Annotated in this window: 43 protein-coding genes (1 of these 43 running past the window's edge); 13 read left to right on the top strand and 30 right to left on the bottom strand. The window is 38.1% G+C overall.

Annotated features, from left to right (window positions below; all coding sequences use genetic code 11):
* The 4 genes from GWI68_RS05410 to GWI68_RS05425 form a co-directional block, all read left to right on the top strand.
* Nucleotides 1–588, top strand: a 588-nt coding sequence (locus GWI68_RS05410; RefSeq protein ID WP_166539075.1) for an IS3 family transposase, incomplete at its 5' end; no start/stop codon positions are given.
* Nucleotides 589–815: 227 nt separating this feature from the next.
* The gene (asnS, locus tag GWI68_RS05415; RefSeq protein ID WP_166539626.1) at nucleotides 816–2216 is read left to right on the top strand and encodes an asparagine--tRNA ligase; all 1401 of its coding nucleotides are present in this window, start codon (nucleotides 816–818) and stop codon (nucleotides 2214–2216) included.
* Between the two features lie 340 nt (nucleotides 2217–2556).
* On the top strand, nucleotides 2557–3645 hold the full coding sequence (locus tag GWI68_RS05420; RefSeq protein WP_279542474.1) for a porin: 1089 nt from the start codon (nucleotides 2557–2559) through the stop codon (nucleotides 3643–3645).
* A 449-nt stretch (nucleotides 3646–4094) separates the two neighbouring features.
* A complete protein-coding gene (locus GWI68_RS05425) occupies nucleotides 4095–5285 on the top strand; it encodes an amino acid aminotransferase (RefSeq protein WP_166539627.1) in 1191 nt (396 codons plus the stop codon).
* Between the two features lie 150 nt (nucleotides 5286–5435).
* Here GWI68_RS05425 and GWI68_RS05430 read toward each other — a convergent pair whose 3' ends face one another.
* The 8 genes from GWI68_RS05430 to cmoM form a co-directional block, all read right to left on the bottom strand.
* Nucleotides 5436–6086, bottom strand: coding sequence for an MBL fold metallo-hydrolase (locus GWI68_RS05430; protein WP_072069661.1), 651 nt, complete (start codon nucleotides 6084–6086; stop codon nucleotides 5436–5438).
* Between the two features lie 37 nt (nucleotides 6087–6123).
* The gene (locus GWI68_RS05435) at nucleotides 6124–6672 is read right to left on the bottom strand and encodes a YcbK family protein (protein ID WP_072062789.1); all 549 of its coding nucleotides are present in this window, start codon (nucleotides 6670–6672) and stop codon (nucleotides 6124–6126) included.
* A 329-nt stretch (nucleotides 6673–7001) separates the two neighbouring features.
* Entirely contained in the window at nucleotides 7002–8729 is a 1728-nt protein-coding gene (gene ldtD, locus GWI68_RS05440; protein WP_166539628.1) for a L,D-transpeptidase, read from the bottom strand.
* A 351-nt stretch (nucleotides 8730–9080) separates the two neighbouring features.
* Nucleotides 9081–9794 carry an acid phosphatase AphA gene (gene aphA, locus GWI68_RS05445; RefSeq protein ID WP_166539629.1) on the bottom strand — a complete coding sequence of 238 codons (714 nt, stop codon included), beginning with the start codon at nucleotides 9792–9794 and terminating at the stop codon, nucleotides 9081–9083.
* 225 nt (nucleotides 9795–10019) lie between these two features.
* On the bottom strand, nucleotides 10020–14480 hold the full coding sequence (gene mukB / locus GWI68_RS05450) for a chromosome partition protein MukB (RefSeq protein ID WP_166539630.1): 4461 nt from the start codon (nucleotides 14478–14480) through the stop codon (nucleotides 10020–10022).
* Entirely contained in the window at nucleotides 14477–15208 is a 732-nt protein-coding gene (mukE, locus tag GWI68_RS05455) for a chromosome partition protein MukE (RefSeq protein ID WP_166539631.1), read from the bottom strand. The genes mukB and mukE overlap by 4 nt, the downstream gene beginning before the upstream one ends.
* Nucleotides 15189–16511: a chromosome partition protein MukF gene (mukF, locus tag GWI68_RS05460; RefSeq protein ID WP_072069667.1), complete on the bottom strand. Its 1323-nt coding sequence runs from the start codon at nucleotides 16509–16511 to the stop codon at nucleotides 15189–15191. Before mukF ends, mukE begins: the two co-directional genes overlap by 20 nt.
* 9 nt (nucleotides 16512–16520) lie before the next feature.
* A complete protein-coding gene (gene cmoM, locus GWI68_RS05465) occupies nucleotides 16521–17294 on the bottom strand; it encodes a tRNA uridine 5-oxyacetic acid(34) methyltransferase CmoM (RefSeq protein WP_166539632.1) in 774 nt (257 codons plus the stop codon).
* 375 nt (nucleotides 17295–17669) lie between these two features.
* Between cmoM and elyC the strand changes: the two genes are divergently transcribed.
* The gene (gene elyC, locus GWI68_RS05470; protein ID WP_166539633.1) at nucleotides 17670–18500 is read left to right on the top strand and encodes an envelope biogenesis factor ElyC; all 831 of its coding nucleotides are present in this window, start codon (nucleotides 17670–17672) and stop codon (nucleotides 18498–18500) included.
* Nucleotides 18501–18580: 80 nt separating this feature from the next.
* Here elyC and kdsB read toward each other — a convergent pair whose 3' ends face one another.
* The 11 genes from kdsB to serC all read right to left on the bottom strand — a co-directional run bounded on the left by kdsB (nucleotide 18581) and on the right by serC (nucleotide 32003).
* On the bottom strand, nucleotides 18581–19342 hold the full coding sequence (gene kdsB, locus GWI68_RS05475; RefSeq protein ID WP_099074994.1) for a 3-deoxy-manno-octulosonate cytidylyltransferase: 762 nt from the start codon (nucleotides 19340–19342) through the stop codon (nucleotides 18581–18583).
* A gap of 4 nt (nucleotides 19343–19346) precedes the next feature.
* Nucleotides 19347–19526 carry a Trm112 family protein gene (locus GWI68_RS05480; protein WP_004244593.1) on the bottom strand — a complete coding sequence of 60 codons (180 nt, stop codon included), beginning with the start codon at nucleotides 19524–19526 and terminating at the stop codon, nucleotides 19347–19349.
* Nucleotides 19527–19941: 415 nt separating this feature from the next.
* Nucleotides 19942–20157, bottom strand: coding sequence for a cold shock domain-containing protein (locus GWI68_RS05485; protein WP_023581324.1), 216 nt, complete (start codon nucleotides 20155–20157; stop codon nucleotides 19942–19944).
* A gap of 522 nt (nucleotides 20158–20679) precedes the next feature.
* On the bottom strand, nucleotides 20680–21669 hold the full coding sequence (lpxK, locus tag GWI68_RS05490; protein ID WP_166539634.1) for a tetraacyldisaccharide 4'-kinase: 990 nt from the start codon (nucleotides 21667–21669) through the stop codon (nucleotides 20680–20682).
* Complete coding sequence (gene msbA / locus GWI68_RS05495; protein WP_166539635.1) at nucleotides 21666–23411, bottom strand: lipid A ABC transporter ATP-binding protein/permease MsbA; 1746 nt, start codon at nucleotides 23409–23411, stop codon at nucleotides 21666–21668. Before msbA ends, lpxK begins: the two co-directional genes overlap by 4 nt.
* A gap of 36 nt (nucleotides 23412–23447) precedes the next feature.
* Nucleotides 23448–25706 (bottom strand): DNA internalization-related competence protein ComEC/Rec2, encoded by a 2259-nt coding sequence (locus GWI68_RS05500; RefSeq protein WP_243733301.1) that lies wholly within the window; start codon nucleotides 25704–25706, stop codon nucleotides 23448–23450.
* 530 nt (nucleotides 25707–26236) lie between these two features.
* Nucleotides 26237–26524 (bottom strand): integration host factor subunit beta, encoded by a 288-nt coding sequence (gene ihfB, locus GWI68_RS05505; protein ID WP_006537420.1) that lies wholly within the window; start codon nucleotides 26522–26524, stop codon nucleotides 26237–26239.
* A 63-nt stretch (nucleotides 26525–26587) separates the two neighbouring features.
* A complete protein-coding gene (rpsA, locus tag GWI68_RS05510) occupies nucleotides 26588–28261 on the bottom strand; it encodes a 30S ribosomal protein S1 (protein ID WP_036938108.1) in 1674 nt (557 codons plus the stop codon).
* 173 nt (nucleotides 28262–28434) lie between these two features.
* Nucleotides 28435–29121, bottom strand: coding sequence for a (d)CMP kinase (cmk, locus tag GWI68_RS05515; RefSeq protein WP_109408797.1), 687 nt, complete (start codon nucleotides 29119–29121; stop codon nucleotides 28435–28437).
* Between the two features lie 313 nt (nucleotides 29122–29434).
* Nucleotides 29435–30721, bottom strand: a complete 1287-nt coding sequence (aroA, locus tag GWI68_RS05520) for a 3-phosphoshikimate 1-carboxyvinyltransferase (RefSeq protein ID WP_166539637.1) — start codon at nucleotides 30719–30721, stop codon at nucleotides 29435–29437.
* A gap of 193 nt (nucleotides 30722–30914) precedes the next feature.
* Nucleotides 30915–32003 carry a 3-phosphoserine/phosphohydroxythreonine transaminase gene (serC, locus tag GWI68_RS05525; RefSeq protein WP_166539638.1) on the bottom strand — a complete coding sequence of 363 codons (1089 nt, stop codon included), beginning with the start codon at nucleotides 32001–32003 and terminating at the stop codon, nucleotides 30915–30917.
* 136 nt (nucleotides 32004–32139) lie between these two features.
* Here serC and GWI68_RS05530 point away from each other — a divergent pair, with 136 nt between their 5' ends.
* Complete coding sequence (locus tag GWI68_RS05530; protein WP_166539639.1) at nucleotides 32140–33570, top strand: MFS transporter; 1431 nt, start codon at nucleotides 32140–32142, stop codon at nucleotides 33568–33570.
* 68 nt (nucleotides 33571–33638) lie between these two features.
* Here GWI68_RS05530 and ansB read toward each other — a convergent pair whose 3' ends face one another.
* Nucleotides 33639–34676 carry an L-asparaginase 2 gene (gene ansB, locus GWI68_RS05535; protein ID WP_208105124.1) on the bottom strand — a complete coding sequence of 346 codons (1038 nt, stop codon included), beginning with the start codon at nucleotides 34674–34676 and terminating at the stop codon, nucleotides 33639–33641.
* A 229-nt stretch (nucleotides 34677–34905) separates the two neighbouring features.
* On the opposite strand from ansB, the gene ycaO reads away from it, so the two are divergent.
* The 4 genes from ycaO (at nucleotide 34906) to pflA (ending at nucleotide 41377) form a co-directional block, all read left to right on the top strand.
* Complete coding sequence (gene ycaO / locus GWI68_RS05540) at nucleotides 34906–36663, top strand: 30S ribosomal protein S12 methylthiotransferase accessory factor YcaO (protein WP_166539640.1); 1758 nt, start codon at nucleotides 34906–34908, stop codon at nucleotides 36661–36663.
* A gap of 672 nt (nucleotides 36664–37335) precedes the next feature.
* Nucleotides 37336–38190, top strand: a complete 855-nt coding sequence (focA, locus tag GWI68_RS05545; RefSeq protein ID WP_109408791.1) for a formate transporter FocA — start codon at nucleotides 37336–37338, stop codon at nucleotides 38188–38190.
* A gap of 54 nt (nucleotides 38191–38244) precedes the next feature.
* Nucleotides 38245–40527: a formate C-acetyltransferase gene (gene pflB / locus GWI68_RS05550; protein ID WP_166539641.1), complete on the top strand. Its 2283-nt coding sequence runs from the start codon at nucleotides 38245–38247 to the stop codon at nucleotides 40525–40527.
* Between the two features lie 109 nt (nucleotides 40528–40636).
* Nucleotides 40637–41377 carry a pyruvate formate lyase 1-activating protein gene (gene pflA / locus GWI68_RS05555; protein ID WP_036938126.1) on the top strand — a complete coding sequence of 247 codons (741 nt, stop codon included), beginning with the start codon at nucleotides 40637–40639 and terminating at the stop codon, nucleotides 41375–41377.
* 69 nt (nucleotides 41378–41446) lie between these two features.
* Here the strand turns inward: pflA and GWI68_RS05560 are convergent, their stop codons facing one another.
* A complete protein-coding gene (locus GWI68_RS05560) occupies nucleotides 41447–42283 on the bottom strand; it encodes an HNH endonuclease signature motif containing protein (protein ID WP_166539642.1) in 837 nt (278 codons plus the stop codon).
* A gap of 241 nt (nucleotides 42284–42524) precedes the next feature.
* Between GWI68_RS05560 and GWI68_RS05565 the strand changes: the two genes are divergently transcribed.
* Complete coding sequence (locus GWI68_RS05565) at nucleotides 42525–43412, top strand: BPSS1780 family membrane protein (protein ID WP_166539643.1); 888 nt, start codon at nucleotides 42525–42527, stop codon at nucleotides 43410–43412.
* 83 nt (nucleotides 43413–43495) lie between these two features.
* On the opposite strand, the gene allD is transcribed toward GWI68_RS05565, so the two are convergent.
* From allD to lrp, 9 genes are all read right to left on the bottom strand, one after another.
* Nucleotides 43496–44545, bottom strand: coding sequence for an ureidoglycolate dehydrogenase (allD, locus tag GWI68_RS05570; RefSeq protein ID WP_166539644.1), 1050 nt, complete (start codon nucleotides 44543–44545; stop codon nucleotides 43496–43498).
* Between the two features lie 263 nt (nucleotides 44546–44808).
* Nucleotides 44809–45633, bottom strand: coding sequence for a MetQ/NlpA family ABC transporter substrate-binding protein (locus tag GWI68_RS05575; protein WP_166539645.1), 825 nt, complete (start codon nucleotides 45631–45633; stop codon nucleotides 44809–44811).
* A 49-nt stretch (nucleotides 45634–45682) separates the two neighbouring features.
* Nucleotides 45683–46369 (bottom strand): methionine ABC transporter permease, encoded by a 687-nt coding sequence (locus GWI68_RS05580; protein WP_166539646.1) that lies wholly within the window; start codon nucleotides 46367–46369, stop codon nucleotides 45683–45685.
* 1 nt (nucleotide 46370) lies between these two features.
* On the bottom strand, nucleotides 46371–47402 hold the full coding sequence (locus GWI68_RS05585) for an ATP-binding cassette domain-containing protein (RefSeq protein WP_243733303.1): 1032 nt from the start codon (nucleotides 47400–47402) through the stop codon (nucleotides 46371–46373).
* Nucleotides 47403–47661: 259 nt separating this feature from the next.
* Nucleotides 47662–48951 carry a serine--tRNA ligase gene (gene serS, locus GWI68_RS05590; RefSeq protein ID WP_166539647.1) on the bottom strand — a complete coding sequence of 430 codons (1290 nt, stop codon included), beginning with the start codon at nucleotides 48949–48951 and terminating at the stop codon, nucleotides 47662–47664.
* Between the two features lie 118 nt (nucleotides 48952–49069).
* On the bottom strand, nucleotides 49070–50419 hold the full coding sequence (locus GWI68_RS05595; protein WP_166539668.1) for a replication-associated recombination protein A: 1350 nt from the start codon (nucleotides 50417–50419) through the stop codon (nucleotides 49070–49072).
* Nucleotides 50420–50426: 7 nt separating this feature from the next.
* A complete protein-coding gene (gene lolA / locus GWI68_RS05600; RefSeq protein WP_109408785.1) occupies nucleotides 50427–51035 on the bottom strand; it encodes an outer membrane lipoprotein chaperone LolA in 609 nt (202 codons plus the stop codon).
* A gap of 112 nt (nucleotides 51036–51147) precedes the next feature.
* Nucleotides 51148–54882 (bottom strand): DNA translocase FtsK 4TM domain-containing protein, encoded by a 3735-nt coding sequence (locus GWI68_RS05605; RefSeq protein ID WP_166539648.1) that lies wholly within the window; start codon nucleotides 54880–54882, stop codon nucleotides 51148–51150.
* Nucleotides 54883–55015: 133 nt separating this feature from the next.
* Nucleotides 55016–55510: a leucine-responsive transcriptional regulator Lrp gene (gene lrp, locus GWI68_RS05610; protein WP_004244566.1), complete on the bottom strand. Its 495-nt coding sequence runs from the start codon at nucleotides 55508–55510 to the stop codon at nucleotides 55016–55018.
* Nucleotides 55511–56053: 543 nt separating this feature from the next.
* On the opposite strand from lrp, the gene trxB reads away from it, so the two are divergent.
* Both trxB and cydD read left to right on the top strand, forming a co-directional pair.
* A complete protein-coding gene (gene trxB / locus GWI68_RS05615; RefSeq protein ID WP_036938142.1) occupies nucleotides 56054–57013 on the top strand; it encodes a thioredoxin-disulfide reductase in 960 nt (319 codons plus the stop codon).
* Nucleotides 57014–57154: 141 nt separating this feature from the next.
* A protein-coding gene (gene cydD, locus GWI68_RS05620; protein ID WP_166539649.1) for a cysteine/glutathione ABC transporter permease/ATP-binding protein CydD crosses the window boundary here: on the top strand, nucleotides 57155–57671 show its start. Its footprint extends 1253 nt past the window's final position; the window shows 517 of its 1770 coding nt (coding positions 1–517); it begins with the start codon at nucleotides 57155–57157; its stop codon lies off the right edge, out of view.

Consider the following 57671-nt stretch of genomic DNA (forward strand, 5'->3'; position numbering starts at 1 on the left):
CATCAGTTACTGGTGCCTAATAAACGGGCTTATCATCGAACAACCTTAAGCCATCATCGTTTTCATCGGCATCCAAATTTAATTAAGTCAGGGTTTATCCCCACACAACCAGAACAGCTTTGGGTGGCAGATATTACCTATTTATCGACGCATGAAGGTGATACTTATTTAAGTTTAATTACGGATGCGTATTCACGAAAAATCGTGGGATATCATTTAGATAACAATATGAAAACAAGTTCAGTGAAGAAATCGTTGGTTCAGGCGTTAAAAAAACGGACTTCGACAACTTCGTTAATCCATCATTCAGATCGAGGGATACAGTATTGTTCTTCGGAATATCAGAAGATACATAAAGAGCATAATATTCAATGTTCTATGACTGATGGGTATGATTGTTATCAAAATGCCTTAGCAGAACGAATTAATGGAATATTAAAAATGGAGTATCTACTGATAAAACCGAGTAATCTGGAACAAGCAAGAAAATTAGTAGAAGAATCAATTCAACTCTATAATGAAAAACGGCCACACTTATCGTTAAACTATAAAACGCCCGATGAAGTACATCGAGCGTTTTATGCCTGAAAAGTTGTCAACCTATATCAGGACTAGTCACCCCTACTTTTATCAATATTTCTCCTATTTTTGTCAATTTATTTTATACAAAAGCTTTTCTCTTCTTTATTGACTCTTTAAACTAAAATTTCCTACTTGTTTCCTGCGCTATTGCAAGTAACATAGAAAAACTGTCCGACAGGGGCAGAGTGAATTAACCAAACAATTATTTTAATTAAACGAAGAGAGATTTATTTATGATCGTTGCGCCTGTAGTCGACGTACTGCAAGGCCGTATCGCGGTTGGCGAAGACGTCACCGTTCGCGGTTGGGTACGTACAAGAAGAGATTCAAAAGCTGGTATCTCATTTCTTACCGTCTATGACGGTTCCTGCTTTAATCCAGTACAGGCCATCATTAATAATAATTTACCGAATTATCAAGATGAAGTGCTGCACTTAACCACAGGTTGTTCTGTGGAAGTCACCGGTAAAATTGTTGAATCTCCGGGCCAGGGACAGAACTTTGAAATTCATGCCACCAATATTATTGTGGTAGGAATGGTCGATGATCCGGAAACTTATCCGATGGCCGCCAAACGTCATAGTATTGAGTACCTACGTGAAGTTGCTCACCTTCGTCCTCGTACTAACTTAATTGGTGCAGTTGCTCGTGTTCGTCACACATTAGCACAAGCACTACATCGTTTCTTCGATGAACAAGGCTTCTTCTGGGTTTCTACGCCACTGATCACTGCGGCTGATACTGAAGGTGCAGGTGAAATGTTCCGTGTCTCTACACTTGATATGAACAATCTGCCACGCACAGATAAAGGCGAAGTCGATTTCAGTGAAGACTTTTTTGGCCGTGAAGCGTTTTTAACCGTATCAGGTCAATTAAATGGTGAGACTTATGCCTCTGCATTAAGCAAAGTGTATACTTTTGGTCCAACATTCCGTGCTGAAAACTCAAATACCAGTCGTCACCTTGCTGAATTCTGGATGGTTGAGCCTGAAGTGGCATTTGCTGATCTTAACGATATCGCGGCACTTGCCGAAAAAATGCTGAAATACACCTTTGCAGCCGTATTAGCAGAGCGTAAAGATGATATGGAGTTCTTTGCACAACGTGTCGATAAAGACGCTATCTCACGCTTAGAGAACTTTATCACTTCTGATTTTGCTCAAATCGATTATACCGATGCGGTCACTGTGCTTGAAAACTGTGGTGAGAAATTTGAAAACCCAGTTTATTGGGGTGTTGACCTCTCTTCTGAGCATGAACGTTATCTTGCAGAGAAACACTTTAAAGCACCTGTTGTTGTAAAAAACTACCCGAAAGATATCAAAGCATTCTATATGCGTATGAATGAAGATGGTAAAACAGTTGCAGCAATGGACGTGTTAGCACCAGGAATTGGTGAAATCATCGGTGGTTCTCAACGTGAAGAGCGTTTAGATATGTTTGATAAACGTTTAGAAGAAATGGGAATGAATAAAGAAGACTACTGGTGGTATCGTGACCTACGTCGCTATGGCACAGTGCCTCATTCAGGATTTGGTTTAGGTTTTGAACGTTTAGTCGCTTATGTGACCGGTGTCGCAAACGTTCGTGAAGTTATTCCATTCCCTCGTACACCAAGAAATGCAGATTTTTAATTTAGTGATTAATTAATATTCAACTGGAAATTTGCATTGCTGTTTTATTGTACTAGTTTTACTTAAGTGAAGAAGCCAACCGCAAGGTTGGCTTTTTTTATGCATGGCTGTTATTTAATTCAAAAGTTCCCCAAAATACACACTTTGAAATACATAGTTACAATTTGTTACACTTTTTTCGTTTTTGTAGCAAATTGGGGGTAGATAAAATTTTTTACCAATGGAACACTGTCACCCGACACAGACGACACTTAACTCTCATAAATAGTTCCATAAAAATTAAGAAACTATTTCTGGCAGTGGCAAAGGTGTCTGAATAACACCAATGAGGGTAATAATAATGATGAAGCGCAATCTTCTTGCAGTGGTAATCCCAGCTTTAATGTTTGCTGGTGCAGCAAACGCAGCTGAAATGTATAACAAAGACGGCAACAAAGTAGACATCTACGGTAAAGTTGACGTTCGTCATTACTTCGCTAACTCTGAAAGAGACGGCGGTAAAGAAAGCGGTGACGCTTCTCGTGCTCGTATCGGTTTCAAAGGCGAAACTCAAATCAATAAAGATTTAGTTGGTTTCGGTCGTTTTGAATACGAAGTTCGTACTGGTGAACAAGAAGGTGAAACAGACTCACGTGCTCGTTTCGCTTACGCTGGTTTTAAATTTGCTGACTACGGTTCAGTAGACTACGGTCGTAACTACGGTGTAATTTACGACACCAACGCATGGACAGACGTTCTGCCTTTATGGGGCGGCGACTCAATGTCACAAACTGACAACTTCATGACTGGTCGTACTACTGGTGTTCTGACTTACCGTAACACTGATATGTTCGGTTACGTTGATGGCCTGAACTTTGCTCTGCAATATCAAGGTAAAAATAACTCAGAAACTACTAACACACGTACCGATGTTAAAAAACAAAATGGTGACGGTTTTGGTTTCTCTACAGCTTACAACTTAGGTTGGGGCGTAACTCTGGGTGGTGGTTACTCTAATTCATCACGTACTGCAGAACAAAAGTTAAGCACAGCTAAAGGTGAACGTGCAGAAGCATGGAACTTTGGTGGTAAATTCGCAGCTAACAATGTTTACTTAGCAGCTATGTACGGTGAAACTCGTAACATGACTGGTTTCAAAGGCAACATTGCTAACAAAACTCAAAACATCGAGTTAACTGCACAGTATGACTTTAAAGAATTAGGTCTGAAACCATCTTTAGGTTACGTTCAATCTAAAGGTAAAGACTTAGATGTTAAAGGCGTAAACGACGAAGATTTAGTTAAATATATCTCTGTAGGTTCTTTCTACAAATTTAACAAAAACATGACTGCAGTTGTTGATTACAAAATCAACCTGATCAAATCTGATAACAAACTGGGCATCAACGACGACAACGTAGTTGGTTTAGGTCTGACTTATCAGTTCTAATTACCGCTTAGGTAATTAAACAGTCAAGTTAATTGATTTGAAAAGCAACACTTCGGTGTTGCTTTTTTATTTGTCCCCCTACTTCCAATCTTAATCTCTTGTTATTTAGCCCGCTTTTTTCTTCTTATTCTTAATATTTTTCTTTCTTTTTATTTTTGCATTGACAGTGGATCTGTTTATTTATTCACTGAAAAATATTACCACTTCTTTATTTTTAATAATCGCAAAAAGTTTATCATACTAAACAATTATGTCTTTTTAGTGATTATTTTTACATGTTAATGTAATCACAGGATATTCACTTATTTACATCTTGATTTGCTATTTATTCTCACTTAGTTCACAACTTCTTGTTAATTTCTCTACAAACAGTTGGCAAAAAGGCCTCATAGCGTTACTCTTGATACTCATATTTCGGCTTCGTTTTGAGCTTAGGGAACAATTACACTATGTTTGAGAAAATCATTGCTGCACCAGCCGATCCTATTCTGGGTTTAGCTGATAGTTTCCGTTCTGATCCTCGTGAAAACAAAATTAACTTAGGGATTGGTGTTTATAAGGATGAAACAGGTAAAACCCCTGTTTTAACCACTGTTAAGAAAGCAGAAAAATACCTGTTAGAAAACGAAACCACTAAAAATTACCTTCCTATTAGCGGTATCCCTGAATTTGGCAATGTGACCCAAGCACTTTTGTTTGGTGAACAACACCCTATTATCACTGAAAAACGCGCACGTACAGCACAAGCTCCAGGTGGTACAGGTGCTTTGCGTATTGCTGCTGATTTTATTGCTCAACAAACCACGGCAAAACGCGTCTGGATAAGTAATCCAACTTGGCCTAACCATAATAATATTTTCCAAACTGCAGGTCTTGAGATCTGCAATTATGATTATTACGATGCAAAAAATCGTGGGTTAGATTTTGAAGGCATGTTAGCAAGCCTTGCTAAAGCTCAAGCGGGTGATGTTGTTCTGTTCCACGGTTGCTGCCATAACCCAAGCGGTATTGATCCAACTGAAGAACAATGGCGTCAATTAGCTGAACTATCAGCAGAAAAAGGCTGGTTACCTGTTTTTGACTTTGCATACCAAGGTTTTGCTCGCGGTCTTGAAGAAGATGCACAAGGCTTACGCCTATTTGCAGAAAAAAATTCTGAGCTTATTGTTGCTAGTTCATATTCTAAAAACTTCGGTCTTTATAATGAACGTGTAGGTGCATGTACCATTGTCACCAAAGATAGCGACACTGCTGAAAAAGCCTTTAGCCAAGCAAAAGCAATTATTCGTGCCAACTATTCAAACCCACCAGCACACGGTGCTTCAGTAGTAACAACTATTCTTTCTAATCCAGAGTTAAAAGAAGAATGGATTGAAGAGCTAACAACCATGCGCGAACGTATTCAGCGTATGCGTCAATTGTTAGTGACGACACTACAAGAAAAAGGTGCTAAGCAAGACTTTAGCTTTATTATTGACCAAAATGGTATGTTCTCATTTAGTGGTTTAAATAAAGAGCAAGTTGAGCGTTTACGCGCTGAATACGGTATTTATATCGTAGGCTCAGGTCGTATTAACGTAGCTGGTTTAACTCTTGAGAATATGGTTCCACTATGTGAAGCCATTGTTGCAGTACTCTAATTACCTTATAAAGTGTAATTAAGATAAATACCACGTTATTAATAACGTGGTATTTTTATTTAGATCAATAAAAATATAAATCTCATTTTTTACTGATAAAAAAGCTCTTTATAATAAAGAGCTTTCATATTTATTCGCTTATAGCCACTATTACCAGATTGGCATTTCATCTTGTAAAAACGGATTGTATTGGCGCTCATGACCTAAATTAGACATAGGGCCATGTCCCGGAATAAACAAATAATCATCACCTAAAGGTAAGACTTTATTTTTGATTGATGCAATAAGATCGGCATGGTTTCCACGCGGGAAATCGGTACGACCAATACTTTCTTTAAATAAAACATCACCCATTGAAATAAGTTTATTCTGGTGATTAACAAAAATAATATGTCCTGGTGTATGACCAGGGCAATGTAAAACAGATAACGAAATTGTTTTACCGATTGTCACGGTATCACCCTCATTTAACCAACTATCTGGTGTAAATGATTTTCCACAAGGAAAATTAAACATACGACACTGTTGTTCTAATTCTTCAAGTAGAAAACTATCATCTTTATGTGGCCCATAAACAGGAACATTAAAATGCTCAACAATTTGAGAGGTGCCAGCAATATGATCAAAGTGTCCGTGTGTTAATAATACTTTGGTTAATGTTAATTGGCGGGCTTCGATTTCTGCAATAAGCGTTTCGACATCTCCACCAGGATCAACAATTGCCGCTTCCTTCGTTTCATCACACCAAATAAGGGTGCAATTTTGCATATAGTTTGTCACAGGTACAATGTGATACATCATGAATCACTCCACTCTCTATTAACTAATTCTCAATAGATTACCATGAGCGAACAGGTCCTGTATCAATATGCACAAAATTACTTCTCGGATAATATCCAACACCACCCGCTTTCATTCTTAGCGCCACTTGACGAACTTTTGAAAGTTCTGTGCCTACTAAGCGAAAATCCATTGCTTGTCCGCGAGTATGGTAGCTTTTCTTAGCGACACCACTGCTGCTTTGGCGCAAATTATTATTGGTCACTAAAGAGCGATAACCTGAAATAAGTTCAACGGGTTTATTGTTATTCAGCATTACTTGCAGTAAATAGATTTGGTCAAACAGGGCGGGATCAATTGTTTTAATTTTATTTTGTCGGTAATCTCTAAACAAATGGTTTAGTTTAGCAAGCTCATGTTTATTATAACGTTTTCCATCAAAAAACTCGGCTTTAATAGTTTCACCAGTATTTAAATTATTAAAGCGAAGAATTTTTGGGCGAGGTGTAGCTAATGAAGCAAAAGCATGAGAAGGCAATAAACCTAACCCCACTGCGGCCATACCGAGCCCCAGCCACTTACGGCGGTGTGAATCAATAATATCCATAGTATATGCACTCAAAAAATTATTTCAGGAGGAAGAACCTTTATTATGACAATATTTTTCCCGAATTGTTTCTTATAGTTTGTATAGTATTGTAAATAACGATTCATTTTAATTTATCAGCATTTCAAATCTTATTAATTTAGTTATTTATACTAAAGACTCTTTTTATTATTCTATTTTTAATGGAAATTTTAAAAATATTTTGTATATTTATTATTTTTTCAGTTTTCTTATTAAAAAATACAATATATAAAAATATCTCATTGATTTATATATAAATAAAGGGCGACCAATTTAGCCACCCTTTATTCAATTTATACTTTTTTATATTACAAGTATTTCTTAATATTCTCTAAATAAGGTTGGGCATTTGAAATGCTTTTGTCATAACCATAAATATCTGCACGATATTGAGGTGCATTTTCCTGCGCTACCCATGCGGTTTGATAATATAAATAAACTGGGATACGTTCAGGAATTGGGGCATATTGTGTTGAACCACGTTTTAATGCCGCATCAATTCTATCTTGTTTCCATCCTGCATCACCCAATAAAATTGAAGCAAGCTCAGAGGCTTTATTTACACGAATACAACCTGAACTGATTGCTCTCATGTTTTTTGAGAATAATGAATGATTTGGAGTGTCATGCAGATATATCGCATCTGAATTTGGCATATTAAATTTATAACGCCCTAATGAGTTTGTTGGCCCTGGAGCCTGCCAAATTCGGTAAGGGAAGTTATTTGCGCTCATATTTTGCCAATCAATGTCATAAGGGTTAATAGGATAAGCATCATTCCCCCACCCTGAATAAATGGTATATCCCTTACGGCTAAAGTAGCTAGGATCAGCTTTACCTCTAGGCACAATATCTTTACGTGTCATGCTTGTTGGCACATTCCAAGGTGGATTAACCACTACGTTGTTCAGCGCGCTGCTCATAATCGGCGTTTTTCTATCTGGTCTGCCAACAATCACTTTTGAATCAAGAATAAGCTCATTATTGGCATAAAAATAGAGTGAAAAATCAGGAATATTCACCCAAATTCCAGTATCACCTATGGCCGGTGTTAACCGAAGACGTTGAATATTTAATGCCATAATACTGGCACGTTGTGCGGGGGTTATATTCAACCACACTCGCGTTTGTCGCCCTATAACACCATCTGGCTCTAACCCATGAGCCGTTTGAAATAATTTAACAGTCGCAACTAAAGGCGCATCATAAACAGTTGTTGCAATTTCTTGTTCATTTTCTGCTAATTCAGGGATCAGTTTTAAATGGCGCAAAATTTGTCTAAGTGCTAAGACTTCTTCAGAGGATTGATTTGGCTTTAATGATCCTGTTCCTTTCATTTCAGGCCAAACAACCGCACTATGTAATTGCTTGCGCACTTCTTCTTTCATTAAACTGTAATAAGGATGAGAAGGTGCATAAGAAATAACGAAACTGCCTAAAGTGTTATTTTGAATATTTTGTTGTAGATCAACCACGAATTTATCCGATGGTGATGGCAAAGTTTGTGTAGCATTTCGATACAGTAAAGATGCACCTGATTTATTCACTTGCTCAACAAAACTGATATAACCAAGAAATGCGTCTGATAAAATAATATCACGCCCTTCTTTTGTTAACTCTGGTGTTTCTAATTGTACTAACCATTGCCCAAATTGAGGCTGAATACCTGAAATAGCCACTTCTGCAATTTGTTCTTGTAATTGCTGTGCGATTTTTTCATCTTGCCAAATAAGTACGAGGTTATTCGCTTGGTAGACTTTTACCAGTTGAGTTAAATATGATGGTTTATATCCTATTGGGAGCCACGACTGTAACTTTGCTTTTGCCTCTAACTCAGTCACTTGTGGGATATTCATTGCCACGTTGGCGGGTGCTAGCATCGTTTCATTAATGACAGGCACTAATGTCTCAGTTTCTGTTTCGGGTGTAGATAACACAACTGATTCAGTTTCAGTTGCCACAGCGTAATGCCCTGAAAGCAGTGTGCCTATAACAACTGAATATGCGATTGCTCTTTTAATTGGTTGGTGCGCCATAAATCCTCTACCCTCATCCCTTATTATTATTTTGGTATCCTAGAATATTAGATGAGCTTGGAAAAGAGTTTTATAGGAATAAACTAATATTTTTAAAGTTTTATAAACCCTTGATGGGAATTTGATTTTATTTAATCATAAAAAGACTACTTTGCTGTTTTTATATTCACAATATTATTTTATATGGAAAAATAACCAAAGGGTAAAAAACAGACAAATAAAAGTAAGCGTTTTATAAAAATTAAGAATTAAAATTTGCTAAATAAATTTATTTAAATGAAAGGTATTTTTAGATAGAAAAAAGGCGTAGTTTCCTACGCCTTACAAATAAAGGTAAACAAAGGGTAAAAATTAATATTCTGAATTGATAACGACTTCTTCACCAAACTGACCTGCTTTTGGCAGTGGTTGGTAAGAAGAGTTAGCTGCACGCAGAATACGAATACCACGGATATTCAGTTCATCTGCTGCTGCGATATCGGCATCAGCATCACCGTAGTAAATTTTCAGTTTATGATCACGCATCCAGCTTACTTTATTATTTGCGCCTGGTTGGTCACCCGCGAAAATAACAGGTTGCATTTTATCAGCTGGGATATTTAAACCTTCTTGAACATATTTGGTCACAGTCTCAGTTTTAGTTTGAGTACGACCAGTAATGAAATAAACAGTATCACCACGTTTTAAGTGCATTTGAACAAGATCGATACCGACTTGTTTAGGCATACTGAATTTATCCCACTCGTTATTCATTTTTTCCCAGAACTCTGGGTTTTTCAGATAACTGAAATCATTTGGAGAATATTCTAGTTTACCACGGTAAAAACCTGGGCTTGAGAATAAAACAGTATCATCAATATCAAAACCAACAGCCATTGGTGCTTGACCAACTAAACTTTTCTCGATTTCTGCAACAGAAACCCAATTAATTGGTTGTTGTTGTGCTAATTGAGCAACAGTAACACCTGGGTTTACAACTTCTGGCATATGAACTTTTGCCATTGCCGCGCCATTTAAACTTAACGCTAAAGCAATTGCACTAAAAGCTAACGTGACTTTACGCATTTTCTTTCCTTTAATTTTTATATTAATCACATACGGCAATAATCATAGACATCACGCTTACATTTAAATGAGATATAGCGCACGTTGTATCATTTAAATTTTCATTTTTTTGTTAATTTACTTTCATTTTTTGATCTATCTAACACTTTGAAAAAAGAAGGCACTATGAGTATATGCCCGTAGCGCCTTCTATTTGCCTATTTGTAGCTGATTACCCAAATAAAATTATTCTGTTATTTCAGCAACATTTGATGATGCAATTTTATCTTTTTCTGCGTGTTGACCAAAACCTTTTAAACCGACAACGTGAACATGTTCAGTACCATTGAACACTTTACGAACGAGTTTATAAGTTGTACCTTTTTCTGGACTGATATTTTCTGGTGCTGCAATGATTAATTGCATATCTAAACGATCACAAAGTTCGAATAGCGTTGCAATAGATTTCGCATCCAAACGTGCAGCTTCATCGAGGAAAAGCAAACGACAAGGGGAAATATCTTTTCCTCTTAAGCGTCGAGATTCTTCTTCCCAACTTTGTACAACCATCACCAAAATTGACATACCAGTACCAATCGCTTCACCGGTTGATAACGCGCCACTTTCCGCTTTTAACCACCCTTCTGGTCCACGATTAACCTCGACATCCATTTCTAAATAATTACGATAATCTAACAGCTCCTCTCCCACTGTTTGTGGCATACGTTGCCCAATATCTACTTGTGGATTTAAGCGTTGATAGAGCTTCGCCATCGCTTCAGAGAAAGTAAGGTTTTGGTTTTTAAATAAGTCTTGGTATTGATTATCTTCTTCTGATAACACATCAAGAAGCACTTGATGGCTTTCACGAATATTGACGTTAAGTCGAACTCCTCGCACTTGGCCAAATGAAACCGCTTGTAAACCTTGGTTTAGCATACGGATACGATTTTGCTCACGCTGAATAGTTTTACGAATAATATTCGCGACACTTCGTGAGCTAATCGCTAATTTCTGTTCACGGCTTGTCAGTTCTTCCGTTAAGCGAGCAAGCTCAATTTCCATCTGTTCAATTGCATCAACGGGATCATCGGTTTTAATAATATCTTGGCGAATTCGCTCTCTTAAATGCTGATATACCGCAATAAAGAACTGAACTTTACGATCAGGATATTTAGCATCTTCAGAACGACGTAATGCATCACGTAAATATTCATTATCAGCAACAGCTTGACGTAATGCACCTAGCGCCTTATCCGACATTGAACGTAATTCATCAGCAGAAAGGTAAGCGAAATCTCGGCGATGTAAACGACGTTCCATACCATTTTCTTTCACCAATCGCATCACTGCACACCAACCCGCTTTTGCACTCACAACATGCTCTCGGATTTGAGTGTAATCACGCTCAAGTTTACGAATTTTTTTGGTCAGATTATCGCGTTCGGCTTCACTCAGTGCGATATCGCGTTCAAGTTGGCTAATACGAGTACGGTTAGCACTAACTGCAGAATAACGTTGATCCCGTAGTTCTTTTGCTCTTACTTCTGCTCCAACATCAATATGTATCCCCGTATCACGCATCTCCTGCTCAAGCTCTCTAAGCAATTCAGATTTAGTATCAAAAGAACTCTTTAATGATGCGAGCACTTGATTAAATTGAGCACATTGTGCTTGTTGTTGGCGATAAAGCTCCCTTGCTGTAGCGCGTTCAGTTTCTGCCATCTCTAAACGGTGGCGTAGTTTCTCATTAAGATCACTATTTTCGCTCACAATCTCAACAGCATCGCTATAACTAAAATGCGCACGACGTTGTACTACTTCCACCAGCAAGAAAGCTTGTTGTTGATAACGTTGTTGCTCTGCTTTTGCTTGTTCGTAGTCTTGCGTTAATTGCTCGTACTCTTGTGGATCACTTTGCAAAATTGACGCAATAGGCTCTAGGGTTGCGAGTGCTTTTTCATGACGCTGTAAGTGGCGCATAGACTCTTCAGCGGCATACAGCTCTTCACGTAGCTCTTCAACACGGTCAATCAATGTTTCATCCATCAAGATATTCACTTGAGGGATCAGTTTATTAAGCAAATTCAGTGATTCTTTGGCACGAGCATAATGTTGGCGTTGCTGCTGAGTGCTTTCTTCATACTGTGCTAATGCTCTTTCTAGCTCATTACGTCTTTGATTAAGCTGGCGGATATCCGCTTCAGGATCAGCTTCAAAAGCAACTGAAATATGTTGCCCAACAAATTGGCTAAAGGTATGGTGTGCACGTTGAATTTTTTGCACATCAAAAGCTTGCGTTGCATAAAGTTCAGAAAGTTCATCACGTTGACGAGATAATATTTCTAATTGATTTTCACGCGCGGCACGACCAAAAAGTGGGATCTCAGGGTAGCGAGAATAACGCCATTGTCTATCTGAGCTCTTGATAAGAACCGCTTTATCCATCTCTTGTGCATTAAACACACTGTCATCGAAAGATTGAGGATCGCCTTCGATAAAATAGAGATCTTCTGGGCAATCGTCTAATGTTTCTAATTGCGCCTGAACAAGAGAGAGATCTTGTACAACGATGGCATGACGTGCAGGGCCATATAACGCTGAGAAATAAGGTGCATCATCTAATGTAATATCATCATAAATCTCTGATAATAAAACCCCATTAAAACGCTCTGCTAACGTAATTAACCGTCCATCTTCAGCACCACTTGGCTGACTTAAACGTTCAATTTGCGCTTCAATTTGTTGTTTGCGTGTTGCTGTTTCATCACGTAATACGGTGGCTTCACGCTCTTTTTCAAGTAACTGTTGCATATATTCTGTTACTTGATGACCCGTTTCAAAAGATTGACGAGTTTGCTCACACAGTTGCGTTAATGCATCTTGTGCCGCAAGCCATGCTGGGGCTTGTTTTTTTAGCTTTTCAATTTGTTGTTTGAGTTGATCCAGCTCTTGGCGCATTTGCATACGATGTTCGCCAGACTCATTAACATAATCGCTAAGCTCTTCAATTTTAGCTTCTAGCTCATCTTGTAAAATTAACAGATCATCTGGCTCCATCGATTTGCCATGATGTTTGTTAAACTCTTCAAGTTGGCGTTGAGCATTGTTTCGCTGATGTAAACGTTGCTCTAATTCTGCTAATTGCATACGAATAGGATGAACCCTATCCGCTTGGTGTCGATGCGAAGACCATTCGCGTAATGCCGTTTTGGCGGCACTCCAAGCATCTTTACGATCAACCTCACCAACAATGGCGCTAACCAATTTATAAGCTTGATCAAACTGTGTTTTCGCTGCTTCAGAAACATTAAGTTTCTGTTCCATTGAAAGCAATGAATGAGTAATGGTTTGAATTTTCGCTTGGATCCGTTCAGCCCACTGATCAGCATTACTTTCATCTAAATCAGCAATATCACATTGTGCTTTAGCACGCTCTAAAGCCTGTACAGCTTGGCGATATTGGATAGCGCGTGTTTGTTGTACATCTAATGCTTGCTGATAGTCTGCTAACTGATTTTTCAGTTCATCGACTTCTTCTTCTGCCGATTCTACACGTGCTTCAAGTTCTTCTTTCTTAGACGCGGCTTCTTCAACCACTTCACTTTGTTCTTCTAAGCGAAAAGTTATCTCTTCCACATCGGCAACATAACGGTCAATTTTTTCTTGTTGACGAACCGCATTTTGCACTAAGTTTAATCGGTCACTTGCTGCTTGATAATCCGCTTCAAGATCAGAAGAAAGTGCTTGTTGCTCTTCCAGCTCTTTACCCATTTCAACAAAACGATATGCCTCGTTATTAATGGATTTTCTCTGGCTCCATAATTCACGGCGAACTTCTAAAGCTTCATCAAGATGAACTCGTCGTTCATTGGCATGGCGCATATAGTCAGCTGCAACATAAGATGTCGCTTCTGTAATTAAGTGCTTAAATAAGTCACGATCAGATTGAGTGACACGAATAGCTTCAAGCGTCATTCGGTTTTCACGTAGTGCGCCTTCCATATCTTGGAAAGCTTTTCTGACTCCGCTATTTTCAGGTAGTAAATAATCACGTAGAGAGCGTGTAATCGCACTTGAAATACCACCATACAATGAAGCTTCAATTAAGCGATAAAATTTAGCGCGATCACTCGCTGAACGTAAACGTTTAGGAATAACCCCCAAATCGAACATCACTGCATGGAAGTCAGTAATTGAATTAAATTGTCTGAAAACAACCCCATCAATGGCTTCAACTTTTTCTTTTAATTCATTGAGTGGTAAAACCCTTGCTTGGCGATCTGCAACAGCTTGAGTCAGAATTTCTGTCGGGTTTTCTGCCATCGGCAGCCCTTGGATCATAAAGGGTTTGATATCAACTTTTTTATCGCGACCAGCAATCTGCTGTAAACGCACCCCTACCACAGCACGTAAATGACGTGAGTTGATCACATCTAATACAGCGTAACAGACGCCAGGACGTAACTTCCCATATAAACCTTTATCACGAGAACCACTTGTTGATCCAGCTTCGGTGGTATTACGAAAGTGCAGTAAAGTCAGATCAGGGATCATTGCTGTGATAAATGCAGCCATAGTGGTTGATTTACCAGCACCATTCCCGCCTGATAATGTCGTCACCAATTCATCTAAGTCAAAAGTGCGAGCAAAGAACCCATTCCAGTTGATCAGTGTTAATGAGCGAAATTTTCCACGTTCAATCATTTATTTTCTTCCTCCGCATCATCTTCACCTGATTGTAATTGCTCATCTTCATTTTCTTCATCATCATTTGGTGTCTCTGATCCTGTATCAAGCGCCATCGCTTCACCATCACGGATCATTCGCATTTGAGCTTCCAGTGGTGAATCACCACTGCGCACATCAGCACCAAAGCGGAACACTGATTCTGTTATTGAAAAACGCTGTAAGTCATTTAATAAGAATGAGATCATACCTAAACGACGTAAACGATTCAGAGAGGTTCTCATTTTTTCTTGCAGTTTTTGCAAATCAAGATCAGAACCGGTGGAACGCTGATTCACTAAACGTAATAATTTATTTTCATCTGCTAGTGTTCTTAATTCATCGAATAGCTCTTGAACAGTAAATATACCCTGATTCGCTAATCGCTCTGGGCTAAGATAGAGATAACAAAGAATTTTCCCCACCAGCATATCCATTTCAGACAGTACAGAACGAGGAATAAGCGTAGTTGAGCGAGGACGTAGATAGAAGAAACCTTCTGGAGCTCGGATTAATTCAACATTATAACGCGCATAAAAATCTGACAATTCATCTTGAAAGTCCATCAAGAAGGCATGATTATCCAGAGAATCTATACCAATATGTCGACCTGCACGTAACTGGCTATCCAGTTCAGGAAAAAGTGAGTTCGCTAATGCCTGCGCCAACTTTGCTGGCATAAATTGTTCAGTATGTATCGATGACATGCGCTTGTACCTTAGCTCCATATTCGTTAATTTCTGACCATTTTGCAGGTAATCCTGCGAGCTCAGCTTTTGCTACACCTAATCGTACCGCCTGATCAATCACAATACGGGCAACATCAAAATGTTTCTGCTGCGGGTAACGATCAAGGTATTCAACTAATACTGAACTGAGATCTAATGCTCTTTGCTCTAATTTGTAAGAAGCAAGCTCTTGCTCTACCCATTGCGCTATTTGTTCATTCACTTCACTGAACATTTGATATTCGAGTTCTTCAGGTAATTCACCTGTAACTTCTTCATCTCGTAAAGTCAGTTCTTCATCACGCATATCATACAACCTATCTGCATTAGCGTAAGTTAATGCCCATGGGCTGTCGAAATAGTTTTGTACTGATTGACGTAATCGACGAGAGAATATACGGTTTTTATCCATGTCTATCGCAGTACGAATAAATTTATGGACGTGTCTATCATAGCCAATCCATAAATCAATAGATTGCTGACCCCAACTAATAATACGGTCTAGCTTACTTTGTAGCTCAAATACTAACGTATCTATTTGATCAACATGACCTGTATTCATGTTTGCTTCTTGAATACGCAATAGATTGGCTTGAAGTTTATCACCCGCGGCTTCAAGCGTATCTTGTAGCTCTCTTAATGTGCCAGAGGTTTCAGATAACAGTTGTTCACAGCTTGATATAGCAGCTTGCCAGTCTTGATTTAATAATGCCGCAATATCTTCTTTTACTGTATTTTGCTGTTCATCCATAATTCGCTGTGACAAATCAATGCTATCGAAAATTTCTGCAACTGAATATTTCAGTGGCGCAAAAACATTACGATGCCAATGATATTCATCGCCACCATCTTCAGCAGAACTTGCAGCAGAATCGAGTTCTCCCGCTACAATAGATAACTGCATAGATAAACGTAACGATGAAAACTCACGTTGACGAATATAATAATCACTAATTCCAATACCTAACGGCGTTAACCGATATATTGCATTACCTTCTACCAATTCACTGGTAAAACGGTTAAAAAGCCGCTGCTTAACCATATCATTAATGGCATTATTGGCACGAACTTGAATTGATTCTGCGGGTTGTTCAAAGCCTTTACAGACCTCTCTAAAGGCGTCAATTAACTCCCCTTCACTAATTTCACCATCAAGGCGTTCACTGTTTAATACAGCGACTGCCATCAAAAAAGCTAATCTTTCAGGTGGCAGTGAGATTGAGAAATCATTTTTTCTCGCCCAAGACACTAACTCAGGAACGGTCTGGGTAAAATCACTCATAGTACATCCTTAATTTACACGCTTTTGTGCCATGACATGAATGTAACGCCCCAGACTGATATAGGGCTCTTGCCGACAATAACGTTGCTCTAATGCGAGCAACGATGGAAAATCTTTATTTTGCAACTGGCGACTTTGTAAATAATCATGAAAAACACGAACTCCCGTTTTTCCTAATATTGTCATTGAAAATTCTGTCAGCCATTGATAAACATCTTCAGGTTGCAATGGATTTTGAGGCGATAATGATTTTTTTCTTCTTCGAGGAATTTCAGGATTTGCCAGATGAAAATTCCCCAATATCGCATTTCTCATGACAATACCATTCGCATTGTAAAACATCAGCGATAAGATACCATTAGGTAACAACATATCGGTAAGAACATTTACGGCGTCTTTCTGATCCGTGATCCATTCCAATACTGCATGAAATAGAATTAAGTCAACCCCTTCATCTATATGCTCTTTAATCTCTTGAGCTGCACAACAAATAAACGTCATGTTCTCGACAACACCCTCTTCAATCGCAGCCTCTTGTGCACGATTTAGCATCTCTTGTGATAAATCACATAAGATAATTTGGTGTCCTAATTTAGCAAGCTGACGAGAGAAATAACCTTCACCTCCACCTGCATCTAAAATACGCAAACTCCGGCTAGGTAAGAGGGTCAATAATTGTTGTAAATCTTCCCAAATCACCGCTTGACGTATTTTACCCTTTGTTGTGCCATAGATATTGCGGGAGAATTTATCTGCAATATCGTCAAAATTACGATCTGACATTAAAACGCCTCATGATAACAACTTACTACTTGCGCTCTTTGCGTTCTGATAAATTCAAAAATATGAGACACTGTACATAAATAAAGACGGCAATTTTACCAGTGTTCTATGATACTGACTGTTTTCTCTAAAGAAATAAGTCATGAATCAGATTATTCGCAAAGCGCAGTATAAATATAACGCTTATTAATGAAAAAATTAACGTTCAAACGTTTATCGTTTTATAAATAATTAAACGGTTCTTTATTTCTATTGATGAAAACTTAGTGAAACGTTGTTGTGTTAGCTATTTTGACACAACGTCTTGGAATTCCCCTAGTTTTCACTAAGCTTTCGCTATCAATTGCATGTATTTCACTCAATCTAGGATGATTTATGCTGTTTTTGCTCAAAAAATATGTTGCAGGCTTTCTGATGCCCTTGCCTTTGCTCTTATTAATCGCCTTTTTTGCATTAGCACTACTTTGGTTTACTCGTTGGCAAAAAACTGGAAAAAGCCTACTCACTGTTGTTCTTATTTTATTGACGATTTTAGGCATACAGCCTGTTGCTGATACACTATTAATGCCAAGTGAAAAAGAGTATCAAGCTCGTTATGAATTACGAGAAAATTCACAACAAGATGTGAACTATATTGTTGTTTTGGGTGGTGGATTTACTTATAACCCCGATTGGGCACCCAGTTCTAATCTTCTTAACAATAGTCTATTTCGTGTTGCTGAAGGTGTAAGACTCTATTATCGTAATCCTAATGCGATGCTAATTTTTACAGGTGGTGCAGGTGTTAATCAGATAAGTAGTGCTGAGGTAGCGGCTCAGGTAGCACAATCTTTGGGTGTACCTCCTGAAAGGACTATCGCATTATCAACACCGAAAGATACTGAAGAAGAAGCCTATGAAGTTGATAAATTAATTGGTAAGAAACCATTTTTACTTGTGACGTCCGCTAACCATTTAGCACGCGCTGAACGTTTCTTTTTAGCCAGAGGCATGAAACCTATCGTTGCACCAGCTAATCAATTGGCTATCACTTCACCATTACATCCTTGGGAAAAATATTTCCCTTCAGCGACATATTTTCAGCATAGTGAACGTGCATGGTATGAGTTTTTAGGCTCAATGTGGCAATCAGTTAAACCTGCTGGGCAACCCGCTACTATTTCTGAAAATGAAAGTCATCAATCAGATAAAGAAGAAAACCAGTAATTAGAAATATTTTTGCTTACTGATACAAAAACGGCACTTAATTTAAGTGCCGTTGAAATTGATTTGTGTCCGTTAAAAGATCAGAACTCTTGGTTAAGTGCTCGATATGCAGCTCTGGCTGCAATAAGATCATCTTGAGTGTCAACACCCACACCAGGAACTTCTAATGCTTTTGCAACATGGATTTTTTCGCCATACCACAATACCCGCAGTTGCTCTAACATTTCAATAGATTCTAATGGGCTTGGCTCCCAAGTAATATATCGACGTATAAAGCCAGCGCGATAAGCATAAATCCCAATATGGCGGAGATAATGCTCACCAATTTCATCGTGTGATAAGTTAAAACGGTCTCTTTCCCAAGGAATGGTTGCACGAGAAAAATAAAGTGCGAAACCTTTTGCATCCATAACCACTTTCACTGCATTAGGATTAAACGCTTCTTTTGAATCAACAATAGGCACTGCCAATGTTGCCATTCCTGCACCACAACTTGCTAAATTTTCAGCAACTTGAGTAATAATTGCGGGAGGAATAAGAGGTTCATCACCTTGTACGTTAACGATTATCTCGTCATCTGCAAATTGGTATTTTTCAATGACTTCAGCTAAACGTTCTGTACCCGAATGGTGATCTTCTCGGGTCATACAGGCTTCCCCACCCGCTTTTTCCACAGCGGCAACAACATCTAAGTTATCGGTTGCGACAATGACACGGTTTGCACCAGAACGCATAGCCTGTTCCATAACACGAACAATCATAGGTTTACCGTGAATATCCGCGAGGGGTTTACCCGGTAAGCGGGTCGATGCATATCGACCAGGGATTATGACCGTGAACATGAAGTTACTTTTCCTCTTCTAGTGATAATTCTCTTGCTTCATTCTCCAGAAGAACGGGGATATTGTCACGAACAGGATAAGCTAAATGATCAATTTTGCAGATAAGCTCTGAATTTTCTTTATCAAAGATAAGTTTGCCGTGGCAAACTGGACAAGCAATAATTTCAAGTAAGCGGTGATCCATTTTTTCCCTCTCAAGGGTTAATCATTTTATATAGCAAAAGGATATCATAAGGAAGGATCAGCGTTAATACTCAAAGCCTCTCGTTTAGTGATAATTCGAAAATTATTTTGGTTATTAATAAATTTATTATTTTCTTTTTTACTATAAGCAACAAAAAAGCCACATTAATGTGGCTTTTTATCGTTGAGTCTGCAACATCATTAATAAAGAATTACATTCCACTTTTATTGATAATAATTTAACCTTTTTATTATCTTTATTGCATTCTAATTAACGTTATAACTCTTTTATATTACTTATTCGGTTTGGTAGTAAGCTATTTGACCTTACCTGCCCCAAAATAGGTATAAACGATAATTTAATCTCGGTGTTAAACTATCGTTTCTACTACATCATCAACAAGGTAAAACCTTATTTAAAATCCGATAACATCAGCAGCTTCTAGGCCGGCGGCTGTTCTGATAACAGAAAATTCAACGTCTTGACCTTCTGTTAATGCTTTGTTTTTTGTATTGGCAATCGCTTTTTTATTGACATAAACTTCTTGTTCAATATCTCTTGCAACAATAAGACCATAACCTTTGTTATTGTCGAACCATTTAACGCGACCCATTCTTAATTGTAATGTCATGATAGATAAACTCCTTTTGTTCTTCGTATAGTTTTTATTTTTCTATACTAATGCATCCTACTTTTTATTATGTCTTCTTATATAAAACCCCAATTAAATTCTGAACACATTAATTTAAGTAGTGCATTTTATTATTTAATATAAATGTTCAAAACCGTGATAGCTAAACTTGATGAATATTCTAAGGCTCAATCAATATTTACAGTATCAACATGACAAAAAGATGACATGAGGAAGATATTTTATTGCGCACCTATAAATAAAATAACCGTATATAAGGAGGATTAATAATCACCATTCAAAATAGTTTCTACAATCCATTAGGTGCAAAGCCTATTGCATTCACAGCATAAAAGTATTACGTCTACATTAAAGATCCACAAAATCTCCACACAAGGCTTTTGAGTAGATAGGGTATTGGCGAGTTAAATTGAACTACGACAAAAGCGGTATGCGACTGTGGGTAGGTAATCTTTTATGTAACGCTATCCTGATTTCCACTATAAATATCATTGTTTCAGATCAGATACAAGTTTTTTTCGAGCCGTAAATTAAATTGCTGACTTGTTTTAGCACAGATTGGCTATTTAACTCAGCGCTGACTGGCAAATACCACCAATTTTCTTGAGCAAAATGCTGACATTTAACAGCATCTTTTTCTGTCATAATAAGAGTTTCATTGAAAGGTGTTAAATCTTGTAATTCTTTGGCGCTGTAATCACTGTGATCACTAAATGCTTGAGTTGAAATTAATTCAATTCCTTTTTCGCGCAAAGAATTAAAAAAACGAGGAGGATGACCAATGCCTGCTATTGCTACCGCTTTAGCTATCTGTTGAACTGGCTTTTTCTCACCCGTCTTAAGGTTCACTGCAATATCACCCGCTAAAACCATTGCTATCTCATTATCTTGGCTTAAACCACCATTAACAATAATTGCATCGACTGAATGTAAGCGACTCGCACGTTCCCGCATAGGGCCAGCAGGAAGCCACCAGCCATTACCAAATCGACGCTGCCCATCGATAACAACAATTTCATAATCACGCTGTAGTGCATAATGCTGTAAGCCATCATCAGTGATAATCACATCAAGTTCATGTTGTGCTAATAAGGCTTTTACTGCATCTCGTCGAACAGGTGCAACCGCAACAGGTGCACCTGTTCGATGATAAATTAACACAGGCTCATCACCTGCCATTGCAGGTGTGGTCTCTGATGTTAGTAGTAATGGATAATGATCTGATTTCCCGCCATAACCACGGGAAACAATGCCTGGTTTAAATCCTTGCAGTATTAATTGCTCAACAAGCCATATAACAACGGGGGTTTTACCATTGCCACCTGCTGTTAAGTTACCAACAACCACAACAGGAACAGAGGCTTTCCATGATGACAACCATCCTTTTTGATATGCAAAGCGCCTTAATAGAGTAATCGCGCCGTACAACCATGAAAATGGAAGTAAGAGGAGATAAAACCAAGATTTACCAGACCAAATCCGTTCAATCATTTACCAAATTGCATCCTGTGAAGTTGAGCATAAACACCTTTTTGATCGATTAAATCAATGTGTGAGCCACGTTCAACAATTTCACCATCTTCAATAACTAAAATTTCATCCGCTTTTTCAATGGTTGATAATCGGTGAGCAATCACTAAAGAGGTTCTATTTTTTTGCAGTTCATCAAGAGCTGATTGAATAGCACGTTCAGATTCTGTATCAAGTGCCGATGTAGCTTCATCAAGGATAAGAATTGGTGAATCACGTAGTAAAGCCCTCGCTATCGCGATACGTTGACGTTGTCCACCTGAAAGCAGAACACCATTTTCGCCAATTTCGGTATCTAGGCCTTTATCCATTTTATTAATAAAGTCCATTGCATGCGCCATTTTGGCTGCTTTTTCGATATCTTCACGACTGTATTGGTCTTCACAAGCATAAACAATATTATTTGCTACTGTTTCATTAAATAAGTGAACATTTTGAGAAACAAGAGCAACTTGATTACGTAAAGATTTCAACGTGTATTCACGAATATCATGACCATTAATCAATATTTGCCCTTCATTGATGTCATAGAAACGCGTGATCAGATTCGCTATTGTTGACTTACCTGAACCAGAACGTCCCACTAATGCAACAGTTTTTCCTGCTGGAATAGTAAATGACATATTTTTCAAGGCAGGAGTATCTTTTGTCACATACTGGAAAGTCACATTACGGAATTCAATATCACCCGTTGGTTTTTTCAGTTCTAGTTTACCTGTGTCTTTCTCTTGTTCCATATCGAGAATAGCAAATAATGTCTGGCAAGCTGCCATACCTCTTTGGAACTGAGCATTCACATTCGTCAATGATTTCAATGGGCGCATTAATGCAACCATTGATGAGAAAACAACGGTGATTGTACCTGCAGTTAATGTATTCATAATGTCAGGGAAGCTAGCAGCGTACAGAACAAATGCTAACGCAAAGGAAGCAATTAATTGAATAATAGGATCTGAAATTGACGATGCAACAACCATACGCATACCTTGGCGACGAATATGGTTACTCACATGATTAAAGCGCTTATTCTCTACTTCTTGACCATTAAAAATAAGTACTTCTTTATGTCCTTTCAGCATCTGTTCAGCGCTAGTTGTTACTTGTCCCATGCTATTTTGAATACGTTTACTAATCGTTCTAAAACGTGTTGATACCAAACGAATAACAATAGCAACAATAGGGGCAATAACAATGAGGATCATGGATAATTGCCAACTATAGTAAAACATCAAGCCAAAGAGCCCGATAATGTAGGCACCTTCACGAACAACTGTAATTAATGCACCTGATGATGAAGACGCAACTTGCTCTGAATCATATGTAATACGAGAAAGCAAAGTTCCTGTTGATTGCTGGTCAAAAAAGCTCACCGGCATTCCCATAATGTGGGAAAACAGTCGGCGACGCATATTCATTACAACTTTCCCAGATACCCAAGAAAGACAGTAACTTGAAATAAAGTTAGATATACCACGCAGAACTATCAGTCCAATAACAGCAATCGGCATCCATTTTAATACGTCATTACTTGCTTTACCAAAACCTTCATCAAGCAGTGGTTTTAATAAAGAAATCATAAATGCATCCACACCCGCATTGATGATTAATGCAATTGCTGCAGCGATCAAACCCGCTTTGAAAATCCGAATCATCGGCCATAAGCGTCGGAATGTTTGCCACGTTGATAGGTCTATATCATTCATATATATTACCAAACTTTTAATAATTAGCCGGTCATTCTACTCGGGAAACGTCAAAACACCAAACCACTGATGATACCAGCGAGGTAAAATATCTCGTCTATAGGTAAATACATCAATATTATCTTGATTAAACTCGATCGAAATCTGCCCACTAATAGAGGTTGTTAGCCAATTAATAGCTTCTTTTTTATAACGAAGATGTACTTTATCAGAAGGTAAACGCCAAAGGCTATAACGAGCAGCAGAAACGAGTGCAAATTTAGGCGACACTGTTTGAATAAACGCCAATGTGGACGATGTTTGGCTACCATGATGAGGAACCTGTAAAATATCAGCGCTTAATTGGCGATTTTTCGACCTTATTAATTGTATTTCCGCCTCTTTTTCAATGTCACCTGTCAACAGTATATTATGTTTACCATCACTTACATTGATCACACATGATTGATTATTTTTAGGTGAGAGAACTTTATTTGGTGGCCATAATGCATCAAACTTAACCCCTTTCCATTGCCATGATTCACCCTGTAAGCAGGGTAAATGTGAAGAATTATCAAAGCTACTACGAAGTGTTAAATTGGGATAAGCCATCATTAAATCATCAATACCTCCCGTATGATCTAAATGGTCATGGCTGATGATTAATGCCACAGGATTAAGCCGATGATATTTTAAATAAGGAATAATGACACTTTTTGCAATTGAACCACCACTTTTCCAGCGTATTCCTGTGTCATAAATAATCGCTTCTCTATCTTTTTCAAGAATAATAGCTAAGCCATGGCCAACATCTAACATAGACATACGCCATTGATAACGTGAGAAAGTTGTGAGTTCACAATATAAAAGAATACCAATAGCAATAAGCAAAATAAAATGATGACGCCACCATGACATTTTTATAATTGCAATAATACCAACACCTAAAAACCCCAATAAAAAAGGAATAGCACCACTATATTGCCAATAAGGTAAAAATAAAGGAGCACACCAAAAAGCAAGATTAATAGAGAGATCAACCCAGTGCCAAATTATTGGTTGTAAAAATGAAAAAAAGGATGTCAATAATCCAAACATTATTAATGGTACTGTAATAAATGAAACAATAGGAACTGCCCATAAATTAACAATAAAACTAAAAAAATTAGCTCCACCAAACAAATAGAATTGAAACGGTAATAAAATAATTAGCAATCCAAATTGTAAGTGAATTAGTCTTAAAATAAACCATCGTTTTTGATGATTATATTTAGCTTTTAATGGATACATCCAATACCAAAAAATAATGGCAAATACAGCAGAAAACGAAAGCCAAAAACTGGCTGAAAGTATCGATAGTGGTTCAACAATCAATATAAGGGCAGCGCTCCAAAGAGCCCATTGCCAAGGCAGAAATAATCGGCTTTGCCAATGTAAGATCACCCAAACACTTAATCCGATAACAGCTCTTGTTGCAGGTATTCCCCAGCCCGATAAAGTCGCATAGAATACACCACATCCCCAAGCTATCAACAATGGAAATTGTGTATTTATCCATTTAATGGGAAATAAAAACTGAAGACCCCTTGCTATAACCCACCCTACAAGTGCAGCTAAACCGATATGCAATCCCGATATAACAATAAGATGTGCAACTCCCGTTTTCATATAAAGATCTTTTCTTTCATGCTCTATATCACGTTTATCACCTAGAACTAACGCAATAATCTCACCTTTATTTTTTGCTGTTTGCCAATAGGTTAAAAGAGAATGAATAAATTGAGTACGTAGCGAAATATCAGCATGAACGAATGTAGCTAACATCACTTTTCCTGTTAAGGTTTCTTTTTTAGAGACTGCATATTTTTGGCTATCAAATCCACCTTCATTTAAATAGCTGTGTACAGCTTTAAATTGAATTTTAAATTTCCAAAATTGCCCTATTTCGATATTTTTAGGTGGATTTCTCCAATATACGTTGGCGTAAATAGAAGATGAAAAAAATGTCTCTTTTGGAATGGGAATTTTGATAATAATATTACCATCTGATAATTGACGATATTCAACAATATTTGTTTCAAATGACACAATATTATCAACAAGTTGAGTTGTTTTTACCATCAATGAGTATGCGATAAGATTAGAATAAACCCAGAAGAATAAAAATAATGCTAAGAAACGAATTAATGAAAAAGGAATAAGTAATAAAGATATTGCAATAATAATTACAATATAATAAGTCGTTAAACTAAAAAGTGTATGTTGAAATAATAGAGGTAGACAACCTAATAATATTGCTAGAGCGATACTATCCAAACTCAGTGTTGTAAAATAGAATCGTTGATAATATTTTGAATAAAAAAAGTATTGTTTTATTGATAATATTTTTAACCTCAAAATACTTATTATTCCTCTCAATAAAATCATTTTTGCATCCCTTCATAAGTATCTTTAAATATCATGAAGTTATATTTTTATTAAAGGTAGCTCTTTAGAACGTTTTTTCGTACTTCTTTATAAAAAGAAAGTTTTTTATTGTCGTATACATTATATTTTGAGAACAAACTCGAAAAAAACAAAACAAATCAACAATTATGATAATTAAATCAAGAAATAACGTTCAAAGTACAATAAAGTAATACAAAGAAAAGTAAGAAAGAAAATAAAAAAGGACAATAAAAAGGAAAATAAATAGATATGGTAAATGAAGTAAAGGACTAACAATCAAAAACTAACCAATGGAAGCAATCAAAAATAATCAACACAAATAAAAGATAATAAAAAACGGCACCGAAGTACCGTTTTTGAGAAAGTTAACTAACATCGTGCCATTTCGACAGGAGTTATTATTCCGTATAAATATTTACACGGTCACGTAACTCTTTACCTGGCTTAAAGTGTGGAACGTATTTACCTTCCAGATCTACTTTATCACCAGTTTTCGGGTTACGACCCGTACGCGGCGCACGGTAGTGTAGAGAAAAACTGCCGAATCCGCGGACTTCGATACGCTCACCATCAGCTAAAGTATCAGCCATATGATCAAGCATTTCTTTTACAGCTTCTTCAACCGTCTTAGCCGAAAGATGAGATTGTAGGCCTGCAAGTCTCTCGATTAACTCAGACTTGGTCATATTACCTCCCTAAACTACCGATAAATAGGCAACGATTAACGTTGCCTCCGTTAATAACTTAAATTATTCGCCTTTAGCTGCTTTGAAAGCTTCAGCCATAGCGTTGTTTGAAAAACCAACTTCTTCTTTGTTGTTTACAGAAGCGATAGCGTCTTTCTCGTCTGCTTCGTCTTTAGCACGAACAGATAAGTTGATAACGCGGTTTTTACGGTCAACGCCAGTGTATTTAGCTTCAACAGCTTCGCCAACATTCAGAACCAGAGTTGCATCTTCAACGCGGTCACGTGAAGCTTCAGAAGCACGCAGGTAACCTTCAACACCGTCAGCTAATTCTACAGTTGCGCCTTTAGCGTCAACAGCAGTTACTTTACCAGAAACAATAGCACCTTTTTTGTGAGCAGACAGGTAATTATTGAATGGATCTTCTGATAATTGTTTAACGCCCAGTGAGATACGTTCACGTTCAGCATCAACTTGCAGAACTACAGCAGCGATTTCGTCGCCTTTTTTGTATTCACGAACTGCTTCTTCACCTGCAACATTCCAAGAAATGTCAGATAAGTGAACCAGACCGTCGATACCGCCGTCTAAACCGATGAAGATACCGAAGTCAGTGATAGACTTGATTTTACCTTCAACACGGTCGTTCTTGTTGTGAGTTTCTGCGAACTGCTGCCATGGGTTAGATTTGCACTGTTTCAGACCCAGTGAAATACGGCGACGTTCTTCATCGATGTCAAGAACCATAACTTCAACAACATCACCAACGTTAACAACTTTAGATGGGTGAATGTTTTTGTTAGTCCAATCCATTTCAGAAACGTGTACCAGACCTTCAACGCCTTCTTCGATTTCTACGAAGCAACCGTAATCAGTCAGATTAGTTACACGACCAGTCAGTCTAGTACCTTCTGGATAACGTTTAGCGATAGCTACCCATGGATCTTCGCCCAGTTGTTTCAGACCTAATGATACGCGAGTACGTTCACGGTCGAATTTCAGGACTTTAACAGTGATTTCGTCGCCAACATTGACAATTTCGCTTGGGTGTTTAACACGTTTCCAAGCCATGTCAGTGATGTGCAGTAAGCCGTCAACACCGCCCAGATCAACGAATGCACCGTAGTCAGTAAGGTTCTTAACGATACCTTTAACTTCCATGCCTTCTTGCAGGTTTTCTAATAACTGATCGCGTTCTGCGCTATTTTCAGATTCGATAACCGCACGACGAGACACAACAACGTTGTTACGTTTTTGGTCTAATTTGATGACTTTGAACTCAAGCTCTTTGTTTTCCAGATGAGTTGTATCGCGAACTGGGCGAACGTCTACCAGTGAACCTGGTAAGAACGCACGAATGCCGTTCAGTTCAACAGTGAAACCACCTTTAACTTTACCGTTGATGATACCAACAACAGTTTCGTTTTCTTCGTAAGCTTTTTCCAGCATCAGCCACGCTTCGTGACGTTTAGCTTTCTCACGAGACAGAACGGTTTCACCGAAGCCATCTTCAACCGCGTCCAGAGCAACATCAATTTCGTCGCCCACTTGGATTTCTAATTCGCCTTGAGCGTTTTTAAATTGTTCTACAGGGATAGCAGATTCTGATTTCAGACCTGCATCAACCAGAACAACGTCTTTATCGATAGCAACTACAACGCCGCGAACGATAGCGCCAGGACGAGTTTCGATTGTTTTTAGGGATTCTTCAAAGAGTTGAGCAAAAGATTCTGTCATGTTAATGATCTTCAAGTAAATTTAATTAACGTCCATTTAGCATCCGGCCGAATGGGGTTGTTTCACATACCTCGTTACATCCTTTGTGACAAGGTCATCGGGCATTGTTGTGTTTTCATTAACACGTCAACCCGATTTTGATAATTACCTAGTATAAACGAAATAAAAATTAATTACGCTGATAATTGCAGATTTTTTTTAGCATAAGTTAACGATTTTTCAATAACTTCGTCGATAGACAAACTTGTAGAATCGAGAATTAATGCATCTTTCGCTGCAACAAGTGGCGCAACAGCACGATTCCGGTCACGGTGATCGCGTTCTTTTATCTCGGATAAAAGGCGCTCAAAGTTAACATTAAAGCCCTTTTCCTGCAACTGTAACATGCGACGACGTGCTCGTTCCTCTGCACTGGCTTCAAGAAAAATTTTCACTTGAGCATCAGGGAAAACTATCGTTCCCATATCTCGCCCATCGGCAATAAGACCAGGTTCAGTACGAAATGCTCGCTGGCGACGCAATAATGCTTCTCTTACACGGGGAAAAGTTGCTGCTTGTGAGGCCGTATTCCCAACTGTTTCAGTACGAATTTCATTCGATACATCTTCACCTTCGAGGATAACACTTAAACCATTCTCATTAGGAACAAAACGTACATCTAAATTTGCCGCTAAAGGTACTAATGCATCTTCAGAAGTAATATCAACATGGTGGTGTAAAGCAGCTAATGCCAACACACGATAAATAGCACCAGAGTCAAGTAAGTGCCAGCCAAACGCTTTCGCTAATGCTTGGCATAATGTTCCTTTACCTGCTCCGCTAGGCCCATCAACAGTTATAACAGGGACGATAACCGCCATGAGTTTCTCCTTTTCATGGGCACTGTGTTTCTGTGTTTGATGCTTTTATTACATTGATATAATAGACATTGAATTCAAACAGAGAAAAACAGTATTAATGTATGCGCGTCATTATACGCATACAATGTATAGGAAGAAACAAGCAGATAAAGGCCAAAGAGATTTATTCAATATTATTTTTTATAGATAGGTTATTTTTTAGAAAACTTTGTCTGAACATAATAAAAAATCGGCAATATTGTGCTGTTAGAAGTCCAACACTGCCGATTTAACTGATTTAAATTTGACTTGTTTTTATTAAATACAATGGGTATTAACCATGACGCTGAGAAAGCGTTTCTAACTTATAAAAATAATCTGGGAATGTTTTGGCTGTACAACCTGGATCAAGAATAGTAATAGGTGTATCAGACAATGCCACCAGCGAGAAACACATAGCAATACGATGATCGTTATAAGTTTTGATATTTGCAGTCGTTAACTGCTGTGGTGGAGTGACTTTTAAGTAATCATGCCCTTCTTCTACAATCGCACCTACTTTTTGCAATTCTGCAGCCATTGCTGCCAATCGGTCAGTTTCTTTTACACGCCAGTTATAGATATTACGAATAACAGTATCACCTTTTGCAAACAGCGCTGTAGTAGCAATGGTCATTGCTGCATCAGGAATAGTATTCATATCCATATCGATGCCCTTTAACGAGCCACGTTCACATTCAATATAATCATCACCCCAACGTATTTTTGCTCCCATTTTTTCAAGTACAGAAGCAAAATGAATATCGCCTTGCAAACTATTTTTGCCAATACCTGTCACTCGGACTGTTCCACCTTTAATTGCAGCAGCAGCTAAGAAATAAGATGCTGATGACGCATCTCCTTCTACAAGGTATTTTTCAGGTGATTGATATTGTTGACCGCCTTTCACAACAAATTGTTGATAATTTTGATTTTCAATCTTGCCACCAAAGGTATTAATCAACGCTAAGGTAATATCGATATACGGTTTTGATACTAACTCACCCTTAATTGTAATAGTTGTATCTTGCTCAGCTAATGGCGCTGTCATTAATAAGGCGGTCAAAAATTGGCTTGAAACACTACCATCAACTGCTACATTTCCACCCTTAAAACCGCCACGTAAACGAATAGGTGGATAATCTGTTTGTTCGAGATAATCGATACTCGCACCACCTTGGCGCAAAGCGTCAACTAAGTGCCCAATTGGGCGCTCTTTCATTCGTGGTTCACCCGTTAATACAATGTCATGCGAACCTAAACTTAATGCAGCTGCCAATGGACGCATTGCTGTACCAGCATTACCTAAGAAAAGTTCTAATGGTGAATTAGTTTTAAATTCACCACCTAGACCCTCTATATCACAAACTGTATTGTTATTTGATAATTGATACTGCACGCCTAATGCTTTTAATGCATTTAGCATATGACGAATATCATCACTATCTAATAGGTTAGTTAAACGTGTTTTACCTTTAGCTAAAGCGGCTAATAATAACGCACGATTAGAGACACTTTTTGAACCTGGTAAATTAATAGTGCCTTCAATATGAGCAATAGGCTGTAATGTCAACGATTCCATAAACAGGTAAGAACTCCGATAAACAAATAAAATAAGATGGGATGCTGTTTAATCAAAAAATAATAAAACGATTTAGGTACTTATTGTTTTTATTTATTTTTTAGTACTGGGATAATTTGATTGTCATTATCAACATCTTTGGATAAAAGGAAACCTACTTTCACATAGGCTTCCTAGACATATAATGTATGTATTATGCGTGGCGACGCTCAAAATCAGCCATAAAATCAACTAATGCTTGAACACCAGCTAATGGCATTGCGTTATAAATTGATGCACGCATACCACCAGATACACGGTGCCCTTTTAATGCGACTAACCCTTGAGCTTCGGCCTCTTTTAAGAAGACTGAATCTAATTCAGGGGAAGACATTTGGAAAGGTACATTCATTAGTGAGCGATTTTCTGTAGCAACTCGATTGATATAAAAATCGCTATTATCAATTGCACTATAAAGAAGCGCTGCTTTTTCATAGTTACGTTTTGCCATCTCTTGCAAACCACCTTGCTCTTTCAGCCATTTAAAGACCATACCTGATAAATACCAAGCAAAGGTAGGTGGTGTATTAAACATGGAGTCATTTTCAGCAAGCACTGTGTAATCAAACACAGAAGGTGTTTCTTTGTGCGCTTTACCTAATAGATCTTCACGAATAATGACAATAGTTAAACCCGCAGGGCCAATATTCTTTTGTGCACCCGCATAGATAACACCAAAACGACTAACATCTATCGGTTGAGATAAAATAGAAGACGAATAGTCAGCAATAACAATTTTGTTGTCATCAAAATTGGGTTCTTCATGAATGGCAATACCATCAATGGTTTCATTTGGGCAATAATGTACATAAGCGGCATCATTACTTAATTGCCATTCTTTCATTGGCTTAACACCAATTTTGCCATCAACTTCTGTTTTAATTTTAATGATATTTGGCGAACAATATTTTTCAGCTTCTTCGGCTGCACTTTTCGCCCAATAACCACCATCAATATAGTCAGCGGTTGTCTTCTCACCTAACAAGTTGAGAGGTAAAGCCGCAAAGTGACCTCGTGCCCCACCATGGCAAAAAAGAATTTTGTAGTTTTCTGGCACATTGAGAAGATCACGAAGATCTTGCTCTGCCTGATGAGCAACTTCAAGAAACTCTTTACTGCGGTGGCTGATTTCCATGACCGAGCGCCCCAGTTCATGCCAGTTGCATAATTCTAATTCTGCACGACGAAGGACTTCTGCCGGTAACATAGCCGGACCTGCACTAAAGTTATATAACTGACTCATTCAAATTCACCCTATCTGAATATGTTTTTACAAAATGACCTTTATCGGTTGTATCATTCTCGTTAAATTGGCGCAATGATTATTGTGAGCTAACGCATAATACGCAGTGCGTAAAAATAACGGTTAGGAGTGTTTTATGTCGGGGAGTGTAAATAAAAAAGAGGAAGCAAGCTGGAGAATGCTTCTTCATGGAAAAAATAGTCTAAAATCGCTCGCTTTAGCAGGAGGCGTTGCATTACATGCAATTAATGTTTATATCACGATAACAACACTGCCTTCTGTTGTCCGAGATATAGGTGGGCTCAATTTATATGCATGGAACACCACTGTTTTTATTCTGGCTTCAATTCTTTCTTCTGCATTAACTTCACGATTGCTGAGTGCATTTGCACCTCGCAATAGTTATCTTTTTGCCACCATTTGCTTTTTATCTGGCTCTGTTATTTGTGCAACAGCACCCTCAATGCAGATATTGCTTTTAGGGCGATTTATTCAAGGGGCTGGCGGAGGAATGTTGCTGGCACTTGCTTACTCGTTAGTTCGAGTCATGTTTCCTCAACCACTTTGGTCCAGAGCCATGGCGTTAATGTCTAGTATGTGGGGAATATCGACACTATTAGGTCCCGCACTGGGTGGAATATTTGCTGAATATGATGTTTGGCGTGGCGCATTTTGGTCTATTTTATTTGTAGGTATTCCTTACGCTATTTTATTATTTACTATTCTTCCTACCGAAAATAATGCTGATAATATTGTCGCCAAAGCGCCGTTACCTTCTCAACAGCTTATTTTATTAATGCTCGCTGTATTATCTATTTCTATTGGCAGTCTTTATAACGTTATTTTATATAACACCTTATCCTTTATATTTGCAGTGATCTTTATTTTACTGCTAGTCAATATTGATAAAAGATCAAATGATGGCTTATTTCCTAAAGGAACATTTTCTTTTTCTGCACCATTAGCACCAATATATCTCACCATGGCTTTATTAGGGATCAGTGTACAAACAGAAGTCTTTGTGCCCTATTTCTTGCAAATTATCCATAATATTACCCCTCTACTTTCGGGTTATTTAGCAGCATTGGTTGGTGCAGGTTGGTCTTTCTCTGCCATTGTGTCTTCATCAAGTAAACAATCTACTGCTCAAAAATTAATGCGTATTGGTCCAATGATTAACTTTTCAGCCATTGTTATCCTTGGTTTATTTATCTCTAATGTTCTAACCATACCTTATGGGCAAATTATCATTATTTGTATAGCCCTCTTTTTTACAGGTGCTGGAATAGGTATGGCATGGCCCCATTATTTAACTCGTGTATTGCATGTCTCTCAAGGGCAAGAAGCCCAAAAAGCAGCAACTTCTATTACCACTATCCAATTGTTTTCAACGGCTGTTGGTGCCTCTATCTCAGGGACGGTGGTTAATATGGCAGGATTAACAGATCCGGGTGGCATGATAGGCGCTCAAAATGCTGCACATTGGCTCTTTATTGTTTTTGCAATAACGCCATTAATTGCTTTTTTTACAGCAAGAGTTGTTGTCTCTCGAGCTAAAACAAATTAGCCATTTCACTCTTTAAAAATAACAAAGCCTCATTAATGAGGCCTTGTTATTATTCAAATTCTCTTAAATTAATACTTTTCGAAATTCTCTTGGATTTTCGCAGACTCTTGCGTTTGTGTTAAAGATAATTGTAATAATACTCTCGCTTTTTGTGGGTTTAAGCGCTCTGATGCAACAAAGCCATATTTTGCATCATCAACTTCACCATTTTGTGTAGTAAAGCCTACTGGTACACGACTTGCACGCACAACAACCACACCTTTTTTAGCGCCATCGGCTAAGGTATCAAAAATATCAGTATATAAGTTACCGTTACCAACACCCGCGCTGACAATACCTTTATAGCCATTATCAATAAAGGCTTTTGCTGGTAAATTAGAGGCGTTTGAGTAGTTATAAACAATACCCACTTTTGGTAATTCAGTTAGTTTACTGACATCAAATGCGGGTTTATCAGCACGAGGTAATGCCGCAGTGTAATAATGTACCTTGCCGTTATGTACGTAACCTTGAGCACCGGCATTAACTGGCTGGAATGCTTGTACTTCAGTCGTATTCATTTTCACGACATCTTTACCACTGATAACCGCATTGTTCATAGTGACTAACACACCACGATTTTCAGAAGCTTTATCACTGGCAATCACAACTGCGTTAAAAAGATTTAAAGGACCTTCAGCGCCTAATGCAGTTGCAGGGCGCATTGCACCAACCATAACAACTGGTTTTTTACAGGCTGTTGTTAAATCCAGAAAGTAAGCCGTCTCTTCCATGGTGTCAGTACCATGAGTGATAACAAATCCGTCCGTTTTATCACAATCTGCATTAATTTTATTAGCCAGCTTAAGCCATACTTGGTCATTCATATCTTGAGAACCAATGTTGACGACTTGCTCGCCTTTTAAATTAGCGACTTTTTTAGCCTCAGGTACGGCATTAATTAGCGTATCAATACCTAATTTACCCGCGGTATAGCTTGATGTTGTTGCTGAATCACCACCACCTGCAATGGTACCACCAGTAGCTAAAATGGTGACGTTAGGTAAGGCGAAAACAGAACCACTGACTACAGCTAATAGACTGGCAAGCAATGTTTTTTTCATCATCGAACTGATCCCTTATGAGTTTATAAATAAATCCAATTATGATGATTTTAAATTATTAATTCCGTGATAAATCGAACGTATTTATTAAAAAAACTCATATGTTAAATAATTTATTAGTTATGAATATGGTTAGTCAGTTCTAAATGAGAGAAATTATTAGTGATTAACAGGGGATTTCAGTATCATGTGCCCCCTAACTATCATCCGCAAAATATTAATGAAACCTGCCATGTCACAAACATTCATTCCTGGCAAAGATGCCGCACTGGAAGATTCTATCGCTAGCTTTCAGAAAAAATTAACCGACTTAGGCTTTAACATTGAAGAAGCTTCATGGTTAAACCCAGTTCCTAATGTCTGGTCTGTTCATATTCGCGATAAAGATTGCCCTTTATGTTTTACTAACGGTAAAGGTGCCAGCAAAAAAGCAGCATTAGCTTCCGCATTAGGCGAATACTTTGAACGTCTTTCAACTAATTATTTCTTCTCTGATTTCTGGCTAGGTGCTGATATTGCAGAAGGTGAATTTGTTCACTATCCAAGTGAAAAATGGTTCCCTCTCACTGAAGATGATTCTGTTCCTACAGGTTTATTAGATGCGCGTTTACGTGAATTTTATGATCCTGAAGGTGAGTTATGTGGTAGTGAATTAGTTGATTTACAATCAAGTAATCATGATCGTGGAATTTGCGCACTACCATTTATTCGTCAATCAGATGAAAAACCTGTTTATATTCCTGTAAATATTATTGCTAACTTGTATGCCTCTAATGGCATGTCTGCGGGTAATACAAAGAATGAAGCTCGTGTCCAAGGACTTTCAGAAGTTTTTGAACGCTATGTGAAAAACCGCATTATCACCGAAAGAATTAGCTTACCTGAAATTCCTAAAGAGGTTTTAGCTCGCTACCCTGCTGTTATTGAAGCGATTAATACCTTAGAGCAAGAAGGTTTCCCAATCTTTAGCTTTGATGCTTCTTTAGGGGGACAATTCCCTGTTATTTGTGTCGTGTTATTTAACCCACAAAATGGAACTTGTTTCGCTTCTTTTGGAGCTCATCCTGATTTTGGTGTAGCTTTAGAGCGTACCGTCACGGAGTTATTACAAGGCCGTAGTCTTAAAGATCTTGATGTTTTCAACCCACCAAGCTTTGATGATGAAGAAGTGGGTGATCACACCAATCTTGAAACACATTTTATTGATTCAAGTGGTTTAATTAGTTGGGATCTATTTAAGAAAGATGCCGATTATACTTTTGCTGATTGGAATTTCAGTGGCACCACTGAAGAAGAGTTCCATACCTTAATGGCGCTGTGCCAGCAGTGTGATGCTGAAGTCTATATTATGGATTACTCACACTTAGGCGTTTATGCGTGTCGTATTTTAGTACCTGGTTTATCCGATATTTACCCTGCAGAAGATCTACAGTTAGCCAATAACATTATGGGTGTACATTGGCGTGATACTATTCTTTCGTTACCAACAAGCGAAGGCACAAAAGAAGAATATTTATCACTTATCGGTCAATTTGATGAAGATGGTCTAGACGACTTTACTCGTATCAGAGAAATGATTGGTATTGCACCAGGTAAAGATAATGGCTGGAGCCATTTGCGAGTGGGTGAATTAAAATCCATGCTTGCACTTGCTGGTGGTGATCTTGATCAAGCGCTTGTCTGGGTTGAATGGACTCAAGATTTCAACGCTTCTTTATTTACGCCAGAACGCCAAAATTATTATCGCTGCTTACACAATCTCTTATTATTACAACAAGAGACTGAACGTGAACCTGCGCAATACATGTATGCATTCTCTCGTATGTATGGAGAAGAAACATTACAAGCAGCCTTAAACGCAATACAAGGTAAACAAGCATTTTATGGTTTACAACCTATCGATGCTGACTTAACAAATTTACCTATTCATCAGTCGTTACTTACTGCTTATGAAAAATTGCAAAAAGCAAAACGTCAATCGAACAAATAAGCCTATTTTATTTAGGATGATTTATTAAATAATCACTAAATTTAACTGAATAATAAGCGCGTATTTAAATTGAAACACTCTATTGAAAAGTAGAGTGTTTTATTTTGCTAAAAATAAATTTTTGACAATTTTGTCAACTTGACAAATATGCCATCCGACAAAATTGTCAAAATATGGCAAAATTGACGATTTAAGATATTTAATACGACACTATAAATATATATTGAACTTTTGCACTAAGAATATAGCTTAAATACAGTTTAAATTGCTATTTGTTTAACCAGATCTCAAAAATTTAAAAACCTTATTTTTATAATGGTTATATGTCTGGAGTAATCAATCATGATTAACCACAAATAAAGTAATGTTTATATTTATGGAAAAAGTAAATAAGGCGTTAAATTTGATTTTTAATTCTTAACATACGGGGTCTAAATAATACTTTATCTTTACTTTTTACTTTATTTATCCAGCTAGTCTAAAATTTTTTGATAATTTTTAAAAAATTTTTTTATTTTATTAATCAAATGGTTATAGCTAAAATAGCGGGTTTTTACGCACTGAAATCGGGTTTCTAATAAGCGACCATGATCCATATCAATTTTAGAAGTAAGCCCCTTTGCTACTATTATTGCGTGCTATAATTATTCCAACATATAAGAGAGTGTTAGTATGAAAGCTGACAGCCCTTTTAATTTATTATCACCTGCTGATATGGCAAAAGTTGCCGATGATGCATGTTGTTATAAAGCAAATAAACATATTCCAACGACTTACTTATCTGCATTTACTGCGGGAATGTTTATATCAATTGCTTTTGTTTTTTATATTACTGCTACTACAGGCACCGCATCTGTTCCATTTGGGCTGGCTAAATTAGTTGGCGGGATCTGCTTCTCTCTGGGGTTAATGCTCGTCGTCGTTTGTGGCGCGGACTTATTCACCTCAACTGTTCTGACTATTATTCCTAAAGCGACTGGACGTATATCTTGGGGCAAAATGTTTGCTAACTGGATAAATGTCTATCTTGGTAACTTCATTGGCGCACTCTTTTTTGTTGCCTTAATGTGGTTTGCTGGCCAACATATGGCTGCAAATGGGCTTTGGGGGCTAAACGTTTTACAAACTGCACAACATAAAGTTGAACACACTTTTATCGAAGCAGTTTGTTTAGGCATTCTAGCTAACTTAATGGTTTGTCTTGCAGTATGGATGAGCTATGCAGGTCGTACACTCATTGATAAGCTTTTTGCACTGATTTTACCTATAGGTATGTTCGTTGCTAGCGGTTTTGAGCACAGTATCGCTAACATGTTTCTTATTCCTTTAGGTATTGTTATTAAGAATTTTGCACCCGCAGAATTCTGGACTAAAGTAGGTGCATCACCCGAACAATTTTCAAATTTAACGGTATCAAATTTTCTCTCTGATAATTTATTGCCTGTCACTATCGGTAACATTATTGGCGGGGCAGTCCTAGTCGGTCTGGTATACTGGTTAATGCATCTGCGCGGTGACAAACATTAATCCGTGCAGGTATGACTGATTTCTTAAGTTCCATTGTAAAAAGGTAGAAGTATCATGTCTGATTTAAATGAAAAATTTGCTGAAGCATGGAAAGGTTTTTCTGAAGGTGAATGGCAGAACGGTGTTAACGTTCGTGATTTTATCCAAAAAAACTATACTCCATATGAAGGCGACGAATCTTTCCTAGCAGGTTCCACTAAAGCAACTGATACACTTTGGGAACAAGTTATGGAAGGCATCAAAATCGAAAACCGCACACATGCGCCGGTTGATTTTGATACTTCTGTTGCTTCAACTATCACATCACACGATGCGGGTTACATCACTAAAGATTTAGAACAAGTCGTAGGTTTACAGACTGATGCACCTCTGAAACGTGCGATCATCCCATTCGGTGGTATCCGTATGGTTGAAAGTTCTTGCCACGCTTACAACCGTGAGCTGGACCCAGAACTGAAAAAAATCTTTACTGATTATCGTAAAACTCACAACCAAGGCGTTTTCGATGTTTATACTCCAGACATCATGAAATGCCGTAAATCTGGTATCTTAACAGGTTTACCAGATGCTTATGGTCGTGGCCGTATCATCGGTGACTACCGTCGTGTTGCACTGTACGGTATCGACTTCCTGCGTAAAGATAAATTCGCTCAATTCACTTCTTTACAAGAAAGAATGGAAAAAGGCGAAGATCTGGAAATGACTATCCAACTGCGTGAAGAAATCGCAGAGCAGCATGCTGCTTTAGGTCAAATCCAAGAAATGGCTGCAAAATACGGCTACGATATTTCTCGCCCAGCTCAAAACGCAAAAGAAGCAGTACAATGGACTTACTTCGGTTACTTAGCCGCTGTTAAATCTCAAAACGGTGCTGCAATGTCATTTGGTCGTGTATCTACATTCTTAGATATCTACATCCAACGTGATATTGATGCAGGTTTACTGACTGAAGAACAAGCTCAGGAATTAATTGACCACTTAGTCATGAAATTACGTATGGTTCGTTTCTTACGTACTCCTGAATATGATGAGCTGTTCTCTGGTGACCCAATCTGGGCAACAGAATCTTTAGCTGGTATGGGTTTAGATGGCCGTACTATGGTAACTAAGAATACTTTCCGTTTCTTAAATACCCTGTACACAATGGGTCCATCACCAGAACCAAACATGACCATCCTGTGGTCAGAACAACTGCCTATCAACTTTAAAAAATACGCAGCGAAAGTCTCAATCGATACTTCTTCAATCCAGTACGAAAATGATGACTTAATGCGTCCTGACTTCGACAGCGATGACTATGCAATCGCATGTTGTGTTAGCCCAATGGTTGTTGGTAAACAAATGCAGTTCTTCGGTGCTCGTGCAAACTTAGCGAAAACCTTACTGTATACCATCAATGGTGGTGTTGACGAAAAACTGAAAATCCAAGTAGGTCCAAAACATGCTCCAATCAAGGACGAAGTATTAAACTTCGATACCGTGATGAACCAAATGGATCACTTTATGGATTGGTTAGCAACTCAGTACGTCACTGCGCTGAACGTTATCCACTACATGCACGATAAATACAGCTATGAAGCAGCTCTGATGGCACTTCATGATCGTGATGTATATCGTACAATGGCATGTGGTATCGCAGGTCTGTCTGTTGCAGCTGACTCACTGTCTGCAATCAAATATGCAAAAGTTTCTCCAATCCGTGATGAAAACGGCTTAGCGATTGACTTCAAAATTGATGGCGAATACCCACAATTTGGTAACAACGATTCTCGTGTAGATGACATCGCTTGTGACTTAGTTGAACGTTTCATGAAGAAAATTCAGAAACTGCGTACATACCGTAATGCGGTACCTACACAGTCTATCCTGACTATCACTTCAAACGTTGTTTACGGTAAGAAAACAGGTAACACTCCAGACGGTCGTCGTGCAGGCGCGCCATTCGGACCAGGTGCTAACCCAATGCACGGTCGTGACCAAAAAGGTGCTGTTGCTTCACTGACTTCAGTTGCTAAACTGCCATTTGCTTATGCAAAAGACGGTATTTCTTACACCTTCTCAATCGTACCTAATGCATTAGGTAAAGATGATGATGTTCGTAAAGCGAACCTTGCAGGTCTGATGGATGGTTATTTCCACCACGAAGCCGGCATTGAAGGTGGTCAGCATCTGAACGTTAACGTGATGAACCGTGAAATGCTGTTAGAAGCAATGGAAGATCCTGAGAAATATCCTCAGTTAACTATCCGTGTTTCTGGTTATGCAGTTCGCTTTAACTCACTGACTAAAGAGCAACAGCAAGACGTTATCACCCGTACATTTACACAAACAATGTAATAAAGATAACTATATGCATTTATTTACTGAGAAAGTAGATAAAATCGCTTAGAATAAAGGCCCCTACTTTGGGGCCTTTTTATCTAGACAGTTTTGGAGTAACCCTGTTATGTCCGTACTTGGTCGTATCCACTCATTTGAATCCTGCGGTACTGTTGACGGTCCCGGAATACGTTTCATTGTTTTCTTTCAAGGATGCTTAATGAGATGCCTCTATTGTCACAATCGTGACACATGGGATACTCATGGTGGGCAAATCGTCACAGTTGATGAATTAATGAAAGAGGCGGTTACCTATCGTCATTTTATGAATGCTTCTGGTGGCGGTGTTACTGCTTCTGGTGGCGAAGCGATTTTGCAAGCAGAGTTTGTGCGCGATTGGTTCCGCGCATGTCAAAAAGAAAATATCCATACTTGCTTAGATACTAACGGCTTTGTTCGTCGTTATGATCCCGTTATTGATGAATTAATGGATGCTACTGACTTGGTGATGCTCGACCTAAAACAAGTCAATGATGAAATTCACCAAAAATTAGTGGGCGTATCAAACCAACGCACACTTGAATTTGCCCGTTATTTAGCCAAGCGAGGCCAAAAAACATGGGTTCGTTATGTGGTTGTTCCGGGTTGGTCTGACGATGATGATTCTGCTCATCGTTTAGGCGAATTTATTAAAGATATGAAAAACATCGAAAAAGTAGAGCTACTACCTTACCACGAACTCGGCAAACATAAATGGGTAGCTTTAGGCGAAGAATACAAACTAGATGGTATTCATCCACCGTCAAAAGAGACGATGGAAAATGTTAAATCCATTCTTGAGTCTTACGGCCATAAAGTAATGTATTAAATTCTTCTACTTAGAATTAATTTAAGAAGCAGCGTTTTTAAGCGCTGCTTTTTTGTTTAATGTTTACTATTAGCCATAATGTTTTTCTCGATGGCAATTTGGGCAGAGAGCTTCAGCATTCTCAACCGTATCACCCCCTCCTTGTGATAAAAATATTTTATGATGTACTTCAAGATAAGGTTCTGATTTATACTCTGGGTTATCTTTATTCTGCTTCTCTTTTCGATTAAATGGCGCAGGTTTTTTACAACATTCACAAAACCCTTTTGCTCTATCTAAAACCTCTGCAACAACATCTGGATTACGTGGATAAACCAATACTTCTCTCGAAATATATTCAAGCCTAGCCGGCGCTTTTTTTAATCTTTCCTGACGAGCTTTTTTTGAAGATCCTCTTGATTGCTTAACCGCATCTTCAAATTCTTCATTGAGTTTTTCTAAAGTCCGATCTTTACTTTGAATCTCTGTATTTAAGTTATTATTTAAAACGTCAAGTAAAACCCTAGATACTTTCTCTGAAAGAGGTTTTCTTAATGATTGTCCTTGCTTACAAAAATGACGTTTAAAATTATTCCAATTATAAGGAGTATCTAGCTTAGGTAAGCTTTTACTTAAAACATCCTCATCTAACTCAATAAATTTATTTAAATATTCATCATCAGGTGCTTTAAATTTTAACCTATTAGGTGATTTGGTGTTTTTTTCATCTACATAGTGACCAACAACCTCAAATAATCCGCATAATTTATAATTTTCATTAGTTTTTATTTTTTGAATAATAAAAACTTTATCTCCTTTTTCAATATTATAAAGGTCACCTACTCGAGCACCTGATAATCCATAACCACTTTTATAATCAAAATTCTTCTTATTTTTATCACCATGTAATGCATAATAATATTTCATTTTTATTCCTATTTATTATCGTGCATTCATTTTACTTAAGACACATACCCTCTTATCAAAGAAAAGGCTGCAAATAAGCTATCTAATACTCCTATTGCTATAACAGAATAATATTGCTTTTTTACTATAAGATTATCCTTAACCTATATTAGCTTTAATACAGTTGATTAATAACAAAACAAAAAGATATTATAGAGGGCTTATATTTATAAACAAAGATATCGGGATTAAGGTACAGGAAATGGAACAAGACAACAATTCATCGCAAACAGAGCCGCAAGAGATCTTTACGCCTATTCCTCAAGCACGAGGTGCTTCAGGCGGAGTGCGTTGGTTAGGACTCGGATGGGATTTAATAAAAGAACGTTTTTGGATGTGGATCGGCGTTATTATTATCTACTTTATCGTTAGTCTTATTATATCAACCATTCTTGGATTCATTCCGCTATTGGGTCCAATCATTTCACCTTTTGTTACTACTGTATTAGCCGCAGGTGTCGTGGCAATTGCTCATCAGCAGTATGAGACTCAACGTATTGATGTTGATACTTTATTCTTTGGCTTTTATAACAAACGTTACCTTAGCTTGATGGGCGCATATGGTATTAGTTTCCTAATTTTACTTGTAGGTTTTATTCTTGCATTTATCGTCAGCAGTGCCGCTATGATGGATATTTTTTATGCTATCAATAGCGATTATCCTGAAGAAATCATTGCTGAAATGATGATGGATAACTCGTCTGGATTTATATTATTTTTTGTTATTATCGCTATTTTTGGTGCATTAAGCACTGCAGCCTATTGGTTTGTTCCTGCGCTTGTATTAGTCAATGGTTATAAAGCATTCCCTGCAGTTAAAGCGAGCCTAGCAGCAGTAAAAATAAACTTATCTGGTGGGTTCTTCTTCTTTATTTTACTGTTCTTTATTATTGCTATTAGTGTTATTCCATTTGGTTTAGGTTTACTGATTACTATTCCTCTTTCCTATACAGCAATGTATGGCTCTTATCGTGATATTTTTTATCATCATAATATAGGAAATCAAGGAAATAACGGTGGCATCAATGGAAATGGTGCAATTTCTCTAAATAAAACCGCTGAATCCAATATTGGAAAATTAGTAAGCTAATATTAGCGTTAACAACCTAAATAAAACAGCAGTAGACTGAAGCAATCTCATCTACTGCTTTTTATTAGCTAAAATAAATCTTATTAGCCTGCAAACGGATTTTTATTATCGTAAGACTTATTGTAAAGTGCGTCAGAGATCAAATAGTTATAAATTTCATCAACAATTTCAATGCCTTCTTTTTCGCTTCTTTGTTCTTCTATTTGGCTATTTTCACCAGGATAGAGAACTTTATCTACATTAGGGGCCGGCTTAATCGCATTTAATTCCCCCATAACTTGTGAGATATGCTCTCTAAATAATGTCGCATCAGTAAAGAATGCAGGATTAATTACAATATGTAATTGGCCTAACTCTCGTCCTTGCGTTAAATCATGATACATCGAGCTGACATGTTTACCAAAAGGAAGCCCAAGCAAAATACCTGATAACACATCGACCATCATCATCAAACCATAACCTTTAGGGCCAGCAATGGGCAATAAGCCTTTTACCGCAAAAGGATCTGTCGTAGGTTTTCCGCTTTCATCTACCGCCCAAGTATCAGGAATATCGACATGACGTGAACGCGCATCAAGCACCTTGCCCCATGCCTGTACTGTTGTCGCCATATCGAATGTAATATGTTTATCACCTACGCCTGGAGCAGAAAACGCGATAGGGTTTGTGCCGTAATACACTTCTGAGCCACCAAAAGGAACAACCATAGGATCAGATTGGCAAAGTGAGATACCTATCATTCCTGCTTGTGATGCCTGCTCGACAAAATAAGAAAGTGCGCCACTGTGACCAATTCGTCTTACACCAACGACTGCGACGCCCTTCTCCTGTGCCATTTTAATTGCGCGTTCCATTGCATCTTTCGCGGCAACATGGCCTGCGCCATTATCGCCATCAAATACAGCGCTACAAGGTCCAGTTTCAGTATAAGTAAAATTAGGTGTGGTATTGGTACCACCTTTGCTAATGCGCTCTGCATAATACTCTACACGCACAGCACCATGAGAATGAATGCCTTTACCATCAGCATGGACTAAGACATCAGCCACCGTATCTGCATGGGCTTCATTTAGCCCAGCATGATGTAATTTATTTTTAATTAATTGATGTAACTGCGGTTTAGAAACTATCATAGAATATGCTCTTTTGTAGGGTTCTATTTAAATAGAAACGTCATAAAATAATTGAGGTAAATTCGAGCGATAGGTCTAATTTAACAGCATAAATAGGATCTGCCGTGATCGGTTTAACCAATGAAGGATTGCGTTATATTTTTGTTAAATAGTCATTTCTTTATTAAAAACCTTTTTATAATAGCTCTTGTTATAAACAAAAAAGTGGAACAATTTCTTGCTCCACTGACTATTTGATCACAAACTCTTTGCCACAGATAATATTATGGAACCGGAACAGCTTCGCCCTTAAACGTTTCTAAAATAAATTGTTTGGTTTCTGGAGATCGTAATTGCGTCATTAATTTAGCAATACGTGGATCATTTTTATCTTCTTCTCTAATCACAACCACATTGGCAAACTTACTGTTTGCGGCAGGCTCGGTATAAATGACTTCTTTGGTTAAATTTAGCCCCGCATTAATAGCAAAGTGTCCATCAATAGAAGCAACATCCGCTTCACCATTTTTATAAATTTGTGGTAATAATGGACCATCATAAGTAAATAGGAATTTTATATTACGAGGATTTTCTACAATATCATCAATTGTAGAATCATCAGGATCGATGCCTTCACGTAATTTAATTATCCCTTCGTCTTGGAACAGTTTTAATATATGTCCATGCTGTGCCAGATTATTACTACTTATCATTTTTGCACCATTCGGTAGATCTTGTAAGCTTTTATATTTCTGTGAGAAAAAACGATAAGGGTGCATATGTACTGCACCTGCTGATACTAATTTCCAGTCAGGGTGATCAGCAAGTGTTTTATTTAAATAAGGCACATGTTGAAAGAAGTTTGCATCTAATTCTTTTTCCGCTAATGCCTGATTAGGAATAATATAGTCATTAAAGACTCGAATATCTAACTCTAATCCTTCTTTTGCTAATTGGGGTTTTATAAACTCAAGGATTTCAGCATGAGGTGTACTTGATGCACCTATAATTAATTTATTTTCTGACTTTTCATCAGTTGGCTTACAAGCAGAGAGCGCGAGGCTAATAAGTAGCAGTGATCCCAGTTTTTTAAATACTGTTAATTTCATTGGTATAACCTTATTTTTAAATTTAATTTTTAATTGAAGTATTTTTTAATTAGCGCTTATCTATATTTCGTACAACACTATCTCCCAATAACTGAATACATAATACAATCAATAAAATCACTAATGTTGCAATCCAAACTACATCAAGATGGCTGCGCTGAAATCCTTCTAAATAAGCTAAATTTCCTAATCCACCGGCACCAATCGCCCCCGCAACAGCCGTTCCTCCAACTAAAGAAATTAATGTCACGGTTAATCCAGAAACCAGCGCAGGGGATGATTCAGGCAATAACACTTTAAATATTAATGTAGGTAAATTAGCTCCCATTGAAAGGCTTGCTTCTATGACACCTTTATCAACTTCACGTAGTGCTAATTCAACCAATCTTGCGTAAAATGCGGCAGCTGAAATCACTAATGCAGGTAGTGCTGCGTTAACACCTAATATGGTTCCCACAATTAATTTAGTAAAAGGAAACAATAATATAATTAAAATAATAAAAGGAACTGCCCTAAAAATGTTTACAATAAATGAAAGTGCTCTATAAATAGAAATCTGCTCTTTATAACCTTCTTTTGCTGTTAAAAATAATGTGACACCAATTAAAATCCCTAATAAGCAAGATAATAAACCCGAAACTAATGTCATATATAGAGTATTTAATGTTTCTTCTCCTAAGACATTGAGCTTTAAATGAGGAAAGTAACTATTAACTAAAATTTGTATTTCATCCATATCACACAACCGCTATATTAAAATTATTGCTCTCAAGGTATTGTATAATTTCATTAGATTTATTATTTAATTGTAAGTAAACAAACCCATTTTCTTGTGAGAAATTTCCTTTTATCAAATTAATAGGTTCATTAAATTTAGAAATCAAATCATAAAGAAAATAATCATATTTTTTACCTTCTTGTAATAATAATCTTATCACTGTGCTTTGTTGTTTTATATTATCAATATCATCATTATTATCTATTACCTGTGTTGATTGAGATAAAAATTGTTGCGTCACTTTATGTTTGGGTTGATTAAATATTTTTAGCACTTCACCTTGTTCTATTATTCTTCCTTGTTCAATAACTGCAACTTTGTTGCATATTGCTTTTACAACCTGCATTTCATGTGTGATCAACACTATCGTAATATTCATTTTTTTATTAATTTCAGCAAGCAATGCTAAAATTGTTTGTGTTGTTTTTGGATCTAATGCAGATGTTGCTTCATCACATAATAAAACATCAGGATTGTTTGCTAGCGCTCTAGCAATACCCACACGTTGCTTTTGTCCACCACTTAATGTTGATGGATATTCATCTGCTTTATCAGCAAGCCCAACCAACGTCATAAGTTCACTCGCTCGCTGAGAACGTTGTTTTTTATCTAAGCCCGAAATTTCGAGTGGAAATTCAATATTTTCTCTAACTGTGCGTGACCATAATAAATTAAAGTGTTGAAAAATCATGCCAATCGAGTGACGAATTTTACGGATCTCACGCTCACTACTGGTAGTAATATTATATTTACCTACAATCACCTCACCTTTGCTAACAGGCTCTAAGCGATTTAATAGTCGGATCAAACTACTTTTCCCAGCACCGCTATAACCAATGATGCCAAAGATATCTCCCTGCTCAATATTCAAATTAATATCATCAACAGCAACAGTTTGCTTTTTCCCTCGCTGATAAATTTTGCTGACATTTTTTAGTGTTATCATTTTAATCAACTCACTCATTAAATGGAAATCTAGACGGCTAAACATCTAGAAATCCAAATTAATGTTAATGAGAGGAATTGTCAAGCAGGGAATGAAAATGAAATAAACAAAAAGGGCATACCTTAGAATTAAATTATTTCTACTGGTTTTATTATTGAATTTTTAATTTGTAATTGCCTTATAGTCTAGATTTAACTATCACCATAAAATAAATTAATAGTGATAAATATTTATTACAGATAATAAAAAACCCCCTGCCTAAGCAGAGGGTTAAATTATTAATACTCAATTAATTAGAGAATAATTAACCGATATATTCTAAACCGTTCATATAAGGACGTAACACTTCTGGAATTTCAATACGGCCATCAGCCATTTGATAGTTTTCCATGATTGCGACTAAAGTACGACCTACTGCTAAACCAGAACCGTTTAATGTATGAACCAGTTGAGTCTTCTTGTCACCTTTAGAGCGGAAACGTGCTTGCATACGACGTGCTTGGAAATCCCACATATTTGAGCATGAAGATATTTCACGGTATGTGTTTTGAGCAGGAACCCAAACTTCTAAGTCGTAAGTTTTGCGTGAACCAAAACCGATATCACCTGTGCAAAGCACAACTTTACGATATGGCAGATTCAGTAATTGCAACACTTTTTCAGCATGGCCTGTTAGCTCTTCTAATGCTTCCATTGATTTTTCAGGATGAGCAATTTGAACCAGCTCAACTTTATCAAATTGGTGCATACGAATAAGACCACGAGTATCACGACCATAAGAGCCTGCTTCTGAACGGAAACATGGTGTATGAGCCGTCATTTTCAATGGTAAATCGTCTTCTTCGAGAATAACGTCTCTTACCATGTTAGTAACAGGGACTTCTGCTGTTGGAATCAGTGCATATTGGCTTTCTGCTTCTTCTTCTAACGGTTTAGTGTGGAATAAGTCTTCACTAAATTTAGGTAACTGACCTGTACCGTACAGAGTTGCGTGATTAACCAAGTAAGGAACATACATTTCTTGGTAGCCGTGCTCTTCGGTATGCAGATTCAGCATAAATTGTGTGATAGTACGATGTAAACGTGCAATTTGACCTTTCATCACAACAAAACGTGAACCCGTAATTTTCACCGCAGAAGCGAAATCTAAACCATCAGTCAGCTCACCTAAAGTCACATGATCTTTTAATTCAAAATCATAGCTCTTTGGTGTGCCCCAACGAGAAACCTCTACGTTTTCGCTATCATCTTTACCATTTGGCACAGCATCATCTGGCATATTCGGGATAGTTAAAACGTAATCACGGATTTCCGCTTGAAGAACTTCAAGTTCTGCTTTTGCAGCTTCAAGTTTTTCACCTAACAGGTTAACTTCCTGACGAAGTGGCTCAATATCTTCACCACGCGCTTTTGCCGCACCGATGGACTTCGATCGAGAATTACGTTCTGCTTGCAGGGATTCGGTTTCAACCTGTAACACCTTACGGCGTTCTTCTTGTTGACGGATTTTTTCCACATCGAGGGTGAACCCCCTGCGAGCCAGTTTTTCGGCGACCGCGTCTAGCTCATTACGCAGTAGATTTGGATCGAGCATGCTTATCCTGTGCTTATTGATAGATTAATAAAAACCTTCTCTCCTATCTTATAAAAAAGATATCTGAGACAAGGCATAGTTAAGAAATTAATGATAATTTAATAACCTTACCGCATCTTTACATTTTGCGATAGCGTTTTGTAGCACTATTTTGATCTTGTTGAGAAAGCCAGTCTAATTTCTCTGCAACCTTGATCTCTAACCCTCTTTTTACTGGGTAGTAGTACTGCGTATTGGCCATTTCTTTAGGAAAATAAACCTCTCCTGCCGCATACGCATTAGGCTCATCATGCGCATAACGATACTCAGCACCAAGCCCCATTTCTTTCATCAGTTTTGTTGGCGCATTACGCAAATGCTCAGGCACATCATAATCAGGTTTACTTTTTGCATCTGCAATAGCTGCTTTAAATGCGGTATAAACTGCATTACTTTTGGGAGCACAAGACAAATACACAATGGCTTGCGCAATCGCGCGCTCACCTTCAGCAGGCCCTACACGCGTAAAACAATCCCATGCAGCAATAGCGACTTGCATTGCACGAGGATCAGCATTACCTACATCTTCTGATGCGATTGCCAATAAACGGCGAGCAACATAAAGTGGATCACCACCTGCTGTTATGATCCTTGCGTACCAATAAAGTGCTGCATCGGGTGCAGATCCTCTTACTGATTTATGCAATGCAGAGATAAGATCGTAAAAGCGATCGCCTTTATTATCGAAACGCGCACTACGCTCACCACTGATTTCAGTGAGTAACGCAGGTGTCAACATGCGTTTTCCTTGGCTATCTACTTCGGCAATATCAGCCATCATTTCAAGTAAATTTAATGAACGACGTGCATCACCATTAACCAATTGTGCAATCATTTTACGAGTATCATTAGGTAAAATGATATTGCGCTCACCTAAGCCACGTTCAGGATCATCCAGTGCTTGTTGTAGCACTAGCTCAATATCTGCTTCGGTTAATGAACGTAATAGATAAACCCTTGCTCTGGATAGCAACGCGGAATTTAATTCAAAAGAGGGATTTTCAGTCGTTGCGCCGATAAAAGTGATCGTACCATCTTCAATATGAGGTAAAAAAGCATCTTGCTGACTTTTATTAAAACGATGAACTTCATCAACAAATAGTATTGTTCTACGCCCAGCATTACGATTTTGGCGCGCAATTTCAATAGACTCTCTGATTTCTTTAATACCCGATGTTACCGCAGATAAACGTTCTATATCAGCTTGTGCATAGCGACCAATAATCTCAGCAAGGGTTGTTTTCCCTGTTCCTGGTGGCCCCCATAAAATCATGGAATGCAATTGCCCCGCCTTAATAGCACGAGGTAATGGCTTACCTTCGGCAAGTAAGTGCGTTTGCCCGATATATTGCTCCAATGTTTCAGGCCGCATTCTTGCAGCCAGAGGTTGGAACTCATTGCGTGAAAAATCGAGTGATAAATTACTCAAAATATCCTCACTGACGTTGGTCATCCACAGTCACACCCGCAGGAGGTGTAAAGCGAAATGCGGATGCATCGATTGGCGCAGCTGTTTGAGCAGTTAATTGATAATTACTCACCTGGCCATCTTGTTCTGTGGCAGCAAATTGCTGGATTTGCCCATTAGGTAACACGGTGATCGTAAAATGTTTTAAGTTATTTTCTACTTTTGGCGTTAGCTCAAAACGGTCACCCGTTTGTTTAACTTCATAATTTTGCCATTCTTTACTGTCGTTACGCGCGATCAACATAAACGGAGTATTGGTTGTAGCACTTTCAAGCCAGCTCGCAGTAACTTGCTCCACAAAGGGATTATAAAACCATAATGTTTTACCATCAGAAATCAGAGTGCTCTCATCAGGTGCGGTCATTTGCCAATTAAACAAATCAGGGCGTTGTACTTTTAAATTTCCTTCCCCTTTTTGAATAAGGGCACCTTCATTGCTAGTGACAGTTTGGCTGAAGTTAGCTTGAAAACTATTTACTTTATTTAATCGTTGTTGCAGATCTTGACGCGCATCAGCCCAAGCGGCTTGGCTACTTATTAATGTCATCGCACACACTGCAAATAATACTTTTTTCATTCTACAAGCCTCGGCATGAGATTACGCCGACATAATGTCGGCGTATAAATTTTAATGATATTGTGCAGGTTATCATGCTATCTCATTAGCTGATAACTGAGTTTTCAAGATATTACATATCAGAAGGTGGTGGTGAAAGTACATCACGGGTATTGTTGTGATTTGGCGTACTGACAATACCTTGCATCTCCATTTGCTCTACAATTCTTGCGGCACGGTTGTAGCCAATTCTAAATTGACGTTGTACACCAGAAATAGAAACACGTTGTTTTTCAACAACAAATGCTACCGCTTGGTCAAATAAAGGATCTAGCTCTTCACTATCGTCATAACCACCACCATTACCACTTTCGCCTTCTTCACCACACTTAGTAATAGCTTCAATATATTGTGGACGACCTCGTGCTTTCCAGTCAGTTGCCACAGCATGTACTTCATCATCGCTAACAAAAGCACCATGAACACGCTCAGGCACAAAACCATTCGGTGCATAAAGCATATCACCCATGCCTAATAATGATTCAGCACCACCTTGGTCTAAAATAGTTCGAGAGTCGATTTTACTTGAAACGGTAAAGGCAATACGGCTAGGAATATTAGCTTTAATTAAACCAGTAATAATATCAACTGAAGGTCTTTGTGTTGCAAGTACAAGGTGAATACCTGCAGCACGCGCTTTTTGTGCTAAGCGAGCAATCAGCTCTTCCACTTTTTTACCGGCTGTCATCATCAAATCAGCAAATTCATCAACGACAACAACAATATAAGGTTCTTTTCCTAACGTCGGCATTTCCGTTGCCATACTGTCAGTTGATTTCCAGAATGGATCAGGAATAGGACGTGCCATTGCTTCAGCTTCTTTAATTTTTTCGTTATAACCAGCAAGGTTACGCACACCTAATGCTGACATTAGTTTATAACGACGTTCCATTTCAGCCACGCTCCAACGCAGCGCACTTGCGGCATCTTTCATATCTGTAACAACTTCTGTTAGAAGATGTGGAATACCTTCATAAACTGAAAGCTCAAGCATTTTAGGGTCAATCATAATAAAGCGAACATCTTCTGGTTTTGCTTTATAGAGAATGCTGATGATCATCGCATTCACACCGACAGATTTACCTGAACCCGTTGTACCAGCAACAAGTAAGTGAGGCATCTTAGCAAGATTGGCAACAACTGGCTGACCACCGATATCTTTACCTAAAACAACTGTCAGTGGAGAACGGCTATCACGGAATGTATCGCTATCTAACAATTCTCGCATATATACGGTTTGACGTTTTTTGTTAGGTAATTCCAGTCCTACATAAGGTTTCCCCGGAATAACTTCAACAATACGTACCGCAATGGCAGACAATGAACGCGCTAAGTCGCGTGATAAATTTGAAATACGCGCAGCTTTAACACCTGGCGCAAGTTCAAGTTCAAATCGCGTGATAACAGGCCCCGGTGAAATACCAACCACCTTGGCTTTAACACGATAATCATTAAGGCGTGCTTCAATAAGCTTTCCAACACGCTCAAGCTCAAACATATCAACAGGCTCATCTTCTACTGGCGGTGTTGTTAACAGATCCAGAGAAGGCATTGGCGTGGTTGGTTTTTGCAGCGGTCTGTCATTACGCATCAAGAATGGATGAATTAATGATTCTTGTTGCTGTTGCTGTTGCTGTTGCTGTTGCTGTTGCTGTTGCTGTTGCTGTTGCTGTTGCTGTTGCTGTTGCTGTTGCTGTCCAAAATGCTGAGCCATATTGGGCTGTGGTTCAATACGTGATTGCGATGCAGTTTGAGGTGCCGCAGGTGGCGTAACAGGTTCAGAAACAATCGGCGTAAATACTGGCTCTATTGGCTCTTCATCCAATAAATCATCAATAGGTGAGAAAGCTTCTAATGCGGTGAGTTCTCTTTCTAATTCAATTTTTGGGGTGTACTCTTCCTCTTCATCATCACGAGGTGAGATTTGTAAAAACGCATTACTGGTTGGATACTCTACTTTTTTCTCCATTGTTTGCGTTGGTTTTGCTGATTGTGAGGCAAACGAATGTTGAATATGAGGTTGATAACCCGTAGTTGCTTGTAATGAAGATGCTGATGTTGATATTTGAGGTAAAACTTCATCTTCGTCATCATCTAACGAAACCTCATCACCATAACGATCCTGCAATTGTTGCTTAAATTGTGCAGCTAGCTGTTGCTGTTCATAAAGCTCATTCTCATCAAGAACATTGCTATTATCTTCTGCTGAAGAGAATGTATTTGCAGTAACAGTAGGTTCGTCTCGATAATTATCTTGTTGATGATTAAAGGAAGAAAGTGGCGTCTCAATATTCGGCTCATAATGAGAGGCAGATTGCTCAATAACCTCATCAGCTTCGTCGCCATAACGTTCACGTTGCTGTTCAAGAAATTGTTGTCGTAATTGCTGTTCAAAATTCGCTTGCTCTTGGATATCAGCTAATTCATCTTCAGGCTCTGATTGAACAGCTTCTTCACGGCGGCGTAGCTCTGCTTCACGTTGCGAAGGAATATGAATACCATAGAGCTCTCGACGAGTAGGCAAACGTACTGGATTTGGTCGTGGCAATTCAGGCCCTAAACCTTGTTTAACTTGTGCTCCGTGGCTTACTAGGGCACTTGTTGTGGCTCCGGCAGTCACCGTTGCGGCTTGTGTTAAGGTATCATCACTATCTGGTGCCATTGAAAATGTAGGTTCAGCTCGTCCAACAGGCATAAAACTATCTACAGGTTGTGCAATAGGATTATTTTCAACTAATGGCTTCACAGAAGATATGTTCTCTTCTGGAATTGAATAAACAGAATGTTGCGAAGCACTAACTTCTGGCTGAATATCTTTTTTAAGGAAGGCTTCAGGAATATCAAAACGGTAATGTTCCGGTATTTCTTCTGTTATTTCGGACGTATTTTCTACTACAGACTCCGCTATAACAGGTGCAACTGGCGTTAATGATTGAACATGATCGTCGGTATCATTTGTTGCACTGAATGAAGGTAAATCATCTTCTTGTTGCGTTTTAGGAGGTTTCGAGGAATCAATATCTTGCTGACGAGCAAGTTCAAGCGCTGAAGGTGCAGAAAATAAGATGTCATCACTCTCTTCTGTTGTTAGTTCTGATGCTTGTTTTTCTGTTTGATTTGAATGCTCAGTAACATCATCAACAAAATCTTGAGTGTTATCATCTTCTTCGTCTTCGTATTCAGCATCGTGTTGGCCTCGATTAGTAATAAAACCCACCGTACCAAGGATAACTGCACCAATTTTTTCGGTGATCGTTAGCCACGACCATCCTGTAAATAATGTAAAACCAACTGCCCAAACAGATAACAGTGCAAGCGTTGCGCCTAATACATTAAACCAAGGTAATAATGCCTTACTAAATAAACTGCCAATAACACCGCCTGAACTAAAATTATAGATATCATCAAAATTAAGATCAGCTAATGCACAAGAGGTAAAAACCAGAGCCAAGGCGCCAATCGTGCGAAGTGCAAGGGAGAAAAAATCAGTATATTCGCGATTTTTTTGGTAGCGCAGTGAATTCCAACAACCAAAAACAACCACAATAGGAATAGCATAGGCGAGTAAACCAAATGCTGAAAATAGGATATCAGCTAGCCATGCTCCGATACTGCCACCTAGGTTTTGAATAGGTTCATTCCATGTGGTTTGTGACCAGCTAGGATCAGAGGGATGAAAGCTAAATAAAGAAACCATCAAAAAGACAGCACCAATCCCGATTAAAATGAGAATAGCTTCCCAAACACGACGACGGTTACTTATCTTTGTTAAACAAATATTTTTGTCTTCTGTATATTCCTGGCTCAAAGAGGGCTCTCCAGGTTTAACTTAGGGTTAAATTAAAACGGAACAACGCTGAGATATCTCAGCGTTGAAACTGTATGCATAAACAGGAGTGTACCTAATTTTTTCCTGCTTTGCACCAACCTATTAAGTTGGCTTAGCGAGTTTTGATTACAAGGCGGTTACTTTGTTTAACTTCTTCCATAACCACGTAAGTACGTGTGTCATTAACACCCGGAAGACGTAACAGAGTTTCACCCAGCAATTTACGGTAAGCAGACATATCAGGTACACGAGTTTTCAACAGATAGTCAAAATCACCAGAAACTAAATGACATTCTTGGATTTCTTCAAGTTTTTGAACAGCCATATTAAATTGTTCAAAAACATCTGGCGCGCCACGGTTTAGTGTGATTTCCACAAATACCAATAATGATGCATCAAGGTAATGAGGGTTTAACAGCGCAGTATACCCAGAAATAAATCCTTGGCGCTCTAAACGACGTACACGCTCTAAACAAGGCGTTGGTGATAAACCAACACGTTTAGATAACTCAACGTTTGAAATACGACCATCTTTTTGGAGCTCATTTAGAATATTCCGGTCTATTCTATCAAGATCTTTACCCGGACGTTTTTTATTATCAATCATCTCTATACTCTCTTTCTCTTTTTCTCTTACTTTATTTTCCTATACCCATACCTGTACACCTTCAGCATCAATGTCGAAACTTCGGTATCAAACGGTCAGAGCAAACTACCAATCTATTTTCTTTTAATGCCAGATAAAACATCTATTTTATCTAAATACTCATTAGCAAATATTGCAAAGTAACTATCTTACACCCTGTCTGTCGAAAAATTGTACCTATAACATCCGAAGATAATTATCTTTAACAATCATGTTTTCGCAAATGTACAGCGGATTGTCAAAGCAAATGAGTAAAAATCAGAACAAGGCGCTATGTTATTCTCTATATACGCAAGATAGTCATCAATTGTAAAGCAAAATGTTTCATGTTGATTCGATGATGTTAGCCCAATATAACTCTATAATTATTAAACTATATTAGTATTAACTATTGCTAAAATAGCTAAAATATTATGTCTATTTCTCGTCATTGGCTTTTTTTAACGTCTTATTTCTCCTACAATCCCCCAATTCGCATCACGCCTAATCAGAGATGAGGTACACATGAGCACCATCAAACATAGCAAACTTATTATTTTAGGTTCAGGCCCTGCGGGTTATACCGCTGCCGTTTATGCTGCAAGAGCAAACTTAGAACCAGTACTGATTACGGGTGTTGAAAAAGGCGGTCAGCTGACAACAACAACAGAAGTCGAAAACTGGCCCGGTGACCCTGAAGGGTTAACAGGCCCAGGCTTAATGGATCGCATGTTTCAGCACGCTGAAAAATTTAATACAGAGATTATCTCTGACCATATTAATAAAGTCGATCTGAAAAACCGCCCTTTCCGCCTATTTGGTGATGAACAAGAATACACCTGCGACGCATTAATTATCGCTACAGGTGCTTCTGCACGTTATATCGGCTTACCTTCAGAAGAATCTTTTAAAGGCCGTGGTGTCTCTGCTTGTGCAACCTGTGACGGTTTCTTCTATCGTAACCAAAAAGTCGCTGTCGTTGGTGGCGGTAACACTGCAGTAGAAGAAGCACTGTATTTAGCCAATATTGCATCCGAAGTTCATCTGATCCACCGCCGTGATTCATTCCGTTCTGAAAAAATCTTAATTAATCGTTTAATGGACAAAGTAAACAGTGGCAATATTATTTTGCATACTGATCGTACTTTAGACGAAGTTCTTGGCGACGATATGGGTGTAACCAAAGTTCGTTTAAAAGATACTAAGAGCGATAAAACCGAAGAATTAGATGTTATGGGTGTGTTTATTGCCATTGGACATAGCCCTAATACGGCTATTTTTGATGGACAATTAGAATTAGATAACGGTTACATCAAAGTACAATCAGGCACACAGGGTAATGCAACTCAAACCTCAATTGAGGGTGTTTTTGCAGCAGGTGACGTAATGGATCACATTTATCGTCAAGCAATTACCTCTGCAGGAACAGGCTGTATGGCCGCTTTAGATGCAGAACGTTACTTAGACGCACAAAAATCTAACTAAAATCATCACTTCCTTTCAAGGCGCTATTTCAGTAGCGCCTTTTACCATGTAACATACTAGCCTGGTTGCCAAAGCGTATAACTACTTACCCTTGGCCTTTCTGATACTTTGTATCTCACCTGCAGATTTGAATCTTTTCTTATGGATAAAACTAAACAAAATGAATTGGTTCGATGGCTGAAACAGCAAAGTGCTCCAGCCCGTCGATGGCTACGGCTATCAATGATCCTAGGTGTTGTAAGCGGTTTATTAATTATTGCTCAAGCATGGTTATTAGCTGTTTTACTTCAAGCATTTATCATGGATAGTATTAACCGTGATACGCATATACCTACGTTTCTCACTCTTATTGGTATTTTTATCTTACGTGCAGTAGTAATGGCTATACGAGAGCGTGTTGGTTATCGCTGTGGTATGGCAGTTAGGCAACAAATTCGTAAAATTGTCCTTGATAGACTTGAAGAATTAGGCCCTGTTTGGGTTAAAGGCAAACCAGCAGGAAGCTGGGCAACAATTATTCTAGAACAAATTGAAGATATGCAAGATTATTATGCACGTTATCTTCCACAGATGTATCTTTCTGCTATTGTGCCTATTCTTATCCTTATCACCCTATTTCCTGTTAACTGGGTTGCGGGGTTAATTTTATTCTTTACTG

The sequence above is a fragment of the Proteus sp. G2669 genome (assembly GCF_009915245.1).
Taxonomy (GTDB): domain Bacteria; phylum Pseudomonadota; class Gammaproteobacteria; order Enterobacterales; family Enterobacteriaceae; genus Proteus.

Excerpts from the sequence above, each read along its gene's own strand:
- asnS (WP_166539626.1), top strand. The coding sequence starts at position 816 with ATGATCGTTGCGCCTGTAGTCGACGTACTGCAAGGCCGTATCGCGGTT.
- GWI68_RS05420 (WP_279542474.1), top strand. The coding sequence starts at position 2,557 with ATGATGAAGCGCAATCTTCTTGCAGTGGTAATCCCAGCTTTAATGTTT.
- GWI68_RS05425 (WP_166539627.1), top strand. The coding sequence starts at position 4,095 with ATGTTTGAGAAAATCATTGCTGCACCAGCCGATCCTATTCTGGGTTTA.
- GWI68_RS05430 (WP_072069661.1), bottom strand. The coding sequence starts at position 6,086 with ATGATGTATCACATTGTACCTGTGACAAACTATATGCAAAATTGCACC.
- GWI68_RS05435 (WP_072062789.1), bottom strand. The coding sequence starts at position 6,672 with ATGGATATTATTGATTCACACCGCCGTAAGTGGCTGGGGCTCGGTATG.
- ldtD (WP_166539628.1), bottom strand. The coding sequence starts at position 8,729 with ATGGCGCACCAACCAATTAAAAGAGCAATCGCATATTCAGTTGTTATA.
- aphA (WP_166539629.1), bottom strand. The coding sequence starts at position 9,794 with ATGCGTAAAGTCACGTTAGCTTTTAGTGCAATTGCTTTAGCGTTAAGT.
- mukB (WP_166539630.1), bottom strand. The coding sequence starts at position 14,480 with ATGATTGAACGTGGAAAATTTCGCTCATTAACACTGATCAACTGGAAT.
- mukE (WP_166539631.1), bottom strand. The coding sequence starts at position 15,208 with ATGTCATCGATACATACTGAACAATTTATGCCAGCAAAGTTGGCGCAG.
- mukF (WP_072069667.1), bottom strand. The coding sequence starts at position 16,511 with ATGAGTGATTTTACCCAGACCGTTCCTGAGTTAGTGTCTTGGGCGAGA.
- cmoM (WP_166539632.1), bottom strand. The coding sequence starts at position 17,294 with ATGTCAGATCGTAATTTTGACGATATTGCAGATAAATTCTCCCGCAAT.
- elyC (WP_166539633.1), top strand. The coding sequence starts at position 17,670 with ATGCTGTTTTTGCTCAAAAAATATGTTGCAGGCTTTCTGATGCCCTTG.
- kdsB (WP_099074994.1), bottom strand. The coding sequence starts at position 19,342 with ATGTTCACGGTCATAATCCCTGGTCGATATGCATCGACCCGCTTACCG.
- GWI68_RS05480 (WP_004244593.1), bottom strand. The coding sequence starts at position 19,526 with ATGGATCACCGCTTACTTGAAATTATTGCTTGTCCAGTTTGCCACGGC.
- GWI68_RS05485 (WP_023581324.1), bottom strand. The coding sequence starts at position 20,157 with ATGACATTACAATTAAGAATGGGTCGCGTTAAATGGTTCGACAATAAC.
- lpxK (WP_166539634.1), bottom strand. The coding sequence starts at position 21,669 with ATGATTGAACGGATTTGGTCTGGTAAATCTTGGTTTTATCTCCTCTTA.
- msbA (WP_166539635.1), bottom strand. The coding sequence starts at position 23,411 with ATGAATGATATAGACCTATCAACGTGGCAAACATTCCGACGCTTATGG.
- ihfB (WP_006537420.1), bottom strand. The coding sequence starts at position 26,524 with ATGACCAAGTCTGAGTTAATCGAGAGACTTGCAGGCCTACAATCTCAT.
- rpsA (WP_036938108.1), bottom strand. The coding sequence starts at position 28,261 with ATGACAGAATCTTTTGCTCAACTCTTTGAAGAATCCCTAAAAACAATC.
- cmk (WP_109408797.1), bottom strand. The coding sequence starts at position 29,121 with ATGGCGGTTATCGTCCCTGTTATAACTGTTGATGGGCCTAGCGGAGCA.
- aroA (WP_166539637.1), bottom strand. The coding sequence starts at position 30,721 with ATGGAATCGTTGACATTACAGCCTATTGCTCATATTGAAGGCACTATT.
- serC (WP_166539638.1), bottom strand. The coding sequence starts at position 32,003 with ATGAGTCAGTTATATAACTTTAGTGCAGGTCCGGCTATGTTACCGGCA.
- GWI68_RS05530 (WP_166539639.1), top strand. The coding sequence starts at position 32,140 with ATGTCGGGGAGTGTAAATAAAAAAGAGGAAGCAAGCTGGAGAATGCTT.
- ansB (WP_208105124.1), bottom strand. The coding sequence starts at position 34,676 with ATGATGAAAAAAACATTGCTTGCCAGTCTATTAGCTGTAGTCAGTGGT.
- ycaO (WP_166539640.1), top strand. The coding sequence starts at position 34,906 with ATGTCACAAACATTCATTCCTGGCAAAGATGCCGCACTGGAAGATTCT.
- focA (WP_109408791.1), top strand. The coding sequence starts at position 37,336 with ATGAAAGCTGACAGCCCTTTTAATTTATTATCACCTGCTGATATGGCA.
- pflB (WP_166539641.1), top strand. The coding sequence starts at position 38,245 with ATGTCTGATTTAAATGAAAAATTTGCTGAAGCATGGAAAGGTTTTTCT.
- pflA (WP_036938126.1), top strand. The coding sequence starts at position 40,637 with ATGTCCGTACTTGGTCGTATCCACTCATTTGAATCCTGCGGTACTGTT.
- GWI68_RS05560 (WP_166539642.1), bottom strand. The coding sequence starts at position 42,283 with ATGAAATATTATTATGCATTACATGGTGATAAAAATAAGAAGAATTTT.
- GWI68_RS05565 (WP_166539643.1), top strand. The coding sequence starts at position 42,525 with ATGGAACAAGACAACAATTCATCGCAAACAGAGCCGCAAGAGATCTTT.
- allD (WP_166539644.1), bottom strand. The coding sequence starts at position 44,545 with ATGATAGTTTCTAAACCGCAGTTACATCAATTAATTAAAAATAAATTA.
- GWI68_RS05575 (WP_166539645.1), bottom strand. The coding sequence starts at position 45,633 with ATGAAATTAACAGTATTTAAAAAACTGGGATCACTGCTACTTATTAGC.
- GWI68_RS05580 (WP_166539646.1), bottom strand. The coding sequence starts at position 46,369 with ATGGATGAAATACAAATTTTAGTTAATAGTTACTTTCCTCATTTAAAG.
- GWI68_RS05585 (WP_243733303.1), bottom strand. The coding sequence starts at position 47,402 with ATGTTTAGCCGTCTAGATTTCCATTTAATGAGTGAGTTGATTAAAATG.
- serS (WP_166539647.1), bottom strand. The coding sequence starts at position 48,951 with ATGCTCGATCCAAATCTACTGCGTAATGAGCTAGACGCGGTCGCCGAA.
- lolA (WP_109408785.1), bottom strand. The coding sequence starts at position 51,035 with ATGAAAAAAGTATTATTTGCAGTGTGTGCGATGACATTAATAAGTAGC.
- lrp (WP_004244566.1), bottom strand. The coding sequence starts at position 55,510 with ATGATTGATAATAAAAAACGTCCGGGTAAAGATCTTGATAGAATAGAC.
- trxB (WP_036938142.1), top strand. The coding sequence starts at position 56,054 with ATGAGCACCATCAAACATAGCAAACTTATTATTTTAGGTTCAGGCCCT.